A 57,671-nucleotide genomic window follows, 5' to 3' on the forward strand; every position below is an offset into this window, starting at 1 on the left:
ACCGAAGTAATGGCGGCAACACCACAAATAACTGTGAAAATTTGTACTGGCAGTGAAGTACGAAGCGTTTTCATCGATGGTACTTTCTGCATAGCGAAGACTGGCAGAAGGAACAAAATGGCTGCAATCATTGGTGCACCCATGGTTTCAATCATGCCTAAAATGCTTGGGTTGATGATAGCAACAATCCAAGTGGTAAGCACGATAAAACCGAGCGACAGTTTTTCAATACGTTTTACTGGTGTCGCTGAACGAGATTTCACTAAACCAACCAAACCTTCGTGAGCACCAAGGAAGTGACCAAAGTAGCTTGAAGTGATGGCTGCGAACGCCACGATAGGACCTAAGTACGAGATGATTGGTGATTCATAAGTGTTTGCCAAGTAAGACAATACGCTGATGTTCTGCTCTTTCGCGATCGCCAATTGTTCTGGTGATAGTGATAGCACGACTGAGAACACAAAGAACATGACGAAAGCCATCAGCAATAGTGCAGCACCACCTGTGATTCTGTCGGTCTTTTCTGAGGCTTTGTCACCGTAGATACGACGTTGCTCTTTTGCAAATTGGCTGATAATTGGGCTGTGGTTAAATGAGAATACGATGATTGGCAGTGCTAACCAAATAACAGAAGGCATATTACCCCAATCTGGTGCGACTTCCATCATTGAAGTATTCCATGAAGGAATCAAGAACACAGAAAGCGCAAAAAGAATAAACACCAAAGGATACACCATGGCTGAAGTGGCTTTGAGCATCAGCTCTTTACCCAAAACAACGCCCATGGTCATAACCATGATCAAACAGCCAGAAAGTAACCAACGTGGAATAGATTCCATACCTACTTGGTTTACTAGGAACGAGTCAACCGTATTAGTGATACCGACACCGTAAATGAGAACGATAGGGTAAATGGCGAAAAAGTATGCAAAAGTAATAAGGTTCGCGCCCGCTTTACCAAAGTGTTCTTCAACCGTATCGGTAATATCTGCTTGTGGGTTTTTCGCTGACAATACGAAACGGGCAAGACTCTTGTGAGCAAGCCAAGTCATAGGGGCTGCAATCAGTGCAAGAATAACTAATGGCCAAAAACCACCAGCGCCCGCTTTAATTGGTAGAAACAGCACGCCAGCGCCGACTGCGGTACCGAATAAAGAAAGTGACCATACAAAATCTTGATAATTCCATTTTTTAGAATATTGTACGGTTGAACTACTACTTGATGTTACATTCATGTTGTATTTGCTCTTAATTGAAACAGGAAATTTTAAGCGGGCGCATTTTGCTAGAATTCTTGGCTGTAAAAGGCGATCTAAATCATATTTACGGTTGGGGTTGTCATTGGATGTGTAAAAATCTGAGTCATGTCACGAAAGAGCTGTGCTACAGATGAGTTTTGTTGATGCTTTTTGTTCAATTTATTTACTTTTACGCAAACGTTTGCTTTTGCGTAATGATAAAGCAGTAGTGAAGGTTAATGCAAGTAGTGGTAAGGGTTGAGTTAAATGTTGTTTTTATGTTAACCGATTTGCCTTTGGTGATATTCGTGAGGAAGAAAAATTTGATTTTGTAAGGCTTGAACGATCTGAGCGGTCATACCCCAAATAAGATGATGTTGATAGGTTAGGCCAAAAATGCGGTGCTTATGATGGCCAATAGTAAACATCTGACTAATGAGTTGGTTTTTATCTAATAAGACATGGGCCGGGACTTCAAATACTTCGGCGACTTCATTCGGATCGGTTTGAATTTGATAACTAGGGGGAACGAACCCTACAACTGGTGTTACTTCAAACTGACTAACCGTTGCCAGTGAAGGTAACTGCCCAACAATGTGGATATCATTAGGATTTAGCCCTATCTCTTCTTGTGCTTCTCTCAATGCCGTATTAACGAGTGACGTGTCGTAGTGCTCATATTTTCCACCAGGGAAACTCACTTGCCCCGGATGGTGTTTTAAATGTTCAGCCCGTTTAGTCAAAATCACATTCAAACCTCGCGGACGTTCGACCAAGCCAATTAACACGGATGCTTGACGCAGTGAATCCTGTTTGAGATGAGCCACTCTTGCGCGGGTTTCTGGGTGATATTGTCCCGGTGTGGTCAGCAAAAACTGTTTTAAGAAATCGTTACGGGTTAAGGGGGTCACAATGGCTCCTTTATTGAACATTATTATTGGAAGCGTTGGTGTGTTCTTTAACAATTGCAGTGCCATTGCAGAATCACCTAATTCAGAAAGATGGCTGCAAAAAGTACGGCGCTGGGGTGACAGAACAATGGATTCACTATGACACGGAGTTAAATAAGACGCAATGCGACTAATGGAGCATTAAAATGCGTATAACCTTAGGATTAAGGCCGAGAGGTTAGGTTGGCTAGCGCCGATGTTTTACGAGCAAAAGGTTTACGGGAAATATGGAATGTCAGAAATAGCATCGTCCCCTTACACACCTGCGAGGTAGCTCACAGAGGTAGGTAAGGGGAGAGAATAAGCGGCTATTTAACGATGAAGGGAGCGCCAAGTACCGGCAAAATACGGGACAATTTGTCCAAAGCTTCTTGATATTCATCTTCGGCTTGACTGTCGGCTACCAAGCCGCCACCCGCCCAAACATAGAGTTGCTGGTTGCAGGCAATTAGGGTGCGAATGGTGATACTGGTATCCATCCGACCGTGGCGACTTAAATAACCAATTGAGCCACAATACACACTGCGACGATGCGGTTCGAGTTCTTCAATGATTTCCATGGCGCGAATTTTCGGTGCCCCCGTAATTGACCCTCCGGGAAAGGCAGCTCGCAACATTTCGATCTGACTGTATTGTGGATCGAGTTGTGCTTCTATCGTGGACACCAAGTGATGTACCGCTGGGAAGGACTCGATATCAAACAGTTTCGGCACTTTGACCGTGCCTGGTTTGGCAACACGGCCTACATCGTTACGCAGCAAATCAACAATCATCAAGTTTTCTGCTTGATCTTTTTCTGCATTGGCTAGCTCTTGTGCAAGTTCTGTGTCTCGAACCGGGTCTGCGCTACGCGGACGGGTACCTTTAATCGGTTTCGTTTCAATTTTATCGCCATTCACTTGCAGAAAACGTTCTGGTGAGACGCTTAAAATCGCCCCTTGCTCAAGGCGAATAAAACCTGAAAATGGAGCGCCGTTAGCCTGTTCTAGCAAATTGTACGCTTGCCATTCACTGCCGCTGTATGTGGCATTAAAACGCTGGGTTAAGTTGATCTGGTAACAGTCTCCCGAGCGCAAGTACTCTTGCACTTGGGCAAACTTTTCGCAATATTGAGCCTTAGTCATATTCGATTGCCAAGGTTCAACAGAGAAATCGGTTTCTTTAGAAGCGGTTTGCTGCTCAAGCCACTGCCACGCTTGTTCGATGTTTTGTCCAATCAAACTCGCTTGCTCAGTTTGGTGATCGACTACGACAGCCCATTCATACAGTCCTACCGCCATGTCAGGCAGAGGAATGTCTTGCTTGGCAAGCTCAGGCAAGGCTTCTACATAACGCCCTAAGTCATAAGCAAAGTAACCGAGCGCCCCACCTACGAAAGGGACGTCCAGCTCAGAGTCGATGTCAGGTAAATAACGCTGCTGGTAATGCGCTAATAAGGCAAAAGGATCTTCTGTGGTAATACGCTGATCATCTGGGGTAATGACAGTGGTTTGTCCAGCAAATGTCGTTAGTGTGACCAATGGCTTAGCGACTAGCACGTCAAATCGGCTATCTTTGTGATGCATTGAGGCTGACTTAAGAAGCATCGCCCAAGGTAGAAGCTGAATCCGGCTAAAGAGTTCAGAAGCAAACTGTGACCGATATTCCAGCGGTTTGGTTGTTATTTGTTGAGTATCTGGATGAATCATGCGCTTTAATTGATATATAACAAGGAAAACAGTGGATTACATAGCGTATTCAATAATCCAAGAGTATCATAAACACATAGTATAAACCGCTATTGAGTGATGCTGTTAGCATTGGTTGTGTTCCTTTGTTAACCAGCTTTCAGCGTAGGCAGCGGTTTATGGAAGCATACGATAATAATGAGGCATGCAATGACGGTAATACGCAAACAGGATGTGATCAGCAGTGTCGCTGATGCGCTCCAATACATCTCTTACTACCATCCATTAGACTTCGTGAAAGCGCTAGAAAAAGCCTACAATCATGAAGAAAACCCAGCAGCAAAAGACGCGATTGCACAGATCCTGATCAACTCACGCATGTCTGCTGAGGGTCACCGTCCGTTGTGTCAAGACACGGGCATCGTAACATGTTTCGTTGACATCGGTATGGATGTTCAATGGGATGCAACCGACATGACAGTCCAACAAATGGTGGATGAAGGTGTTCGTCAAGCGTATGCGAACCCAGATAACCCTCTACGTAAATCTGTACTGGCTGATCCAGCGGGTAAACGTATCAACACCAAAGATAACGCCCCTGCTGTTGTGCATATCAGCATGGTACCTGGTAACAAAGTGGATATTCGTATCGCGGCTAAAGGCGGCGGTAGTGAAAACAAAACTAAGATGGTGATGTTAAACCCATCTGACGACATCGCGGCTTGGGTTGAAAAAACCGTTCCGCTAATGGGGGCAGGTTGGTGTCCACCAGGCATGCTAGGTATTGGTATTGGTGGTACTGCAGAAAAAGCAGCGGTACTGGCGAAAGAAGCCCTAATGGAACACATCGATATTCAAGATCTGATTGAACGTGGTCCACAAAACGCTGAAGAAGAACTTCGTCTTGATATCTTCAAGCGCGTAAACAAATTGGGTATTGGTGCGCAAGGTCTTGGCGGTCTAACCACCGTTGTTGACGTGAAAATCAAAACGGCACCAACTCACGCCGCGTCTAAACCAGTTTGTATGATTCCAAACTGTGCAGCGACTCGTCACGTGCACTTCACTCTTGACGGTACAGGTCCTGCTGAGCTGACTCCACCTAAATTGGAAGATTGGCCAGAAATTACGCGCGAAGCGAATGAAAACACTCGTCGTGTAAACCTAGATACAGTAACCAAAGAAGAAGTACAAACATGGCGTACTGGCGAAACTATCTTGTTAAGCGGTAAGATTCTAACTGGTCGTGATGCAGCGCATAAACGTATCCAAGGCATGTTAGCAAACGGTGAAGGTTTACCTGAAGGCGTGGATCTAAAAGGTAAATTTATTTACTACGTCGGCCCTGTTGATGCAGTACGTGATGAAGTAGTAGGTCCTGCTGGCCCAACAACCTCAACTCGTATGGATAAATTCACTGACATGATGCTCGATGAAGTGGGCGTGATGGGGATGATTGGTAAATCTGAGCGCGGTGATGCAACGGTTGAATCGATCAAAAACCACAAAGCGGTTTATCTGATGGCTGTTGGCGGTGCTGCATACTTAGTTGCGAAAGCAATTAAGAAAGCACGCGTTGTTGCGTTTGAAGACCTAGGTATGGAAGCGATTTACGAATTTGAAGTCGAAGATATGCCTGTAACCGTTGCGGTTGACTCAACGGGTGCGAACGCGCACAAAATTGGTCCAGACACTTGGCGCGTAAAAATCCAAGAAGCGGAAAACCAAAACGCTTAATAAAAAGTCTTGGCAAATAAATGACATAAGCGCAGCGAAAGCTGCGCTTTTTGTTTGTATACTGATAGAAATTCTTCTTGCTTTTACTAGAGCAAAGATATGTCCGATTGCATTCGGCTTCAGTAGAAGGAGTGTGCTTATGCCACGTTTTGTCCGCTTTTTACAATGGGCATTTTTGATCGTTTTAGGGTGCTTTTTAACCTATGACTTTATTTTTAGAGGTGTGAGCTTATTTAGCGATAAATACGTGATGATCTCTTGCGTATTATTGCTCATGTTAGAGCTCGCACTTTGGGTAATTTATAAACTGATTAATGATGATGTTTAATCGCTTAAGCATCATCTCGAGGTTACTTGGGTATAACCCCATTTATTTTAAATAAGTCTCTGAATAGTATGAGAGGCTTATCGTTCATCTAATATTAATATTACTTAATGTAGTGTATTTCTTCCCCCGATAAAATAACGGATAAGCGACCTTCGCTTTGAAAGGGGAATATTTTGGTTGGTTAGGAGTGGTGTAAATGAAGTCGATTGGTCATGAAGTGACACAACTGATGCATCGGACAACGGATTCACATGTCCGTTTGGCGGTGACTGGGTTATCACGTGCGGGGAAAACCGCGTTTATCACGTCACTTGTCAATCAGCTATTAAACAGCGCGAGCCATGATAATTTACCACTACTTGCGTGTGCTCGTGATAAACGTTTAATCGGTGCTCGCCGAGTGCCGCAAACTAACCTAATGGTGCCACGTTTTGCTTACGATGAAGCGAGTGAAAAGCTCTATCAAAAGCCTGCAGAATGGCCTTTGCCCACCAAAGACGTCAGTGAAATAAGGTTAGCGATTCGTTATCGTCCAAAGCGCCGTACGAAACGTTTACTGGGCTCTTCGGCTACCTTGTATCTTGATATCATTGATTATCCTGGCGAATGGTTACTTGATTTGCCGCTATTGGATATGGATTTTAAACAATGGAGTCAGCAGCAGTTTCATGCCTTGCATGGTCAGCGTCAAGCGTTGGCGAAGGAGTGGCTTGATGAACTTAATGTGATTGACCTGCAACAAGAAGCCAATGAGCAAGTGTTAGCGGATGTGGCTGCGCAATACACTACCTACTTACATCGCTGTAAAGATGCGGGATTACACTGGGTTCAACCGGGTCGTTTTGTGCTGCCTGGCGAGTTGGCGGGGGCGCCCGTATTGCAGTTTTTCCCAGTACACCACGATTTTGATCCTGAGAAGGTTGTGCGCGGCAGTTTTCTCGATTTATTGATTGCTCGTTTTAAAGAGTATCAACAACAAGTGGTACGAAAGTTCTATCGTCATTATTTTTCTACGTTCGACCGGCAAATTGTGTTAGTCGATTGCTTATCACCTTTGAATGCAGGTTTCGACTCCTTTATGGATATGCGCAGTGCTATTGAGCAGTTAATGCACAGTTTTCGTTACGGTCGAACCGGACTATTGAGCCGCTTGTTCTCACCAAAAATTGATAAAGTACTTTTTGCCGCGACTAAAGCTGATCATGTCACGCCAGACCAACATGCCAATTTGGTGAGTTTGCTTCAGCAGATGGTCCATCCTGCTTGGCAACATGCAGCTTATGAGAATATTGAGATGAGTTGCATTAGCATGGCATCAGTGCGTGCAACGCAATCGGGTTTTATCGCGCAAGGCGACAGTAAACAGTCGGCGATTCAAGGGACCACCTTAGCCGGTGAAACTCTTACCCTTTACCCAGGAGACGTTCCGGCTAAATTGCCTGATCCCGATTATTGGCAACGCCATCAATTTGATTTTACTCAGTTCAAACCATTGACGACCGACAGTGATGATCCTTTGGCCCATATTCGCGTGGATAAGGCATTGGAAATCCTTTTAGGAGACAAACTGCGATGAGCGAATACAAAGGCAAAGCGATCTTCAAAGAACCGTTGCATACCGATACCCAACAACAACTCACCGCAAAGCAGGCGTTTCAGGATAATCAGCAATTTATCGCAGTCACTCCAGAAGAAGTGGCAGATGAACCTGAAGTCGAACTTGAAGAGGTGATTCGTCCTAAATCGGGACGTTTGTGGAAAGTGACCGCATTACTGACTGGTTTTACCGGCCTAGTTGCATTGCAAGCGGTCGATTCGGTCGTGACGTCCTTCAATCAAGGCGATTGGCTTTCGTTGGGATGGACAGGCTTTATTTCCTTAATAGCCGCAGGTGGTATTGGTGCTTTAGGTCGTGAAGTCATCAAGCTCAAGCGTTTAAAAAATCACTTTTCTGTGCAAGAACAAGCGGAAGTGATTATTAATGAAAATCGTGTGGGCGAAGGGGAAAGCTTTTGTCGTGCCATTGCTGCCGCTGGGCAAGTGAGTGAAAAAAGTGCAGGTTTTTCGCGTTGGCAAAATACCTTGAATTCGAGTCATTCAGATGCCGAAGTGATCGAACTTTATGATGCGATGGTGGTCGCTGAGCAAGACCAAAAAGCACTTTCTATTGTAACTCGTTACGCGACTGAAGCTGCTACACTGGTTGCCGTTAGCCCCTTGGCGATGGCTGATATGTTGTTGGTGGGCTGGCGAAGCCTGCGTATGGTTGACCAGCTTGCTCATCTCTATGGAGTTGAACTTGGCTACTGGTCGCGTCTTAAACTATTCAAAGCTGTGCTAATGAATATGGCAGCGGCAGGCGCAAGCGAGATGGTCATGGATGCAGGGATGGATCTTATGTCAATGGATCTAGCCGCGAAAGTATCTGCACGTGCAGGGCAGGGTATTGGGGTGGGTATTTTAACCGCTCGCTTAGGGATTAAATCAATGACGTTACTGCGTCCTTTACCTTGGGCTGAAAGTCGCCGTGTGAAGTTGGGTGAAGTTCGCAAACATATCTTGACTAAAATTGCAGCATTAAGCGTGAAATAGCTGACAAATTTGCGGTAAAAGTTAAGAGAAAGAAGAGATTACTTGACGCTGTCACGGGGTTGATAGAAACTACTGTCAACTTTTCGTGACACTTTTTATTAGGATAGAACGAAGTGCGTCTTGAAGTCATTTGTGAAGACCGGCTCGGCTTAACGCGCGAGCTATTAGATATTCTTGCCTCAAGAAACATTGATTTACGAGGTATCGAAATTGATGTGATTGGGATCATTTACCTCAACTGTCCTGATATCGATTTTGAGACATTCAGTGAGCTGATGGGGGAGATTCGCCGTATCTCAGGCGTTAAAGACGTGCGTAAAATTCAGTTTATGCCGATGGAACGTCATAACACTGAGCTTATTTCTCTGCTCAATAACCTACCAGATTCCGTGCTTGCCATTAACCTTAAAGGCGCGGTCGATATGGCAAACCAAAGCGCGTTGAGTTTGTTTAATCAAACATCGACCCAAATGATCGGTCAGCAGATTTCTAACTTAGTCCCATCGTTCAACTTTACCCGTTGGATTGAAGGTAGCAAGGCGCGTTCTCGCGATCAAATTGTGCTGGATGGTCTGGATTACACCCTCGAGGTGATGCCGGTTTACATTACTGGTGAGTCGAAAGAATCCACTCTCGCCAGTGCGATGATGATCATTCGTGCGTTTAAACCATCGACCTATCCGTTTGATGATGTTCCGCTGCATTCAAATTTAGGCTTTGAGCATTTCGTTGGGGTTTCTAATCGACATAAAACGTTAATTAACCAAGCGAAAAAGCTCTCCACGCTTGATCAACCTTTAATGATTGAAGGGGAAACGGGCACGGGTAAAGAGATGCTTGCACGCGCTTGTCATAACCGTTCTGATCGGAGTGATAATCCATTTTTGGTGTTGAGCTGTGCTTCGATGCCTGACGATGTTGCTGAAACTGAGTTGTTTGGCCACGCTCCCGGTTCATTCAATCATGAGTCTGGATCTAAAGGTATCTTTGAACAGGCGAATGGTGGCACTGTCTTCCTTGATGAAATAGGCGAGATGAGCCCGCACTTACAGATTAAGTTACTGCGCTTTTTGCAAGACGGTACTTTCCGCCGAGTGGGTGAAGAGCACGAAATGCATGTCGATGTTCGTGTGATTGCTTCAACGCGTCACCAGCTTGATGTGTTGGCCGAATCGGGACAGTTTCGGGAAGACCTTTATTACCGACTTAATGTGTTAACGCTGCGTATTCCACCATTACGTGAACGGCCGAGTGATATCCAGCCGTTACTGGAATTATTTGTAGCAAAACATAGCCATAAATTGGGTATGTCACGACCTCGCTTGGCAGATGATTTATTGGATCAGTTGGTTCAATACCAGTGGCCAGGTAATATGCGTCAGCTTGATAATATGGTGCTTAGAGCATTAACCGAAGTTCAAGATGAACCATTAAGCGTGAGTCAGTTCCACTTACCACAGATGGAACAAATCAATAGTGGTAATGCGAGCATAAAATTGGATGGCTCGTTAGATGAAATTATGAAAGATTATGAGTTTCAAGTGTTGGATCGACTCTATCAATCTTTTCCGTCTAGCCGAAAATTGGCGAAACGTCTTGATGTATCGCATACCTCGATTGCCAATAAATTGCGAGAATATGGAATCAGGAAACACTAATGGAGATAACCAGTACACCAACTCAAGTGTATGAGCGCGATGGAGAGATCGTTCTGCGCAGTGCAGACCTTGCTGATGCGGAGCTTATCTGCAGCTATTTTGTGGAAAATAGAGACTTTTTAAAACCGTGGGAACCTGCCCGCGATGAAGAGTTTTATACACACTATGGCTGGTATCAACGCTTAACCAAGTTACGCGAACTGCACAAAATGATGTTGGGGTATTATCTGCTTATTACTGAAGCGGAAAGTGGTAAAATGTTAGGTACTATTTCATTTAGTAATTTGGTGCGCTTCCCAATGCATTCTTGCACGGTAGGTTACTCGTTGGCCGAATCAGCACAGGGCAAAGGGGTGATGACAAAAGCACTAAAAATGGCTTGTGACTATATGTTTCGGATTCACAATATGCATCGGGTTTGCGCTTGTTATATGCCGCACAATGGGCGCAGTGAAGCGGTACTTCAGCGGTTAGGCTTTGAGTATGAAGGCATGGCTAAGTCCTACCTTTTGATCAATGGTGAATGGGCTGATCATAATATGACAGCACTTATCAATCCTAATTGGCGTGGTTAGAATAATAGATTAAGCAGCCGGTATCGGCTGACCTAGAGTTTAAAGGACACTTCATGTCGTATTTGCCTTTGGATCAATACCAAAGAAAGTGGATTTTCACACACCAATCAATGCCCGTTCCTCAAGAGGATTTGGAGCAAATAAAACCTATGTCTGCTCAGCGTGCTGCGCAGTTTTGGAAAGATCATGTCAGTGCACAAAGTCCTGATTCAGAGCGTCTAAGTTCCTCTGATTGGCCTCGTAAGAAGGAGGCTTGGCAAGACGAAGTGGACTGGATGGCTGAGTGGGAAAGTGATGATCCGGAAATGCCAGCGGCCGTGCTTGAACACGTAGAATGGCAAGATGACGTTACCGTGTACTTTTGTTATGAAAAATACAATGTGGTTGAAACTAAATGGCATATATTTAAACGCCATTGGAAGAACTTTTTGTTTTACGATGATGGGCCGATTCTGCTTGCCCGACGTCGCAAAGAAGCATTATGGTTCCACTCTGACGGTAAAGTAAAACTGGGCTCTCACGATTAGATACGCTCCAAATAACACGTTTTAGCTTTGTAAAAAGTCGCTGTCTATTGATAGCGACTTTTTTGTTACCCTCTGAATTATCGTTACCCTTTGAAAAAGCGCGATTAGTGGTTTTTTGCTCCAAAAAATAGCCAACCCTTTAGGTTGGCTATTTTCATTTAATTGAGGGCTTCACTCAGAGCATTATGATTGAGCGTCATACACTTCTTGGTCAAGTTCACCTTCGCTTTTGGCTACAAGAACAGCGACCATCATGTCACCACAAATGTTCACTGTTGTACGAGCCATATCCAAGATACGGTCGATGCCTGCCACGATAGCTAGACCTTCGATCGGAAGACCAACGGTACTTAACACTAATGACAACATGATAAGGCCAGCACCTGGAACGCCTGCTGTACCAATAGATGCAAGTGTTGCTGTCAAAATGATAGTGAGGTAATCCGCGGTTGAAAGGTCAACCCCGAAGGCTTGCGCAATAAAGAGTGCACACACCCCTTGATACAAGGCAGTGCCGTCCATGTTAATAGTGGCGCCTAGTGGCAATACGAAGCCTGATACACCTTCCGATACACCCATTTCTTGGCGTGATGCTTTAATCGTTGCTGGCAAAGTGCCTGAACTGCTTGATGTAGTAAATGCAACGGCTGCTGGGTTGGTGATGCCTTTCAGGTAGCGCATTGGATTTAAGCGACCAATAACAGTTAACACACCAGAATAGAATACGGTAATCAGAATCACAGCACCTAGATAAACGGCACCAATGACTTTAATTAAAGGCAGTAGTACGTCTAAACCATAAGTACCAGCAACCCAAGCCATCAAACCGAAAATACCGTATGGAGCAAATGCCATTACGATCTCAGTTAGCTTGTACATGGCTTCGGCTAAGCTATTAAACACTTTTACCGCTGGCGCCGCTTTTTCTTCGCCAATCAGAACAAGTGACACACCCAAACCGATTGCAAACACGATGATCTGCAGAATATTACCCGCTGCTAGGGCTTTAATCGGGTTTTGTGGAATCATGCTCAGCAGGGTTTGCACCAGTGCTGGCGCATCTTTTGAATCAACTGCGTGAGTTGCGGTCATATTTAACCCAGCGCCTGGTTGAATAACTGCAGATAACCCAAGACCAACCGCAATTGCGACAGCTGTTGTTAGCATATAAATCAGCAGAGCTTTACCACCAATACGTCCCATTTTGCGTGTATCTTTCATTGAGGTGATACCCACAACTAATGAACAGAATACAAGGGGAACGATCAACATTTTGATCGCATTAATAAACAGTGTGCCAATGGGTTTAAGCAGTGCGGCATCGGGTCCCATTACTGCACCGACGATGACACCAAGTACCATACCGATAAGAATTTTTTTCCATAATGCTAGGCGTGCCCAAGGTCCACGTTGGGTAGAAGAAGGGGTGTTGTCCATTTTTTAGTCCGTTAAAGTCAAAGTCATGAAATAATTAAGAGGCCGATTACACAATAAAAGCTTAGATACGTAAAGTATCGCAGAGGGTTATGCTGGCTCAGATAAAAATGGCAATGTGATATTGTGCTAATTTAGTTAAAAATAAATTAACTGTTTGTACGCATAAGAACGCAATAAAAAGTAATAAATATCAATCTATTAAGTTTTTTTTGATAAATATAAGTATTGTGCGATATTGTGAAATCGGTACCAAGAGTGGAGCCGATTACCAAAATTTAACCTTTTGATTGATTGAAAAAAATTACTGGTCAGAGCAGTGTTTAACAACCGTCAGTAAAGAAAATTTGATTATTTATGCAATTAATTGGCTATTTGGTGCCTGTCTATCACACGTAATTACTCGCGTTGAGTTACATCGGTGTCACGTTAGGCAATTTGAGAATAGTGGTGTTGAGTTAAATACCGTTCTACTTCTTGTAAATGTTGCTCACACTTTCCTTTTAGGAATTGATGTAAAGCACTGGTGGTTGGATTGAGTACTCGTCGATCGACGCACACCATATAAACGGGGCATTGCTCGGTTTCCCAATCAAGTAAGATAGGTTTTAGGCGCTCAGTTTTAATATCATTAGCGGTGTCCAAAATAGACTTATAGATCACCCCTTTGCCCAGTAATGCCCAGCGATGAACGGCATCACCATCATTAGCAGTAAAGTTGCCTTTGACGGAAACCGTTTGTGAATCACCATTGCGGATAAATGACCAGTGGTTGTCCATGGTATTGGTTAATTGAAAACAGAGGCTATTGTGTTCAAGTAGGTCATTCGGCTCGCGGATTGGTGGGCGTTTTTCTAGATAACTAGGTGCTGCACAGGCAATACGACGGTTGCGAGGGCAGAGCGGTAGAGCAACCAAGCGAGAATCTGGCGGAACACCGTAACGAATAGCAATATCTATTGGCTGATTGTAGAGGTTACTAACGCTGTCGGCGAGTTCCAAGTTAACCGTAATATTGGGGTAAATGTCTGAGAACTCATCTAGCCATCCAAGGAGCAGGTTGCGTCCAAAATCTGAAGGGGCCGACATAACGATATTGCCACCAATTTCGCCCTGAGCCTGGGAGATTTGGTCAATTCCCTCTTGAATGGATTTTAAGCCAACCGTTGCTTTATCAAGCAGCATTTCACCTTCACTAGTCAGGCGTAAACTTCGAGTAGAACGGATAAAAAGGGCCACATCAAGCTGTGTTTCAAGGCGTTTAATGGCAGCACTAATCGCGGCAGGGGTGACCTCTAATGCAAGAGCTGCGTTTGAAAAACTGCCGTGTTTGGCCGTTTCAACAAAAATATACAGGTCATTCAGCGCTTTCATAAGGTCATCTCGTTTGGGGCGGAGATGTGATCTCATCATATTGAAGCGTAAAAGAAAAGGGCGAATCACCAAATTGGTCATTCGCCCTAAACTGACATCTCGATTAAGATACACCCTTACGCGTACTGCGGTATCTATCTTAACCTAGTTGATGTCTAAATAACGGTACCTAATTATGCTCCAGTGTGATTCATCGGGCAGATGCTGATAAGCAGACCCTCTTTGCCAAGGATGGCAAAGAGGAGCCCCATGGATGGGTTTATGCGAGTCTGCGTTTAGCATTTGCCTAAATGACCTACATTTAGGAACAGTGATTTAGTCTAATCCTAAGTCAATAGACGATTAGCCTAAGAAGTTAAGCGTGCGCGGAGTGATGTATTCAACCCACTGATTTTCTTGAATGGATGTTAAGAAAGACTGAAAATGATCCGATTCCATATGCAAATCCAAAGAACGTTGTGAAATCCATATTTCTTGCAGGATAAACACATCGGAAACGGTTTTGTCACGATACAGTTCGAATTGGCAGCAACCTAACTCTTCGCGCGAGGGTTCGAGCAACCCACACAGTGCTTTTTCCAATTCATTTTCATAACCTTCGTTCGCCTTAATCTCGGCAAATACATGCACGGTCGCCATTAGATCTCCGTAATTACGTCTTCTTCAGCCCAACGAGCTTTTGGTAATTTCGCATTGAAATCTTGTTCACTGTGATAGCCAAGCGGCACGATAACCAAACTGGTGTAGCCTTTTTCACGTAGGCCTAATTCATTATCGAGTACTTTTGCATCGAAACCTTCAATTGGCACAGCATCAACACCCATGGTAGAAACACCAAGCAAGAGTGTACCAAGTGCAATATATACCTGCTTTTCCATCCAATGTTTTTCGTCTTTTAGATCGTAGCGGTGCATATTTGTGAAGAATGAACGACCGTTATGGCCACCTTGTTTTGCTTCTTCAGTTGCAAAGCGGCCCGCTTTATCTTCCAAATCCAGTACTTTCAGCAAGTAGTCGTTGTCGATATTGGTCTTGGCACACAGCACTAACACGTGAGAAGCATTAAGGATTTTTGCTTCATTAAATACGTAGTTTTCTGCTGCAGATTTAGCGATGGTTTGTTTGCCTTCTTCTGTGCTGGCCAGCACGAAGTGCCATGGCTGTGAATTTACACTTGAAGGGCTAAGACGTACTAGTTCTTTAATGGCTTGTACATGCTCGTCGCTCAAGCGTTTTGATGAATCGAAAGCTTTAGTTGAATAGCGCGCTTTAGCGTGTGCAGTGATATCCATGAATACATCCTTAGTGGTAGATTAGGCTCACACCTTACCTGAGGAATATCCATAGAAAAAGCGGTGTTATTAAAATCACTTTCAAATAATATTTGAAAAACGATCGGGGTGATTACCTCGTTTCAACGAGGTAATCATTTTTTACAACGATAAATGAGGCCTTTGATGATTGGAGAAGATGCAATAAGCAGTGCGCCTATGGTAAAGCAGAGCGTTATTGGTCTGTCCCATAAAAAGTTAAGCTCACCATCGGAAATCATCAATGCACGACGTAGGTTTTCTTCCATTAAGCCGCCCAAAATGAATCCTAATAGTAGGGGGGCTAATGGAAAATGAGCCCAGCGTAAAGCCAAAGCGATGATACTCATCGCAACCATGACGTAGATATCCATGGTATTAAACGACACCAAATAGACCCCAGTCATGGAGAAGAACAGTACCATAGGCAGTAATACGGTACGTGGCACCATAAGTATACGAGCAATGTAGGGAATGAGGGGTAAGTTAAGCACCAGCAAAAGCACATTACCCAAATACATAGAGATGATAACCGACCAGAATACCTCAGGGTGTTCATGGAACATCTGGGGACCTGGCTGAATGCCATACGCAATGAGCGCTCCAAGCATGATGGCAGTGGTGCCTGATCCCGGAATGCCTAAGGTCAGCAGTGGTACAAACGAACCACTTGAGGCGGCATTGTTTGCCGCTTCCGGCGCGACGAGTCCTCTAATCGACCCTTTGCCGAAAGCTTTTTGTTGTTCGTCGTTGGCTATGTGTCGCTCTAGCCCATAACTTAAAAATGCTGCTATGGTTGCCCCTGCGCCCGGCAATATGCCAACGATAAATCCTAATAAGGAAGAGCGAACGGCTACCGGAGCGACTTCGCGTATTTCTTCTCCGGTCACTTTGGTACTGGTGATATGTTGTATGTCGTTGTCGACTTGAACGGGGTGTTGGCTAGGCTGCATTAAACTTATCAGCGTTTCACACATCGCAAATGTCGCCATGGCCAATAATAAAAAGCTAAATCCATCCATTAAGTCATTGATACCAAATGTGAAGCGTTCAACACCGACACCTTTATCAATGCCAATAGTGGAGATCATTAAGCCGAAGATGGCCATCATCCACGCTTTTAATACTTGTCCTTTGCCAGCGAAAGCCGCTACCGCAGACAAACCCAGTAGCATTAAGGCAAAATAGTCGGCAGATTGAAAGCTAAGTGAAACCTTAGCTAGTGCAGGGGCGGCAATCAGTAACATGATTGCTGACAACGTGCCGCCAGTAAAAGAAGCATAAGCGGCGAGTGCTAATGCTTTCCCTGATTGTCCTTTGCACGTCATTGGGTAGCCGTCAAATGCGGTGACAACCGTAGAAGAACAGCCTGGTGCATTGATGAGAATTGATGAGGTCGATCCGCCAAATACAGCGCCATAGTACACACCAGCCATTAAGATGAGACCTGAGGAAGGATCAATGCCATAAGTGATTGGCAACATCAATGCGATGGCTGATATGGGGCCAAGCCCAGGTAACATACCGATAAAGGTACCCACAAAACAGCCTAGCGTAACCATCATTAGATTGATCGGAGTGGAAGCGGTGAGTAACCCTTGCAAAATACCGTCGAGCATCGTCTTACTCCTTCTTATGGCTGAAAGATCAAACCGGACTCAAGATAGACGCCCAGTCCGTGGGTCAATAGCCAGTAGAAGGCTGTGACAAAAGGGAACGAAGCTCCCCATAAAACGGTCGACCTCCGTTCACCCAATAAATAGAAACCAAACATCAAAAACAGGCTGGTGGCTAGGATAAAACCTAGATAGCTGAGGCCCCAACCATACAAAAGCATTAACATCACAAACCCAATAAGCCTTGGCCAATGAAGGCAAAATGGCGTGCTCAACTGTTGTTTATCTGAGCGTGAAAAAAGCAATAGCAAGGAGAGCATAATACCGGTGTAAGCGAGAAATTTAGGCACGGTACGCGCTGTGAAGGGTTCAAATTCGTCGCCGGGAATCATCATGATATTCTCTGTTTGCCAGCGATAGTAGAGACACAAAAGTAAAAACAGTAGAGCCGCGACTCGGTCACGATTAATGAAAGAAATAAAGTGCGGCGGTGAATCTGGCATAGTGTCTTTCCTTCTCGAAACAGACGAATGTCAGCGTTTTAAGGCCCACCATGAATTGAAACATGGTGGGAGTATTTGGTGATGGTTATCTGAAGATAGACCAGGGCGATTAACAACTTAGTGGTTAACGTAAGAACCCTAAATCTTGCATGAGTGCTCGCATTTCATCTTCTTGGCTATACAGAAACTGTTCGAAATCTTTTTTGGCTTTGAATGAATCTATCCAACCATTTCGATCGCGTACTTGTTGCCACTCTTGGGTTGCGTACATTGCTTTTAACATATCTACCCAGGCGTCAACTTGGCCACTATCAGCACCTGGTGCAGCAAAGAAACCTCGCCAGTTAGCGAAAACAAACTGGTTGCCAAATTCACTCAGTGTTGGGATGTTTGGCGCGACAGCAACTCTGTTTGGAGCAGTGATAGCAAGGATCCGTACTTGGCCGCTTTTCGCTAGCTGTACCACTTCACTAAAGCCTGTAGACAGCAATTGAGTTTCTCCAGAAAGCAGTGCAGCTAAAGCCTTGCCACCAGCATCGTAAGCGATATAGCGCACTTCTCTGGGGTCTTGTCCATGTCCTTTGAAGGCTGCCGCCGCCACAAGATGATCCATGCTACCGCGGGCCGAACCGCCGGAAACTTTGATAGAGCGAGAATTCTTTTTAAAAGCCTTAACTACGTCATTCCAAGTGCGATAGGGGCTATCAGCCGCCACCACAAATGCTCCAAAATCTGAGATCGTCGCTGCCACAGGGGTTAAGTCGCGAAATGATTGAGGAAATACGCCAGCTAGAGACCGCAACACAATCGGAGTGGAGTTCACCATTAACGTGTTTTCTTGACGTTCGGCAGTTTCGACTAAATGCGCGATAGCCTTTCCGCCTCCACCACCTGACAAGTTTTGAAACGAGACTTTTTCTGCTAATCCTGCGTTTAACAATACGTCGCCCGTGCCGCGAGCTGTCATATCCCAGCCCCCGCCGGCACCACCGGGTATGAGGAAGTGCACTGAGGCTACAGGTTGAGCGCTAATAGAAAACGAAACAGTAGTCAGCATTGATACCAGCAATAACGTTAATCGCTTCAACATTGGTCTTGTCCTATGTAGTTGAACAAAAAAAGCCAATTCACCTGTTGTAATCGTTGTTATCAACCTAGCGCGGTGTTTAAGAAGAGTTTAGGTTAAATAAATGTTAAGCCAAGAACCCTAAAGGATTATTTTTCATAAAATGTGGCGATTCACTTTCCATGATTAAATTGCCAAATCACTTGCGAGCTGTCGCCATTATCGACAATTGTCTAACCCATTTTACGCTATTAGATGACATATTGATGATTCTAAGAGAGTAAATGCCATTCTTTCAGTCGCTTAACCTTATGTTGGGTTTTGGGCTTATCGAAGCTCGCTAGACATTGGTCTAAATTGGCGTCAATTTTCTAGGCATATAGTTTAGAGGTGGCTAATGTAAAACTAATTTACGTTACCTTTGAGCCAATGATGTTATGGAAAACAAAACTTGGTCAGCCCGTGCAGGGTGCTCGTTACTTTCGTCAGCAAGGGATTGATGACTTTCACATCCCAGTTATCCAAACCAGCCGCAACGGGCCGAAAAAACGGCTGTTGTGTGACCAACTTTACCGTTTACTGCGCATGTATCAATCTCCACGTTATCGCAGTATACCCAACACTCTCTCGTCATCTGTATGGAGCCTATGACCATGGAATCAGCAGGACAGCGTTTTAGACAGGCAGTACAACAACATCAGCCATTACCTATTGTGGGAACCATTAATGCTTACACGGCGATGATGGCAGAACACGTTGGTCACCACGCGATCTATCTGTCTGGTGCGGGCGTGGCGAATGCCTCGTATGGCTTACCCGATTTAGCGATTACCACGTTAAATGATGTGTTGATTGATGTAGATCGTATTACCCAATCATGCCAACTGCCGTTATTGGTCGATATTGATACAGGGTTTGGTGGCGCTTTCAATATTGCACGAACCATTCGAGCACTTGAAAAGGCGGGCGCGGCAGCGGTGCATATTGAAGACCAAGTGGCACAAAAACGGTGCGGTCATCGCCCGAATAAGGCAATTGTGCCATCTAGTGAAATGGTGGACCGAATTAAAGCTGCCGTTGATGCACGACAAGATGACCAGTTTGTTATTATGGCACGTACTGATGCGTTAGCGAGTGAAGGGATGGATGCCGCCATTGAGCGTTGTATTGCCTATGTAGAGGCGGGGGCAGACATGTTGTTTCCCGAGGCATTTGTCGAGCTAAAACAGTATCAGCAACTTGAAGCGACACTGCACACCGAGTTGGGACGTAAAATTCCTATTCTCGCCAACATCACCGAATTTGGTCAGACACCTCTGTTCTCGCGCTCCGAGTTAGCAAGCGCACAAGTGTCGATGGCTCTTTATCCTTTGAGTGCTTTTCGTGCCATGAATCGAGCTGCCGAAACCGTTTATCAACATCTACTTGACCATGAGCATCAGCAAGCCTTGTTAGGTGCCATGCAAACTCGCACTGAGCTTTATCAGCATCTGGGTTATCACCAATATGAAGAGAAACTGGACGAACTCTTTTTACACTCGGATGCCAAGAAATCATAGGAGCAAAGACCCATGTCACAATCCAAATCTGTTGTTGATAAAACGCTTGGTGGAGCAGGGTTGCGTGGTCAAAGCGCGGGTTCAACCTCGCTTTGTACCGTTGGTAAATCGGGGACGGGCTTAACTTATCGTGGTTATGACATCTCCGATCTTGCCCAGTACGCCAGCTTTGAGGAAGTTGCACATTTACTCTTTAAAGGCCACCTGCCCAACAAACAAGAGTTGAACGCGTTCGAAGAACGATTACTCGAATTGCGTGGTTTACCTAACGCATTATGTGAGGTGCTGGAACGATTACCTGCCGATAGTCATCCGATGGATGTGATGCGCACTGGTTGCTCTGCGCTGGGTTGTTTGGAAACAGAGCAGAGTTTTGCTGAGCAAAATCGGGCGTTAGAGCGAATGCTTGCGACGTTTCCTGCCATGATTTGTTATTGGTTTCGCTATGTTCATCATGGTGTGCGAATTGATACCTTCGATCGGAGTGAGCGCACGCTGGGTGGTTATTTCTTAAAACTGTTAAAAGATGAAGCGCCAAGTGCAGAATTTCGCCAAGTGATGCATTGTTCGCTGATTCTCTACGCTGAACATGAGTTCAACGCATCGACGTTTGCCGCACGTGTGTGTGCGTCAACCTTATCGGACATTCACTCTTGTGTGGCCGCTGCCATTGGTACATTGCGCGGCCCGCTACATGGCGGAGCAAATGAAGCAGCCATGGCGATGCTCGCCCAATGGCGGACCCCGTCGGAAGCTGAATCCGGTTTACTCGCAATGTTAGCCGCCAAAGAAAAGATCATGGGCTTTGGTCACGCTATCTATCGTGAAAGTGACCCGCGTAACGTGATCATCAAGGAGTGGTCACGACAGCTCGCGCAGTCGGTCGGTGACGATGTCCTGTTTGCTGTTTCAGAACGAGTTGAGCAAGTGATGAAGCGCGAGAAAGGCCTGTTTTGTAACGCCGATTTTTTCCATGCCTCTGCTTACCATTTTATGGGGATTCCTACGGAATTGTTTACCCCCATCTTTGTCATGAGCCGTTTAACGGGTTGGGGCGCTCACGTTATGGAGCAAAGGGCCAATAACCGTATTATTCGACCAAGTGCAGACTATGAGGGGCCAGAAGCAAGGGAATGGCTGCCGATTGATCAACGGGGTTAGGGCTGTAAACAACAAGATTAGGCACCGTTAATTCAGCGCGTATTACATCGTAAAGTAAAGGAGTGGTTATGAGTCTCAACGTTGATGTGAATGAACGTCAAGCACCGGATCAATTATTGGTGGCGATTGCCGATTATGTGGCGAATGTACCTATAACGTCGCCGCTTGCCTTGCAAACCGCGCAACATTGTTTAATGGATACCTTGGGGTGTGGCTTATTGGCGCTGCGTTTCCCTGAATGTACCAAACATTTGGGACCCTTGGTGCCTGGCACTCAAGTGTTACATGGCGCTCGAGTTCCCGGAACCGCTTATGAACTGGACCCGGTTACGGCGGCTTTCAATATTGGTTGTATGATTCGTTGGCTTGATTTTAATGATACGTGGTTAGCCGCTGAGTGGGGGCACCCCTCAGATAATTTAGGTGCCATTTTGGCGGTTGCTGATTATCAAAGTCGAACTGCGGTTGCTAACGGTAAGGCGCCTCTCACCATGCAAGATGTGCTGGTGGCAATGATAAAAGCCCATGAAATACAGGGGGTTTTAGCAATAAACAACAGTTTTAACCGAGTCGGGCTAGACCATGTATTGTTGGTTCGTGTGGCATCAACAGCTGTTGTGACTCACATGCTTGGTGGTTCTCGAGATCAGATTGTGGATGCGTTATCTCAAGCGTGGGCCGACGGTGGAGCACTGCGTACCTACCGTCATGCACCCAACGCCGGCTCGCGAAAATCTTGGGCTGCTGGGGATGCAACATCACGGGCGGTACGACTGGCCATGATCACCATGAAAGGTGAAATGGGCATACCTACGGTATTGAGTGCGCCCAAATGGGGCTATTACGATGTGTTATTTAAAGGGCATGCATTTTCTGTTGACCGGCCGTTTGCAAGTTATGTTATGGAAAATGTGTTGTTTAAGCTCTCCTATCCAGCGGAATTTCATGCTCAGACAGCAGTGGAATGTGCGGTTAAACTTCACCCCTTGGTCAAAGATCGCATAGATGAGATTGATCGTATTGAAGTCACAACGCATGAGTCCGCCATTCGAATTATTTCCAAAGTGGGCGAGTTAGCCAACCCTGCTGATCGAGATCACTGCTTGCAATACATGATTGCGGTGCCTTTGTTGTATGGCGATCTGGTGGCTGAACATTATGAAGATGATTTCCATCAGCAAGATGCCCGAATTGATGCGTTACGCCAAAAAATGGTGATTACAGAAGACAAAGGTTACAGCCAAGACTATTTAGCTCCAGAAAAACGGTCGATAGCCAATGCCATAAAAGTGGTCTTTAGCGATGGTAGTGCTACTGAAAAAGTCGCCGTTGAATACCCTATCGGCCATCGCGCTCGCCGTGCAGAGGGAATTCCGGTGTTGTTGAGTAAGTTTGAACGCAATTTGCGTACGCGCTACCCAGCACGCCGCGCGAATTCCTTACTTGCTCTTTGTCAGTCACCCCAGTTTGGAGTACTAGCAGTTCATGAATTCATGCACCAGTGGGCGATGAACTAGGCGGACATAAGTCAAAAAGCGATATCAAATCATAAAGAGGAATGGAGGCAACCATGTTCACTTATGAGCGAGAATTTATCCGAGCGCAAGCGGACTCTGCCGGATTTTGGCTGGAGCAAGCATCGAAAATTGATTGGTTTCATCCACCGACCATAGCCATGCAACCCGATAGTTTGGGAATTGAACGCTGGTTTAGTGATGGGGTTATGAACACCTGTTGGTTAGCTTTGGATTACCACTGTGAGCAAGGGCGAGGAGAACATACCGCCCTTATTTACGACTCACCATTTACTTCTACTAAGCAAACATTCACTTATCTGCAGTTAAGAGATCATGTCGCGCGAGTGGCGGGTATGCTCGCCAATTTGGGCGTTAAAAAGGGTGATCGTGTGATCATTTATATGCCCATGGTGCCAGAGGCCGCCATGGCCATGTTGGCTTGTGCTCGGCTCGGGGCTATTCATTCTGTGGTGTTTGGTGGGTTTGCGCCCAACGAACTGGCGATTCGTATCGAGGATGCGGAGCCTAAAGTGATTCTCACTGCGTCATGTGGGTTGGAGATCAATAAAATCATCAATTACAAACCACTCGTGGATCGAGCCATCTTAGAAAGTCGGCATAAGCCAAATAAAGTAGTGGTACTGCAGCGTAAAGAACAACCATGTGATATCCACCCGCAGCGCGATGTTGATTGGCATCATGCCATCGCTAAAGCACTGCCACACGCCTGTGTGCCAGTGCTCGCAACCGATCCGCTTTATATCCTTTATACATCAGGCACCACCGGCAAACCCAAAGGGGTGGTGCGTGACAATGGTGGACATGCAGTGGCACTCAAATATTCCATGACGGCGGTGTACAACCAACCGCGAGATGGGGTGTTTTGGGCTGCGTCGGATGTGGGATGGGTTGTAGGGCATTCCTATATCGTCTACGCACCACTGATTCATGGTTGTACGACCTTGCTGTATGAAGGTAAACCGGTAAAAACACCCGATCCAGGCGCTTTTTGGCGCGTATGTGCAGAACACAAAGTCAATGTGCTGTTTTCCGCTCCCACAGCGTTTCGTGCGATTAAAAAAGAAGACCCAGAGGGAAATTACGTTCAACCTTATGATTTGTCGGCACTTGACACCATATTTATGGCGGGCGAACGGCTCGATCCTGCGACCTATGATTGGGTGCGAGATGTCACCCATAAGCGGGTAGTGGATCACTGGTGGCAGACCGAAACGGGGTGGGCGATTGCTTCTAATCCACTCGGTATTGAAGAACTGCCCACTAAACCTGGGTCTGCAACGCAACCTATGCCGGGGTTTCATGTTGAAATACTCGATGAGCAAGGAAAGTCGGTCACGAGCTATGTTCAAGGATATGTTGCGTTAAAACGACCGTTGCCTCCTGGCTGTTTACCGACTATTTGGGGAGATCACGAAAGGTTTGAGAGCGGATATTTAAACCCGTTCCCTGGCTATTATGTGTCTGGTGATGGTGGGTACCGTGATGAACAAGGCTATTTGTTTATCATGGGGCGCATGGACGATGTGATAAACGTGGCAGGTCATCGTTTATCGACCGGGGAAATGGAAGCGATTTTAGGTGAGCACAGCGCTGTTGCCGAATGTGCGGTGGTAGGCGTTCATGATGAGTTAAAAGGTCAGTTGCCGCTGGGTTTAGTGGTGCTGAAGGATGGCATGAATATGGACGATGAACTTTTGGAGCAAGAGTTGGTTGCGCGAGTTCGTGGTTCGATAGGCGCTTTAGCGTGTTTTAAACACGCCATTGTGGTTAAACGCCTACCTAAGACGCGTTCGGGGAAAATACTGCGTCGTTCAATAAGACAAATCGCCGATGGTGAAGAGGTTGTTATTCCTTCTACGATTGATGACCCAACAAGTTTGGATGAACTGATAGCTCAGTTGGGGAGTTATGCCGACATACCCAAATGACGAGAAGATGCAGAAGTCAGCGTTTCATCAACGAGTACAGATCAAGTTCTATTCTACTCTCATGACAGTGTTATAAAAGTGACGCTGTCACTATTTGGTTTTATGCACACCGTTCAATATTTGATTTAAATATCGTCAAACCAATGTCTAAACTTGGCAGCTAGCGCATAGAATTGCCTAATAATAGGATGTTTTTTCGTTGAGTATCTTATAAAATCTTTACTCATTATAAGTATTGAGCGTCACCACACATCATGTCGCAAATCGATTTTAAAAGTGCTCAAGCGCAACATTTAGAACAGTTAAATGATCTGATGTTTGCTCTTCATGATGAGCATCACCACGCGTGCCCTGAGCATTTTAAAACAGCCGAGGAGATTGAACAGGAAAAAAGCATCGCTCGTTATTTGGACGATCCTACATGCTTAGTGTATGTCGCTTTAGTTAACAGTAATGTGGTTGGTTTTGCGACCGGACATTTTTGTGAGCTTGTTTCAACGGTGAGCAAACCTGTGTTGATGGGCAGTATTGATGAGTTATATGTGGTACCTGAATACCGAAGTAAAGGGGTCGCCAGCACACTGTGTGCTCGTTTGGAAAAGACAATGCGAGAATATGGAGTGACACAGCTGTTTGTTGAAGTATGGGATTTTAATACTGGCGCACAAGATTTTTATCAGGATATGGGCTTTACGCAACATATTCATTGGTTAAGAAAGTCAATTAAATAATTGGCTTATAAGTAGGTAACTATACGTGTTTCAGCGTTTGTTCTTTGTTTTTTTTAGTCTAATGCTCTGGTGTAGCATGACGGCAGTGCAAGCTGGTGAAGTGGCGCCTTCCAGTGAAGCACGTCCCGGTGCGCTCTGTTTAATTCGTGCCGATGATAAATTGGTGATAACAAAAGAGATCATTACTCAAAAGCTCTCTTTACCCGGTGGCGTTATTGAAGCGGGTGAAACGGCCCCTCAGGCAGCGCAACGCGAAACTTGGGAAGAGACTGGCATGGTCGTAGAGGTCGGTCAGATATTAGGTTACACCGATACTGCGGTGGTTTTTGATTGTATTGGGCAATCTGACCTCTTAGTTTATGCTCCCGATAACCATTTGGGCGGGCACACTTTACCTATTTGGGTAGCGCCACATTATGGAATTGAAACCTCTGGAGCGATGTTGATTGCTCCAGAACGAGTTGATAGCTCGCAATATCGCTTCCCTAAACAATGGTCACAGATTACCTCCTTTTTCCATCAGGCAAGCTCACAACCAACACGAACAGTGACAGATTTGATGCAGATCGCCCCGTGGACCAACCAAGTTGAATTGCATTGGATGGCGACAGTACAAACTTGGATAACAGCCTTACCCGATTGGTTGGGTAAGTTGACAAGTGGCATACTGTTAATGGGGAATACATTTGCCAGTCCGATCGTGGCGATGATTATCTTCCCCTTTTTGTTTGTTTGGTTGAGTAGACAAGTGGCACTCAAACTGTTTTTCAGTATGGCGTTTACTTCTATTGTGTGTTTGCTACTGCAACAAGCTCTTGCCAGTCCAAGACCTTATGTATATTTGCCTACCTTACAAAAAATCACGGATTACGGTTACAGTCTACCGAGTGTGCTCACTGCGATTTTAACCTGTGCAGGGTTCCTTTTATGGCAAGAGCGTGATCGTATTGAGTGGCCACATTGGTTAAGTGTGTTGTTAGGTATCACAGCGTGGCAGTTCTTAGCGCAGTTTTATGCTGGAAACGCGTTTCTCACCGATATGTGGTTAGGCGGCATTTTAGGTATGATTGTGGCGTGGAACATTTATCAACTAGAACAGCGTACAGAATTTGATTTTAACCGTTTACTCAATGGCTACCCTTTATGGCTGGGGCTGTTTGGGATTGATGTGGTACTCACTTTTATGTGGCCAACGCCCGAGTTTCGCGCGTGGTCGGCAGTATTGTTTGCCGTGAGCGTTGGTATGTGGTTAGCAAAAGATCATCACCGTGAATTCACAATACGTTACGCTGCGATCGTTGCAATAGCAATGGTTGTCGGCTACCAACTCATGGTGGGGTTAAGTAGCTTGGTAACGTCGAGTGGTTCATGGTCTTTGCTGACTTACATTCTTAAATACCTAGTGGTTGCTACTATTTTTATGACCGGTTATTTTGGAATTGAAGTGAGCAAATTAACGAGTAGGTTACAGCGGATAACAACAAAAAAAATCGATGCGTAAGCATCGATTTTTTCTTCCACAGATAACGGATCTTTTACTCAACAGTTTTCTTCAGTTGATCGACCACTGAGCCAATGTCCATCGGTCTCGAATGTAAATAACCCTGTTGATAGCCCACATCTAATTTTTTTAAATACTCTGACTGAGCTTGGGTTTCTACACCTTCAGCAATCATATCCACATCAAGGCGATGTCCTAAGTCAATAATGGAATTGAGCACCGGCGTACTTCCTGAATCGATTCCTATCGTATCAATAAAACATTTATCTATTTTTAAATAATCGAACTCAATATTTTGCAATACAGATAGCGCTGTTCGGCCAATACCAAAATCATCAATTGCAATATGTACTTTGGCTTGGCGTAATTCTGAAAGAACTTTTTGTCCTTGCTGTTCCAGTAACTGACGTTCCGTAATTTCTGCCACTAGCTGAATACCTAATGTGGCAAACTTAGAGGCGAACTCTTTTAAGTTAGTAATATTATCTGAGTGCTCAAGATAGCTTGGTGGCAAGTTAATGCTTAAATGCAGAGATGTCTGCACGGGCATGTTTTTCCAATCTTCCCACGCTTGTTCTAGAACATATTCCGTTAAGCGCGTAATAATGCCACTTTTTTCTGCGACTTTGACAAAGTGCTCTGGGCTGATAAAACCATGCTTCGGGTTAAACCAGCGTATTAGTGATTCATAGCCATGAAGCGTACCATCGTCACTTGCTACGATGGGTTGATAAACTAAAAACAGTTCATGTCGGCGTAGGCCACGTTTGAGCTCTTCTACCAGATCATGGCGATGGCGCATCCATAAAAATCCCAGTAGTGCCATGCTCGACAATACCAAAGAAAGCAACAGTGCACTGAACAGGTATAAGGTCAGGTTTTGACCGACAAACCGCCAACTAGGGGTAAGAGTTAAGGTGTAGCCGTAGTGATGTGAGGCGTAAACAACTGTGTAACGTGATTCGGTTACTTTTGCATCAATGGGAAGGGTGCGATCATGAATAGTAAGTAGCACTGCATTAAGACGATCATCAGTATGAAACGGCAGCTTTTCCAGCAGATACTCACTGCTTACGAGGGTTAAGATCCCAATGTCGGGATTATCAAGTTTGGCATCTTCAATTAGTAACGTTGTAATCTCTGGTGCGGAAATTAGATCCACCAATAACTCAATGGTACGCATCTGACCATTGTGAAGACGACTTTTGATGTTTTTTTCCATAATCCCGCGTTTGGATGAGCAAACGATCTCTCCATTTTTTACGTAAAAGAGTTCGCGAATTGTGGAGTCAAATAAAAACTGTTGATGTAATTCGTCACAATTAATTGGGTATGCCAACAACGATTGATTGGTTTTATGTATATTTTCTATGAATGTATCAATGTTGTTCACACGTTGCTGTGCGATGCCAATAAGCTGATTTTGGATGCTACTCACCGACTCAAGGTAACCAAGTAACAGCAAAAAAGGAATTGGTAAAAGATAAAGCATAAGCAACCGCTTGACTATTAAGTGTCTAACGGTAGGTTTTTTTATTAGCATTAGAATCCATTCGTCTCATCTGTGAAACTAATTTGTCGGATTGCAGTATAAGCGAGACATGATGCATAACCAAGGGTTTGAATATGTTTTTAGTTATCATCTTAAGTGGTATGACCATTAATTAGAGTTAACGCTCCATTTGATTGGTTGATATATTTTGTGTTGTGTTCGAAATAAGATAAATTAATAACCATATGATTTATAATGATTTTATTGGATGCAATCGAGTGACTGTAAAGTAATTTTTCCATTTAGTATTTATTCACTGAGTAAATAAATACAGTGGGAATGTTTCTTTTTTCTCACTTCTCTTCCAGCCTTATTACAGTGAAGCGGTGAGGAGTATTAAAAATGAAATTCGATGAAAACCCTTTAGGTACCGATGGTTTTGAATTTGTTGAATATACAGCAGTATCTCCGGAACAAATAAGTTCACTTAAAGAATTATTCACCCAAATGGGCTTTGCTGAAATTGCCAAGCATCGCTCTAAAGAGGCTTGGTTGTATCGCCAAGGAGAAATTCAATTTATTGTGAATGCCGATCCTCGCAGCCAAGCGCGGCAATTTGCGGCGATACATGGTCCTTCCGTGTGTGGCATGGCGTTTCGTGTACGAGATGCTGCAACAGCCTTTGATTACGCCTGTAATCATGGAGCCAGCGCCTACAAGGGCGAAATAGGGCCGATGGAACTCAACATTCCTGCCATTTTAGGTGTTGGCGGTAGTGTCATCTATTTTGTTGACCGTTATGGTGAACACTCTATCTACGATGTGGATTTTGTGTTTTATCCCGATTATCGGGAGCGACTCGCGACCGTGAATACTGGTTTACTTTGTGTGGATCATCTTACTCATAATGTCATGCGTGGCCATATGGATGAATGGGCTGAGTTTTATGAACGTATTGGTAATTTTCGTGAAGTTCGCCATTTTGATATTGAAGGCAAATATACCGGCCTTCTAAGCCGAGCAATGACGTCCCCATGCGGGAAAATTCGAATTCCAATTAATGAATCGCGCGATGATCAATCGCAGGTAGAAGAATTTATCCGTCAATACAATGGTGAGGGAATTCAACATATTGCGCTATCCACGAATAACATTTATCAGTCGGTGAAGACTTTACGCAAACTGGGCATGCGCTTTATGGTTACTCCTGATACGTATTACGAGCAGATAGATAAACGTGTTAGTACACACCAAGAAGATGTTGAACAACTCAAAGCACTCAATATCCTCATTGATGGAGATGCAGAAACTGATGGCATTTTGCTGCAGATTTTTACGGAAACAGTTATCGGCCCGGTCTTTTTCGAAATCATTCAACGTAAAGGAAATAGCGGTTTTGGGGAGGGGAATTTCCGCGCGTTATTTGAATCGATTGAAGAGGATCAAGTCCGCCGCGGGGTGATCGACAATGCCTAATCGAATTTGGTATCCACATCAAGAAGGGATCTGCTCTAAACAAGCGCACGCCGACTTTCCAGAGCAAACCTTTGAAAGAGAAGCGGGTCGCGATGGATTTTATGGTCCAGCGAGCCATTTTCATCATCGTCACGCACCTACTGGCTGGAGTGATTGGCAAGGGGATTTACGCCCAAGAGCCTTCGATTTTACAAAGTTAGAATGCGCCTTGCAGGGCTCTCCTTGGAGCGTACCTACCTTACTGCACAACGACCAATGCAAAATTCGCTTTTGGCAGATAAGCCAGTCAATGGAAACGCTGGTGCGTAATGCTGATGGCGATGAACTGTTGTTTATTCATGCCGGTGAAGGTGAGTTCTACTGTGATTATGGGCATTTAACGGTGACACAAGGGGATTATGTTTTGATCCCACGAGGAACGCTATGGCGCATCGATGTAAGCCAATCTTTAGCCATTCTAATGGTTGAAAACAGTAATGGGCGCTTTGGATTGCCTGATAAAGGTTTGGTCGGTAATCATGCGATTTTTGATCCGGCCATCTTGCGCGTGCCGGCTATCAATGATGCTTTTCGTGACCAATACAGTGAACAAACCACTCATGTATCGGTTAAGCGGGGTGATACGCTTTCAACCATCACGTATCCGTTTAACCCTCTTGATGCGGTGGGATGGCATGGCGATTTAAGTGTCGTGAGCCTCAACTGGCGTGATATTCGCCCTCTCATGTCTCATCGCTATCATTTGCCTCCTTCGGCACACACTACTTTTGTTGCTGATGGTTTTGTCGTATGTACCTTTGTGCCTCGCCCTGTAGAATCTGACGATAGGGCGCTAAAAGTGCCGTTTTACCACAGTAATGATGATTATGATGAAGTCCTTTTTTATCATCATGGGCAATTCTTTAGCCGCGATAATATTCATCCAGGCATGGTGACTTTTCATCCTGCTGGGTTTACGCATGGTCCACATCCTAAAGCGTATCAAAAAGCACAAACTCAACCTGCCACTTTTATTGATGAGGTGGCGGTAATGATAGATACGCGCAATGCACTTAGATTTACTCAAGATGCGAAAAACATCGAAGTTGAAGATTATGTGAACAGTTGGCGAATTGGCTGATCTAAGGAGCGCGTATGAAGCTGGCAACTTTAAAAAATGCTCAACGGGACGGTAAATTGGTCGTTGTAAATCGAGATCTTACTCGTTACGTGGCGGTACCCGAAATTGCACATTCATTACAAGAGGCTCTGGATAACTGGGATAAAGTCGAGAGTCCACTACTCGACATATACCAAGAACTCAATGCAGGTAAGCGGTCCGATGCCCATGATTTTGACTCACAACGATGTCATTCACCGTTACCGAGATCGTTTCATTGGGCAGATGGTTCCGCTTATGTTCATCATGTGGAATTAGTTCGTAAGGCGCGCGGAGCCGAAATGCCGCCTAGCTTTTGGACGGATCCGCTTATGTATCAAGGGGGGAGTGATACTTTTCTTGCACCAATGGATGATATCGTTCTTCGTGATACGACTTGGGGGCTGGATTTTGAAGGGGAAGTTGCGGTTATTACGGATGATGTTCCTCAGGGATGCAGTCAAGAACAAGCCGCGCAGGCGATTAAATTATTGATGTTGGTGAATGATGTTTCTTTACGTGAGTTAATTCCAGGGGAGCTCGCAAAGGGGTTTGGCTTTTATCAATCAAAACCCTCGTCTTCATTTAGTCCTGTAGCAGTAACGCCCGATGAGTTGGAGGGGGTATGGGCAGATGGACGAGTGATGCTGCCATTGGTTAGCACACTCAATGACGTTGTCTTTGGGCGGCCAGAGGCCGGTAAGGACATGACGTTTAATTTTCCTCAATTGATTTGTCACGCTGCTAAAACGAGAGCATTGTCTGCTGGTACGATTATTGGCTCAGGTACGGTATCGAATGTTCAACCAGAAGATGACAGTAGCCTAGTTGCCAATGGAGGCGTGGGGTATTCCTGTATTGCAGAAAGACGCATGATTGAAATTCTGCAATGGGGCCACCCACAAACACACTTTTTACAGCCAGGAGATAACATTCGTCTTGAAATGCTCGATTCTAAAGGGCTATCCATTTTTGGAGCTATAAACCAACGAGTCGTGGAGTAACGCTATGAATAAGTTCGAATTATACAGTTATTGGCGTTCTTCCGCGGCTTACCGTGTGCGCATTGCGCTCAACCTAAAGCAGATCGAGTATGAACAAAAAGCGGTGAACTTGTTGACCGAACAGGGCCATCCCATCCACTTTCATTTACTCAACCCTAATGGTTTGGTTCCTGTGTTGGTTCATGGCGACGTAGTGCTCAATCAAAGTTTGGCGATTATGTTGTATCTCGATGAACATTTTCCGCAGCCATCTTTATTGCCAAAGGGAGATGACCGTTATCAGGTAATCGCTATGGCACAAGACATTATTAGTGATATCCATCCGCTGAACAATTTACGCGTATTGCGTTATTTAACTAATCCGATAGGGGCAACCCAAGAGCAAAAAGGGGCATGGTATCATCACTGGATACATGCAGGGTTTGAGGCGCTAGAAAATCGGTTGGTGGCATGCTCTGGTCATTATGCTTTTGGTGACAGTGTCACTATGTTGGATGTTTGTTTGGTGCCGCAAGTGTATAATGCAGAGCGTTTTGATGTGGATATGGAGCGTTATCCAATTATTCAACGGATCACAGAAAAACTTCGCTTACATCCAGCCTTTGTTCGTGCATTGCCGGAAAATCAACCAGATGCGTCGTGATTTATGAATATTTCGTAAAAAACGGGCAGTAAGTCATGACCTGAAACGCGTTCGGTGGCAGTATACTCAAATTGTTTCTTCAGGCGTATGTGCCTTTCAATCGAGTATTAACATGTCTCTGCAGCAGTTAGTGGCGGAATACGGATATTTAGCCGTCGCCATCGGGACCTTTTTTGAAGGGGAAACCATTTTGGTGTTAGGCGGCTTTGCTGCCCATCGTGGTTATCTAGATCTGTTTTGGGTTATTGCCAGTGCGTTTGGTGGTACCCTGTTTGGTGATCAACTTTACTATTTTATCGGTCGGAGCAAGGGTAAAAGTGCTATCGACAAGCGCCCTAAATGGAAAGCAAAATCCGCTCGCGTGTTCCACCTTCTAAATAAGCATCAAGTCTTATTGATTCTAGGGTTCCGTTTTTTGTACGGTATTCGAACAGTCACTCCGTTTCTCATTGGAGCAAGTAATGTGCCTCCGCAACGATTTATTGTGCTTAATATTATCGGCGCTCTCATTTGGGCGATTGCAGTGGGTGTATTAGGGTATTTGTTTGGTCATACTGTTGAACTATTCCTGCACAATATCAAGCATTATGAAGTCACGTTTTTTGCGGCGATCTGTTTTTGTGCCATCGTGTTGTGGTCATGGAAGCGTTGGAAAAGTGAGAACAAATAATTGTGGTGAATGGACCAAAATAGCATAAGGCGAAAGGGGAAAACGTGTGTGACACCTGATACACCTAGTTTCTTTTCTTCCGCTGATGTGCTGTTTTGGGGGTATAAATTAGTTTCTCTTCTGAAATACAGAAAAACGATAAGTTGGCTGAATTTATATTGCGAAAAACTCTACATCATGCTCATAAAAAATTTGATGTCACACACACCTTTTTCTACTCCTTAATACTTAGCTTCTAAATTTCCTCTGTTTCATCAGCAAAGTGCATATCTTTGATTACACTTATTTATATCCTAAGAGGGGTGTAAAGAGCGTATGGATAACACTAATCAAAATATCATCGATGAGGAAGTTTCGTTTCCTCAAGACATGGAATTGGTATCGACCACTGACATTCGAGGCCATATTACTTATGCCAATGAAGAGTTTTGTAAAGTGGCTGGGTTTACTCTTGAAGAGCTGCTGCATAAAAACCACAACATCGTGCGGCATCCTTCCATGCCAAAAGAAGCGTTCCAAGATTTGTGGGATCATTTAAAGGAAGAGCAAAACTGGCGTGGCGCTGTGAAAAACCGATGTAAAGATGGACGTTACTACTGGGTTGACGCCTTTGTTACACCGATTTATGAGCATGGTGAACTGGTCGGTTACCAATCGGTACGTCGTAACTTAACTCCTGAGATTCGCAAGCGTGCAGAAATCGCCTATGACAAAATGTTAAATGGTCGTAGGGCGCTGCCTCTATTCGATTTTAAAGCATCGACAAAGCTCACTTTAAGTTTCGTTGCCAGCCTTATTGTGATCGTTGGAACCATCTTTATCAGTCCTTATTTATCGGTGTTGTTACCTCTTGTTTATTGCATGTTGTTTTATAGTGACGTTGTCACGAATTCTCGGTATAACGAAGAATTATCAGGGATTTATGACAGTATTTCCCGTTATATCTATTGCGACCATCCCAAAAATAACGCTGAGTTTCACATTCGAATGCAGAAAGGCAAGGTAAAAACCATTGTTGGACGTACCCTCGACAGTGGTCGCGATTTGCTCACTAAAGTGAAACAAATGCAGCAGTTATCAAAAAGCAGTCAAAATAACATTGAAGTGCAAACGGAGGAGCTAGAAAAAATCTCTACTGCTGTAGAAGAGATGGTGGCGACGATTCATGAAGTGGCTCGCAACAGTTCGCAGACCTCCGATCAAGTTAGAAATGCTTCGCAGTTGTGCCAAAAGGCGATGCAAAACATTCAATCGACCGAAACTAAGGTAATGGATTTGTCGGACGAGGTGAATAATTCCGCTGCGGCAACCGACCTGTTAGCGGAAAAAATAGAACAAATTGATTCGGTGATGAATGAAATTCAAGGGGTGGCGGAACAAACTAACTTGCTGGCGCTTAACGCAGCCATTGAAGCGGCTAGGGCGGGAGAGCAAGGGCGTGGGTTCGCTGTGGTTGCCGATGAAGTTCGTGCTCTGAGCCAAAGAACGCATAAAGCGACTGAGGGTATTCAATCTTCCATGAAAGATGTGGTAGCAACCCTCTCTACGTTAAAGAGTACGATGCAAGCTGGGGAGAAGGCTGCGCAAAGCTGTGTTGAAGATACCAGTAACACCAAAGCAAGTGTGTCGGATTTGACAGAAGCGGTACGAATTATTGACGATGCCGCAACGCAAATCTCCACTGCGGCTGAACAGCAAAGTGTTGTGGCTAAAGAAATTAATGAAAACTTAACCACAATTAAGGATGCATCAGGTCGCAACTTAAATGACGCTAATGGCGTGTTTGAATTGGCTAACGACGTACAACTCAAAGCCGATCAACTAGCGAATTTAGGGATGTCATTTAAAGCTTAGTGTCACTTGATTAGTCATTAAGCAAACCCACTGTCAGAGCGTCTTCCAGAGCGTGTATCACGTTATCATGGCGGGCGTTCTGATTTTTTATAAGGTATAAAGTCGAGTTACGCTGCTGTTGCCCATCTTCGAAAATAGGCTTGAGAACCCCTTGTGCGAGATGCTCTTCAATTTCACTGACAGGGATCCAGCCATAACCTAACTGATTCAAAATGGCATCAATAGCAGAGTTGAGAGAAGTAAAAAACCATGAATCTTGATAACGTTGATTAGAATCGGCAGCGTGTTGTTGGTGATGTTTATCAACCACTTGAATCATAGGTACGCATTTCAGTTTTGCTGTGCGTAACTCGGCGGGTAAATCAAAAATAGGGTGGTCACAGTGAGCAACGGGAATCACACTGACGTTTAATACTGCCCGTTTTTCTGTATTTAGACTCTCTGGCGCACTGATGATATACACATCATCTTGCTCTTGTTTAAATAACATGATGCCTTCATCGCGGACCGTTTCTTTCACGTGCACATGGGTGTTAGGGTATTGTTGATTAAAGCGTTTTAACCCGCTAAATAATTGTGTTTTGGGAAATAGACTATCAACCACTACGCTAATAACGGCTCGTTCGCCTTGAGTTAGTGCCTCGGCGCGAGCTTCTAAATCTCGCCACTGATCCAAAATAAATGCCGCCTGTTCGAGCAGAATTCGTCCCTGTTCAGTTAACACCAGCTTTCGTCCTTGTAAGTTGAGAATTTCTACACCAAGTCGTTGTTGTAATTGAGTTAATTGGTAACTAATTGCTGGTTGACTCTTAAATGTTTGCTCTGCTGCCTTGGCAATACTGCCTTGCTCGACCACTGCTCTTAGTACCTGCCATTGCTCAAGTGTTGTTTTTAACATATTAAACTTTTCGATGTTATCAATCAGATATTGTGAATTTTACTTCTAATTATCTGAGGTATAGTGACCTCCAACACAAAAACGAAACGAAATAGTGAGGGATTTAATATGTTCGACGTAAATGATTTAAGCGGTATTGTTGGTAAACACCTTGTTTATACTTACGACAATGGCTGGAATTATGAGTTTTACTTTAAAAACGACAACACAGCAGATTATCGAATTCACAGTGGTATCGTTGGTGGTCGTTGGGTTAAAGACCAACACGTCTATCTTGTTCGCGTAGCAAAAGATGTTTATAAAGTGTCATGGACTGAACCAACTGGTACAGATGTTAGCTTGATTGCAAACCTAGCAGATAAAGTGTTCCACGGGACTATCTTCTTCCCTCGTTGGGTAATTAACGATCCTAAAAAAACAGTTTGTTTCCAAAACGAGCACATTGCACAAATGGAAGCGTACCGCGCGGAAGGCCCTGCTTACCCAACAGAAGTGATTGATGAATTTGCGACCATCACTTTCGTTCGTGATGCAGGCATTAACAACGAAGAAGTGATTAATTGCCCTGCAAGTGAGTTACCAGCAAACTTCCCTGAAAATCTAAAATAAGCTGACTTCCTAGGGTAACAGCACCTGTATACATTAGATGGATGTGTACGTTAGAAAAAACGCCAGAGAGGATGCTCTCCGGCGTTTTTTATGTCACTAATTGCAACCCAACTTATTTAAAAAAACGGCCTGGGTCATCACTGAAAATACCATCCACTTGATTCAACAGAGAGAATTTCTCAGGTTTGTTCACTGTGTAACACCACACTTGATAGCCTTCGCGATGGAGATCGGCAATATGCCGCTGGGTCAACCATTTGTAGTTTACGTTACAGCTAAATGCTTTAACTTCTTTAAGTACACGGCGGTCACTTTGGGTTAAACGTTCAGTCAGTACCCCGAGCTTGTACCCAGGACAGTGAGCATACAGTTGGCGAATAATGTCATGACTGAAACTCGATAACATGATTTTATCTTTAGGTAACTGGCATTGGTCGAGTTGCTCTTTGAGTTGGGATGCCACTGCCGCAACGTCATGGCGATCGACTTTCACCTCTATGTTGAGGCCTAGTGCGTGTTTGGTTGCCAATGACAGTAATTCCGCCAGCGTCATAATGAGTTCATTGGCAAACTTGGCATCGAACCAAGAGCCAAAATCTTTACTGCGCAATTCGTCGAGAGTCATTTCATCGATACGTCCTTGGCCGTTACTGCAGCGATCAATGGTGTGATCGTGGCAAACGACTAGAATATTATCTTTCGTTGGCTGAACATCCACTTCAACCCAATTCAAGCCTAAATCAATGGCGGCTTGAACACTAACACGGGTATTCTCTGGAAAATGGGCAGCCACGCCCCGGTGACCAACAATAACAAGTGACATGGTTTATTCCTTTTACTCGTAAGAACGCTCAGTTGTACTGATAAGTTCTACACGATGGCTTTGGCAAAGTTGTTGTAAAGCGATGCTAGGTTTATCAATAAACAGGCAATCGATGTCATTTAGTGTAGCGCTAACTACAGGAGCATAGCGACCATATTTTGTGTGATCGGCCACAAGCCAGCACTGTTCACTTTGACTGATGATAGTACGACTGAGCGCGGCCTCTTCGGGGGTAAAATCGAGCAATTCTCCTCGCTCGTTTAATCCACCCACACCAAACACACCGATCTTGATGTTAAATTGTCGATAGAAATCAGTTGTGACTTCTCCCACGGTATCTTGATCAGAATGACGCACTGCGCCACCAGCCAAATGAAGAGCGATATTGGGGTTATGACTGAGTACCAATGCCGCATTAATATTATTGGTAACCACCGTAAGGCCCGAGTGATCGAGTAGGGCCTGCGCTACATATTTTGGGGTGGTTCCAATACCCAAGAAAATGCTGGTTTGTTCAGGTAAACAATCGACGACTCGTTGAGCGATCGCTTGTTTTTGCGCACTGTGCTGCAAGTCTCGGTTAGAAAACGATAAATTGTCATTTTGTGTCGGTAAACAGATTCCGCCATGTACTCGTTTGACCAATCCCAACTCATTTAAGTCATTCATATCTTTGCGGATAGTTTGCACAGATACCGCAAGATGCTGTGCTAAGTGACCACTGGTGAGTACACCTTGTGATTGTTGTAATTGCTGTAAAATTTGTTTCTGTCGTGTTGATAGGCTCACTCTGATCCCTTATTACTGCTTAGAGGGTGGAAGATTGCTTTTCGTTATAACATCTCTCGTTACTGCATCTTGAACTCGCTACCAATACGTTTGCCCATTTGATCAAATAGGTGTAGTTGTTCTAAAGGAATAAACAGATCTATTTCACCATTTACAGGTAGAGTCATTTCTGATGTCATTGCAATAAACGGCTGCGCTTTCTGTTGTTCATCAACTATGGAGCCATGAACTAATTGATTCGGTCCTAATGGTTCAATTACCCCGATTTTAAAGCGCAATTTTAATGAAGGACCATCACAATGAAGTTGCGCCTGTTCAGGACGAATCCCTAAGGTGCATGTTGTCGAATGAATAGGGGAAGAAAGCGTCAATGTTTGACCAGCCACTAGCAGTGAATTATTTTGCCCAAGAGCGGGAAGGAAATTCATGGCAGGGCTGCCAATAAAGCTGGCGACAAATGTAGAAGCTGGTTGGTGATAGATCTCTTTCGGAGTGCCGATTTGTTCAATACTGCCTTCTTTAAGCACCACAATACGGTCGGCTAGCGTCATCGCTTCGACTTGGTCGTGAGTAACGTAAACACTGGTCACGTTCAATTCTCGCTGCAGCTTTTTGATCTCTAACCGCATGTGCGAACGCAGTGCCGCATCAAGGTTTGAGAGTGGCTCATCAAATAAAAACAGTTGAGGATCGCGCACAATTGCCCGTCCCATTGCCACGCGCTGACGTTGACCTCCCGACAATTTAGATGGTTTACGGTCGAGATAGTCTTCGATTTTTAATGTTGTCGCAACGCTTCGAATTTTTTGTTCAATCGTACCTTTATCCACACCGCGGTTTTTTAACCCATAAGCCAAGTTTTGGTACACCGTCATATGCGGATAGAGCGCGTAATTTTGAAATACCATCGCTATGTCACGCTGAGCCGGTTTAATTTGGTCAACTCGGCGTCCGTTAAGGTAAATCGCACCGGAATTAATGGCCTCTAAGCCTGCAATCGAGCGTAACAGTGATGACTTACCACACCCTGATGGGCCAACTAACACAATGAACTCGCCATGTTGAATATCAAGATTGATACCACGTACGGCACGGTGACCATTCTCGTAGGTTTTAACAATATCTTGTAATTTGAGCATGGTGTTAACCAATGAATCTGGAGAAGCATTTAACTCAAGTGCAGTATTATTTTTCACTTTCGACGAGTCCTTTTACAAAATAGCGTTGGAAAATGGCCACAATCAGTACCGGTGGCAACATGGCGAAGATGATCATGGCAAAGGCATAATCGTAACGAGGCATCTTGGCTTCGCTGATGTTATTGAGTATCTGTTTAATGCCCATAATGATGGTGTAGTAATGTTCATCAGTGGTGATCATCATTGGCCATAAATATTGGTTCCAGCCAACAACGAACATAATGATAAAAATGGCGGCCATCATTGTGCGCGATAGGGGGAGCACCATATCAATGAAAAAGCGAATGGGTCCTGCATTGTCAAGTTGTGCCGCTTCATACAGTTCATCGGGAAGAGTTTGGTAGAACTGGCGAAAGAAAAATGTGGCAGTGGCTGATGCAATCAAAGGCAGAATCAAGCCGGAATAGTGATTGAGCATGCCCAGCTTTGTCACCACTTCGTACGAAGGGATAATCCGAACTTCAAGAGGAAGTAGTAAGGTAACGAAAATGAGCCAAAACCACGCAGTAGCATAAGGCAAACGAAAGTAGACCAGTGCGTAAGCAGCGATCATCGAAATAATGATTTTACCGATGGCAAAACCTAACCCCATAATCAGTGAGTTAATGATCATGGTTTGCGCTGTGACATCTCCTGCAAAACCTAATCCTTGTGACCAAGCGACTTTATAAGCGTCGAACCCTTGTTTACCGATATCCCATTGCAGACCATTACTGATGATCGAGTTAGGCTCGTGAGTTGAGCTGGCAAAAATGAGCCAAACGGGGGCAAGCATAAACAGCACCCCGAGTATTAAAATAATATGGTCGAACCATTGAATCCTTTTCATGCATCCTCCTAATAATGAATGCGCTTTTCAACCACGCGAAACTGTATTGCGGTGAGTAATAACACTAAGATGAGCAGTACCACCGATTGCGCAGCGCTTCCGCCTAAATCGGCGCCAATGAAACCGTCTTGGTAAACTTTATAAACCAGCGAAGTTGTACTGCCACCTGGGCCGCCACCGGTCATGGTGTCGATGACACCGAAGGTTTCAAAAAAGGCATAAGTGAGATTAATAACCAGCAGAAAAAATCCAGTGGGTGCGAGCAGAGGAAAGGTGATTGTCCAAAATCGACGGATATCACTGGCACAATCGAGCATGGCTGCCTCGCGAACCGCTAACGAAATGGACTGTAAGCCCGCGAGAAAATAGACAAAATTTACTGGAACTTGCTTCCATACCGAGACTAAGACTAACGCGAACATAGCGTCGTTGGGTTTAGTTTGGGCTGAAAAATCCCATCCTAGAGACTGCAGAGCCTGAGTTAAAATACCAATGCTAGGATCAAACATAAAACCGCCCATAAGACCGGCAACTGCAGGCGCAACGGCATATACCCACGTTAAGGTGGTACGGTAGATGCTCTGACCATGTAATATCTGGTTCGCTTTCACGGCCAACAATAGTGCAATCCCCAGTGATAAAAACGCGACGATTACTGAGAAAATAAGCGTAAACCAGAGTGACTGTAGATAATCAGAAGAAGAAAAGAGAATTTGATAGTTTTCGAGCCCAACAAAGTTTGAAGTGAGCCCCCAAGGATCCTCTAGGTGAAACGACATCACCAAAGCTTCACCTGCAGGATAGAGAAAAAAGATCGCGATGATGGCTATTTGAGGAAACAGCAGCGCATACGGAAGTAAGCTGTGTTGGAATTGTTGTCGACGTTGCACAGTGTAATAAACCTAATAATGACCAATGGAAAAAGGCAACACCCCAAGGTGCTGCCTCGTTGTACTATTGAACAGTACGTTTAAAGCGATTAAGTAGCTGTTCGCTCTCTTTTTCCACTTTATTCAAACTGGTTTTGACACTGGTTTGGCCGGCAAATATTTTGTCAAATTCGCGGTCCATAACGGTGCGAATTTGTGGGTAGAAACCAAGACGGTAACCTTTATTCCAATCACCAGAAGGTAATGTAAGTTGTTTTACACCCACTTCTGCATCAGGGTTCGATTGGTAATAACCGGATTGTTTGGTTTTGTCATAAGCTGCAGTGGTCACCGGAACATAGCCAGTGGTTTCATGCCAATACATTTGTACATCTGGGCGAGTAAGGTAGTGAAAAAACGCCGCAACACCTTTATCTTCGGTTGATGAGTGACCATTTAGAGCGAACAGCGCACCGCCACCGATAAAGGTGTGATAACCACCTTCTTTTGTTAAAGAAGACCAATAAGGTAGGTAAGTCGTACCCATATCAAATTTTACACGTGCGCGTAGACCACCAAATGAACCGGACGAACCAACCCACATGGCCACTTCTTGCTTTTCAAAAGGGGTTTGGTTAGCGTCCCAATCCGTTCCATAGTATTTGAAGTAGCCTTTTTTCGCCCACTCTTGCAGCTTGGTGATATGCATAACCATATCTTTAGAGTTGAACATTAGTTTGGTTGCAAAGCCATCGTAACCATTTTCTTTATCGGCTAACGGTAGGTTATGACGGGATTTGAAGTTTTCAAACATGGTCCAAGGCGTTAGTGATTCAGAGAAGGTAGCATAACCTTTAGCCTTAAGTTTTTTCGCCAATGCTTCTAACTCTTCATAGGTTTGTGGCGCTTGACCATTCACTTTCGCCAAAATGTCTTTGTTGTAATACAAAACAGGTGTTGAGCTGTTAAAAGGCATACCAATCATTTTACCAGTACTGTCAGCATAGAATTGACGAACGCCGGCAATATACTCGTTCGAATCAAACTTGTAGCCCGCTTGTGTAAGAATATCTTGTACTGGTTTTGCCACGCCTTTAGCGCTCATGATAGTCGCTGAGCCTGCGTCAAACACTTGCAGAATATTGGGCGCATCGCCACCTCGATAGGCTGCGATACCGGCTGTTAGTGTTTCGGTATAAGTGCCTTTAAACACGGGAGTGACTTTATATTCCGATTGGGAAGCGTTGAAGTCGGTAGCAATTTTATTTACCGTTTCGCCTAATTGCCCCCCCATAGCATGCCACCAAGTGATGTTGGTAACAGCGTAACTTGGGCTGGAGATTGCCGCTGACATGATTCCTGCTAACCATAGCTTATTCATTATTGTTCCTTTTCTGTTTCGAACGAGAGTGTTTGGGTTTCGTATGACGTTATGTTGCGCGAGGAATGTGTCGTTGCTGTGGAAGAAACATGGCAAAAGATTGAAGGATTTATTATCAATCCTTGTTATTTCTATCAATTGCACTGAATCAGTGCGTAATGTAGTCATATTGCACTGTTTTGGTTGTTTTATTTAGGATAACTGACTGGTAAATTTTATTTTTGCAAAATATTATTGGATCGTAATGGCTGAAAACCGCTATCATTAGTTATAAAACAATTGTCACAGAACCGCTCAAACCACCTCAGGATAGAGGTTTATTGAGTCTGCAAAAACAAGGAAAGAAGTATGAAAATAGGTATTATTGGTGCTGGCGCTGTTGGTGTTGGTATTTGTAACTACTTGTTGACGTTGGGCAGTGTTAGTGAATTGGTGCTACTTGATAAAGACATTATGCGAGCTGAAGGCGAAGTGTTTGATTTTCGCCACACCGCTGCGCTCACCTTTAGTAAAAATACGCGTATCATTCCTAGCGATAATTATATGGATATGCTGGGAGCGGATATTGTTGTGATTACTGCTGGTGCTCAAATCAAGCAAGGCCAAACACGTATGGATCTGGCGGAGATCAATAGTCGCATTGGTGTCGATATCGCTGGAAAAGTTGAACGCGTGGCTCCCAATGCCATTTTAATTATTGTGACCAACCCATGTGATATCGTGACACACAGTATCATTGCGAATACCGGTTACAGTGCTGATAAGGTAATTTCTGCTGGATGTGTGGTGGACACTGCTCGGTTAATGACGATAGTCGCTGAGCGTGTCAATCTCGATCCGAAGAACGTGTTTGGCTACGTGCTAGGTGAACATGGTAGCCATTGTTTTACGCCGAAAAGTTTAATTAGCATTGCAGGCCAACCTGCCGACTATTATTGCGATGCCAATGATGTACCGCGCATCGACGCAGATGAGCTGTTAGAGTCTGTAAAACAAGCTGGTTTTGAAATTTTCCGTCGTAAAAACAATACCACTCATGGCATCGCCGCCAGTGTGTTTCGAATTATTCAATCAATCGTTATTAATGAACGTTCTGTATTGCCGGTAGGTACTCTGCTGCAAGGAGAATATGGGTTAACGGACGTGGTGATGAGCCTACCTGTGGTGGTAGGGAAGAGTGGTGTTGAAAAAATCCTTACACACCCGTTTAGCGATGAAGAGCGCGAAGTGATGCAGCAAATTGCAGGTGAGCTGCGCGAACACATGATGATGGTTGCGAAGGCTACGGGTCTCAATATTTAACTTTGATTCATTTCACCAGTAACACCGTGACATAAAGCAGAGTTATAGATGATAAAGGCGAATGACTTGATCATTCGCCTTTTTCTATTTCTACATTATGTTAACCAAATAAAAATAGAGTCTTTAGTTTGAGAAAGGGATTAAATGCTCATTGAACAGCGACCGGTGTTTGATTTGGGTAGATGAACTTAGTGATATCGAAGCCTGCTTTCTGTGCTTGTGCTAGAGCCGTTTTTTTCTGTAAAGGCGTTAATGTTGGAGAGCGAGACAGTAGCCAAAAATAGTCTTGGTTATAGCTCGTAACGAGTGCCATAGAGTAGTCTGGATCTAAATAAAACACGACGTAACTGCCATAAAATGGTCCGAAGAACGACACTTTTAAATGGCCCACGTCACTGCGAGTAACAAACTTGGCTGTGCCGACCGCTTGCGACCACTGTTTTTCTTTAGGATTCCATCCACGATTAACGACGCTAACGGTGCCATCGCTTTTAAGACGATAGGTCGCTTGAATATTCGAAAGACCGCGTTCAAAACTGTGGTCTAGGCGAGCAATCTCATACCAAGTTCCAAGGTAGCGACTTAAATCAAAATTATTAACCGGTTCGATATTGTCCGGTTTACCTGTACAACCCACTAACATAATTAGCGTCAATATAAGAGCGCTAACTTGTTTAATTATCCTCATATTAATCCTCCTTTTTTTACTCATTATTAACGCGTTAGCTTTGTTTAACAACAGTTGAACGTGAAAATGCGTTCGGTCGTTGAGCTTGGTAACAAAAGAGGATAGAATCCGAAATTCAGTTGATAATGAGAGTGTTTATCAATAACATGTCCGAACCTTCATGCGGTAATTGATAACAGATGATGAAAATGATGAAACCTAGCCTAGTCCTGATTTCTCTGGCAGTCACGATGCCGGTATTTGCCAATTCCCTAGAGGACGCCAAGGCGATTGAAAATCGAACCAATACAGCGTCGGCTGTCAGCCAGAAAACCGTGGATAAAAGTGCTACGGCCGCATTAGAGCTCCGCGCGGAAATCGAACAGCTTACTGAAGAAACTAAGAATTTAAAGGTGTATCGCGATCACCTTCAAGGTCTTGTTAAGAGCCAGCATAATGAAATGGCAAGCTTGAATGACCAAATTGCGGAAATCAAAAATACTCGTCAAGGTATTGTCCCTTTAATGTATGACATGCTTGATGGCCTACAAAAGATCGTGAGTCAAGATCGTCCGATTAAAGAAGAAGGGCGCCTAGCGCGAGTTGCAAAATTAAAAGCTTTGATGCCACGAGCTGATGTCTCTGATGCTGAAAAATACCGCCGCATCCTTGAAGCTTATCAAATCGAAATCGACTATGGCACCAAGCTTGGCACTTATGAAGGTCGCATCTCATTGGGTGATGCACAACAAATGGAAGCAGAAGTGCTCTATTTAGGTCGTGTATCGCTGGTGGCTCGTAACTTGAGCCAAACGCGTTACTGGACTTGGAATGCTAACCAACGTCAATGGCAAGCGCTTGATAGCAGTGATAAGGAAGATATTGATAAAGCCTTTAAACTCGCGGAACAACAAATTGCGCCAACGTTCCTAACTCTTCCTGTATCACTTACTAAAGCGGAGGCAAAATAAGATGAAATTGAAACAGTTAGCCAAAGCCATTGCGGTCACTGTTGCTTTATCTGCCTCGTCAACAGCAAGTTGGGCAGCACAAGATTTGACCACGAAGGCTCAAGTTGAAAATAAGCAAGAACGTGCACATAACGCAACACGCGAAGCCAATTTTAAAGCGCAAGAAGCGGAGCTGAAAAAGAAAAAAGCAGAGCTCGTTGCACTGCGTAACTCCCTTCAGAAGCAGGCCGATCAATTATCAGCTCAGTTCAGTAAAAATGAAGACCAATTGGCCCGTCTTGAAGAAAAACTGCGTCTCGAAAGTGGCTCGCTAGGTGAGATCTTCGGCGTGGTTCGTCAAAATGCCAAAGAACTGCAAAGTGATATGAGTAGCTCTGTCACTGGAGCCGATCGCCAACAATTAGCCAGTGTGATTGATGATATTGTTGCAGCTAAGTCATTGCCATCAATGAAGCAATTGATCGGTTTGTGGCATAGCATGGAAGAGCAAGTTCAGGCGAGCGGTGAAATTGCGCCAATCACGATTTCTTACATCAATGGCGACGGGAAAACCGTTCAAGAAAAAGCGGTTCGTTTAGGTACGTTCGGTTTAGTGACTGAGCAAGGTTACGTGCAGTGGAACAATGCTCGTAAAGACGCAGTTGCTTATGACCGTCAACCAGAAGATGGACCGACGCTAACGTCATTGAATGATGTGTTACAGGGTGACGTTAAAAATATCGTACTTGACCCTTCGCATGGCACACTCACTAAGCAACTTGCGCTTGAACCCACCATGATGGATCGCCTAGAAGCTGGCGGTGCGGTTGGTAATATGATTATTGCGCTTTTAGTCATCGGTTTGATCATCGCAGGTTATCGTGGTGTGACGCTGACTCTTGCACGCAAACAGATTAAAGCTCAGCTTAAAAATCCAAGTCAACCAACCAACAACCCATTAGGGCGTGTTCTGTCTGTGTACAGCAAAGAGAAAAAACTGACAGTAGAAGCGCTGGAACTGCGTCTTTTGGAAGCGGTTGTTGATGAACAAACTCAGTTAGAACGTGGTTTATCCATGTTAAAACTTCTAGCAGCACTTGCGCCAATGTTGGGCCTGCTTGGTACCGTAACCGGTATGATCGAAACGTTCCAAGTGATTACTCAATTTGGTAATGGTGATCCAAAAGTTATGGCTGGTGGTATCTCTATGGCGTTGGTGACAACGGTTCTTGGCCTAGTGGCTGCAATGCCGCTACTGCTAAGTCACAACATCTTAAGCTCACAAGCAGAAAGTATTCGTAATATCCTTGAAAAACAGGGTATTAGTTTAGTCGCTGAGCAAGCTGAACAAGAAAGTAACGCGAAACAAGCTGCGTAAGGATTAGCAATGAATCATGCAGACTGGTTATTTGCATTGAGAAACGCGATGGCACCGCTCTCTGAGTTCATGTCTCAGGGCGGAGTGGTGCTGTGGTGGCTTGCTGCTGTGGTTGCGATTTACTGGTTGTTAGTGATTGAACGAGTTATCTATCTGGCGGTGGCGTTTCCTAAACAACGTCAAGCTTGGATTGAACAGTGGCAACAACGTACAGAGCATCACACTTGGTATGCACAAGCGATTCGTCAGGGCTGGCTTGGCCAAGCTCATGATGGCTTAATGCAAAACTTAAATATTATTAAGGTGTTAGTGGCTATCTGCCCAATGTTAGGTTTATTGGGCACGGTAACAGGGATGATCTCTGTGTTTGATGTCATGGCGACACTGGGTAGTAGCAACCCTAAATTGATGGCCTCTGGCATTTCGCTTGCGACTTTGCCGACAATGGCGGGCATGGTTGCCGCATTAGCAGGCATGTTTGCGCATGCTCGTTTAGCAAAAAAATGCCAACTTTCTGAATTGAAATTAGAAAAAGCGTTAAGGAGTCAGCGATGAGACTGGGCCGACGACAGTCACAACCGGAAGAAGCACAAATCGACCTTACTTCCATGTTGGATATTGTGTTTATCATGTTGATCTTCTTTATTGTAACTAGCTCTTTTGTCAAAGAGTCTGGTGTTGAAGTCAATCGACCTACGGCATCGCATGTGGTCAGTCAGAAAAACGCGGGTATTTTTGTCGCGATTACTTCTGCTAACGATATCTATATCGACAAACAACAAGTAGATGTAGAGCGGGTACAAGCTCGTTTGGAGCATTTGCGCATGGAACAGCCTAAAGCCTCTTTGGTTATTCAAGCGGATGAACATGCCTATAACGGCACTGTCGTAAAAGTAATGGATGCAGCAAAAGGTGCGGGAATCGCTAATATTGCTTTGGCGGCGGAGAAACGCTAATGCGCCGATTACTCTTAGCCACTCCGCTTGCTGCTATTATCGCTTTTGGGCTATTTGCATGTATGGCATTGATGGTTGATAACGGGGTGCAGCGCGCCCCCAAAAAATCGGATCCTGTGCGTTTTAACATGGTGATGCTGGAACAAGAGCAAGCTGTTCAGCGCCGTCAACGTGCTGTCCCACCACAACCACAAGCGCCAACTCCACCAGATCAGTCATCGACCAATCGTCGTCCTATGACGACTGCCGCGAGCAGTAATGTTTCCCCAGCAAAAGTTCCTTCTTTAGGGTTGGATACCGCGATTAATGGGTTAGCGATTAGTGCGCCTAAATTCGGTGATTTTGGGGTAAACCAGCAAGCGATGCCTCTTTACCGAGTTGAACCTCAATATCCGATGCGTGCCTTAAAGCGCAATATTGAGGGGTATGTGGTTATGAGTTTTACCATCGATGAGACTGGGCGCCCAACCGATATTCAAGTGGTCGAGGCGAACCCCCGTCATATGTTCGAAAGAGAAGCAAGAAGAGCACTAAAGAGCTGGAAATACCAGCCTAAGGTGGCTGACGGTAAAGCTGTCACTCAGCCGGGTCAAACAGTTAAATTGGAGTTTAAGTTAGCCAAATGATGAAAAAATGGATTACTTGTCTACTGCTCTTAAGTTCAACGTCTTATGTCTTCGGTGCTGAACTAAGTCAGTATGCGGTTAATAAAGCGATAAAAGCAAACCAACTTGCACAAGATGGTAAGTACAGCGAAGCCATATCTCTTTTAAAAGATAACATGCCTGAACGTGAATACGACCATGCCTATTTTGATCGTATGTTAGGGGTTTTCTATTGGCAAAATGGTCAGATGAAACCTGCGCTTGCTGCGTTAACTCAAGCGGTGAATAGTGGGCAGTTGGTCGACGATCAAGCGTGGTCAACTCGACGTATGTTGGCAGACTTACTGCTGATGAACAAAGAGTATAAATTGGCCCTGCCACATTATTATGAGTTAACCAAGAGTCTGCCTAAAGATCAAAAAGGGGATGATATCTGGTTGCGAATTGGTCAAACCCATTATCAATTGGGTGAATGGCAACCCGTGCTTAAGGCGATGAAAAAATACGAAGCCTACGGATTACCAGACAAAACCAACCCTCTATCGATTAAACTGGGTGCACAACTGCAACTGGAACAGTGGGCTGCGGCGATTCCTACTTTAAAACGCCTTTTAGTGATTGAGCCAGATAAGAAAAACTGGTGGATGCAACTAGTAAGCTTAGAAATGCGCGAGAAGAAGATGAAGGATGCCCTAGCATCTCTAGCGTTGGCTAAGTTACAAGGCATTTCCTTGGAGCGTGAAGATTTACGTTTGTTGGCTCAGCTTTATGCACGTAATGGGGTTCCAGAACGAGCTGCCCAAGTGCTAGGTGAAATCAAAGGCATGGATAAGAAGGTTGATTTACTGAGTGAACAGGCAACTTACTGGCAACGTGCGAAAGAGTGGGATAAAGCGATAGACACTTGGCAGTTGGCTGCACGTTTTAATGGTAAGTATCATTGGAACGTCGCGTTGTTATTAAACCAGCAAGGACAATACAGCGATGCGTTGTCTGAATTGGACAAAGTAACAGATCCAAACCGTAAAGCCGAAGTTGCATTGGCTCGTACTCGAGCTTTGTATAAGCTAAATCGTCTTGACCATGCGTTAGAGATGGCCCGTACAGCGAATACGATTGAACCTTCTGATGAAGCGAAAGGTTGGATTAAATACCTAACGCAGTTGAAGAAGATTAAGAAGCAACGCACGTCTTAACCTTTATTTTTGTTTAATGAAAGGCAGCATTGCTGCCTTTTTTGAGTTATCACTATGCAATTTACCCAGTTCAACCTGATTGACCCTCGCTTTGACACCTTGTTTCGTTTAGCCAAAGAGGTAACACCTTATTTAGCAGGAGAAGTCGCGTCAGTGCGCTCCGATGGTATCGCGTTGGGTCATAATGAAGCGATGTTCAGTCAGGAATTGTATCAAGCACTTGCCAAAAATTATCCAGAAGCAGGTAATGTGTATTGGTTAACTCGGACGTGGGAGTTACTCTGCTGGCAGCCGATTTTTCTGGGATTTATTAGTGTTTATCAAATGCAAGCGATTCCTCCGATGGAGCGCATTGCTCAATATAAATTGCCGATGTTCACTACTGGGTTCAGCTTTCCTGGCGGTCGGTGGGAAACAGGTGAACACGCTGAGCTTATCGAAAAGGTCGCGATAAAGTTACAGCAGCTGTTTACTGCCTATCGAGAACAAATGGGAGAGTGGACTCGGATTCGCCCCGGTTTTACCAACCATCTTATTGCTGATGGGGTATTAGAAAATGTTGCTCGTCAGAGATTACTCTTCCCCGAAATGAGTGATGAACAAGTGATGGCTGAAGCCAAATTGTGGCTTAATGCTTTTAACTTATCCCATGACCATCTGCACAGTTACCGTTGGGATCAAACCCAAGACCACTTGGTGATGATCCGCCAAACGTGCTGCCAAGCCCATCGCTGTGATGACAAAAATTGGTGTGGTAACTGCCCAAAAACCCCAGAAAATAAAACGTTAGCGGTTTACTCCTAGCGGGACACTCACTCTTGCGATATTTTTCTTATAGGGACACACGCTCTCGATATCAATGATCTTGGAAGATCTTTAGATCTTAGCAGGACACACACCTTTACCATAAAAGTAAAGAAAATAGCAACAGTATATAACTTGTTGGTATTGGGGCGGTTGAATTTGCCATGACCAGTCAATTGCTAGATATTTATAATTAAGCAGTGGATTAAATTTGTTTTCTGGAAGGATTTATGTTCGGAGAGTAAAACAATACTGATTCACAATTTAAGTAATATGCAGAGCGACCATTCGTTTCTTATTCAGAGCAATTTTGGCGTGCTGTAAACGTTCGGTGGTCCCTATCCAAACGCGAGGCTTTTTCTCTAGTTCTGTGCAAAGCGCTAAACAGTCAGATTGGTTCAGTGTGAGTCTTGCGAGTATATTCGGTTGTGAATCATCGATATAGCCGGGCTTGTCTGGCCTTATCTGTCGGCCAAGCCAATCTACTAGCTCAAAGTAGTCACTGAGCTGAAAAGGAATACCTTGCGATTTATCTTGGTGCTCGTAGCCCATGAAATTAGCGAGCGATGGTGTGGTGGTTTCTCCTTTCTCTAAACTCGTTAGTCTCGCTTTTATTGAGGTAAAGTCGGATTGTTCAGGCGTGTCGGCCATCTTGGCTCTAATAGGATTTAAATCGACATACGCCATCGCTGCTAGCAAAGCTTTTTCATCGAGTAGTGCTTGAGATTTAAATCGTCCTTCCCAAAAGCGACCTGTACATTGGTCCTCCTTATTGGCCTGAACGGCAATGTCGTAATTAAGCTCTCTCATAAACCAGCTTAGGGAATAAAGTCGTTCTCGCCACTCGTTAATAAATTGATTACACGCGTCCTTTTCTGACTCAGATTGAATATTTCCCTCTAACCAACGTTGAATAAGCGGTGGTAGGTGATGTTCTGCGTGCCAGCGTTCAACCACTTCCAAATCCGTTAAAGCAAGAGCGCTCTCTTTATCAATACGAACAACGAGATGGTAGTGATTACTCATCACTGCATAAGAACAGATTTGAATCAGATACACATTGGCAAGGCTAAGAATGCGCTGCTCAATCCAATCTCGGCGATGCTCGTAAGATTTTCCGGTAAGACTATCAACACCACACAAATACGAGCGACGAACACAACGAGAAACGCAGTGATAATACGGCGTGATGTCAGGACAAATCAGCTGTGAACGAGCGGTAGTCATGAATTACTGATCCGAGAAAATAGAAAGCCTTAGCGTGACGATTTACGCAACCTAGCAAAAGAGTGATCCCATAATTACTGGAGACACTTCAAAGAAAAATTAAGTGCTGTTGAACGGCTTGAAGTGGAACAATTCATTGTATTGAGGTGAGTGTCCCCATTAATCTTTTTTAAAGCGTGTGTCCCCGTTACTTTTACTTTCCTTGATGTCACTCGCAAACTTCATGGCAAAGTGTGGGGGTTGCAACTGCATCGATGAAATTCCTCTAAATTCAGGTCTCTGTAGCTGGTCACGCCTAAAGCTTATCTTTTACTAATGGGAGATGTCGATTAAAGGGGACCTCTCATGAATTATTCAACACAGCCTTTGCTACTGTCACCGGTTGCGCTTGTGGTTACTGGTAGTGTCATCAGTACGGTTTCTTATGTTAGCGTGGCGTCAAGTACGCCAGACGTGACCTTGGCGAAAGAATATCATTCGGGAGTGAACCTTTCTCAGTACTGGGTGAGTGAAAAGTACGACGGCATACGGGCAATTTGGACAGGTAAAGCGTTAGTGACGAAAAGCGGTAAACCAATCCATGCACCGCAGTGGTTTATTGCAAAACTACCTAATACCATGATTGAAGGTGAGTTATGGGCCGGGCGTGGGCAATTTAATGTGGTACAACAAACAGTATTGGATACAAAAGCAGATTCAGCGCAGTGGCGAAAAATTCGCTGGATGGTATTTGATATGCCTAATGAGAAAGGCTTTTATCCAGCGCGTTACAAAGTGCTGAACGAGTGGGTTGAGTCTTTAGCTTCGCAACATATTCAAGTGGTGTCACAGAAAGTGATAACGAATGAATCGACATTAACACGCTATCTACACACATTAAGTGATGAGGGGGCAGAAGGCGTCATGCTACACGCGATTGATCAGCCATATCGTTCGGGAAGACATGTTGCTCTACTAAAGCTGAAAACCTATCAAGATGCAGAAGCGGTGGTGATTGGTTATCGTCCCGGTAAAGGTCGTTGGCAAGGTATGATGGGGTCGCTGCAAGTACGCATTCCAGACGGTACTGAGTTTTATATTGGCACTGGGTTTAGTGATGAAGAGCGTGCCGCCCCGCCAGCGCTTGGGAGTTCGATTACCTATCGTTATAACGGGGTCAACCATAATGGTAAACCCAAATTTGCTCGTTTCTTACGTGTACGAACCCCAGGCTATTGACCCACCTTTATGCCACAGCGTTTAAACAGATCTTGCCAATAAGCCACATGGTTGAGTGTGGCTTGACGAAAAGCTTGGTGCACCTTTTTAATTGGGAAGGGCGAGTTGGGTTGGTCAAATGGGCTAAGTACGCTTGCAATATTCATATAGGCGCCATCCACTTGAGCCAAATAAGGTTGAATCTCACCAATATAGAATTTACGGAACACATTTTGTAGACGCGCTACTTTGGTTGGATCGCGATTTGGGCCACATAGCATTAGATTGTCGTGACGTTGTAACTGGTTGGTAAGAGTCGTTAGCCAGTCGGTGAGGTTTGTCATCGAAAAATACAGGTCGCCTAAAAGGGGCATAGTCTCTAGTGTTTGCTGGTAGGGGGTAATGGGATCCGGTGTTTGCACCGTATCAGGGTTTTGTACGTATTCGTGCCAATGGTTTAACGCCGTTAATGCTTGCTTGATCATGCCATAATCACGCTTAGCCCAATACCATTGATGACTGGTAAGATGCATATGCATTGCCTCGCTGGTAAACAACAGGTTATTCCAATGCGCCGTGAGTTCTGTTTTTTTCTGCTCGCGAATTGAGGCTAAACGTTGACGAAGAGCCTGATCAATTTTAGGTTCAACCACACACTTAGCTAAGCCTTTGTATAGCGAGGCTTGATAATCAAAGTTGCGAAAATTGTCCTGCACTTTACCAAGAATGGAATTTCGTTCTGCGATCAACTCGAATAGGTCGCAATAGCGTAGCTGGTAGCTATCAATTAATCCTAAACTGACCGGTTCTATAGGGATAAGTAGCTGACGTTTATCAGCCAGTTGCTGAGCTTGAATGTGAGGGAATGAGAGAGCGTCGACTTGTTGAACGTTAGAGATTCGTTCTAAATAGGTTTCAAGAGAAGCGTCGATTGAGGTTGGATTAGGTTCACAGCCGCTTGTCGATAACAGCAATAGCATCGCCCCAAAAAGGCTCACGGCTTTTCTTGTGAGCCTGTTGGGTAAATATGAAAACAAGTTACGCTGTGACACCATAGCCAAGTTGTTGAGCTCCACCACGCTTTTGTATCCAGTATAGACGGTAACCTAGCATAATAGCGGCGGAACTTAGACCTATGATAAAGCCGATCCAAAAACCTTTGGCTCCCATCGCAGGAACTATCCAATCTGTTAAACCAAGGATATAGCCGGTAGGTAATCCGAAAATCCAGTAGGCGATGAAGGTTCGCACAAAGATGGCTGTCATATCTTTATAGCCTCGTAATGCTCCGCTTGCTACCACTTGAACGGCATCGGTGCATTGGTAAATGGATGCTAGAGCTAGCAGCTGCATTGCCAGCTCAATAACCGCTCGATTTTGGGTATAGAGCATCGATACTTGCTCTTTAAAGAGTAGCGTTGCAGTTGCTGTCAGTACTGCCGTACTCACGGCAAGCATTAGTGCGACATTTGACGCAACAGTTGCCCCATCTAGGTCGTTTGCACCTAATTTGTTACCTACTCGAATAGACACTGCTGCACCGATACTCATCGGTAACATAAAAATAAGGGATGAGAAGTTAATTGCGACTTGGTGTGCAGCAACAATAAGAGGGCCTAGTGGCGATACAAGTAATGCGACAATGGCAAAAAGAGTGACCTCAAAAAAGAGTGCTGCAGCCACAGGAAATCCAAGACGAAACAGTTTGAGTTGCTCTTTTAGTTGCGGTTTATGAAAGGTATCAAATAAGGCAATATGCGCTAATCGTTTCGACGTCATTACGTAAAAAAGCAGCATAAAGAACATGATCCAATAGACTATAGCGGTGGCAACACCACAACCAATACCACCAAGCGCTGGCGCACCAAACTTGCCATACACGAAAATCCAGTTAAGCGGGATATTACATAAAAGACCAATGAAACCGATCACCATTGCTGGCTTGGTGAGGGCCATACCATCGGTATAGCTGCGTAATGCTTGAAACAGCAAAAAGGCAGGAGCTGCGAACACAATGGCATGCAAATAGCCAATGGTCTTGTCTGCCATGGTCGCTTCAATACCCATTGCTGTAACCACGAATCCCATGTTGAGTACAATCGTAATGATAGGAACGGAAAGCACTAACGCCATGATGATCCCTTGATGGATTTCAAATGGGATCTTGTGTTGACGACCCGCGCCATTTAATTGGGCGACAACAGGAACTAAGGACATGAGGAGGCCAATACCGAACAGCACAATAGGAAACCAAAGACTAGCAGCCACAGACACAGCAGCCATATCTGTTGCGCTGACACCGCCAGCCATAATGGTATCAACAAAACCCATCCCGGTTTGCGCGATAGACGCAATCAATACAGGTAAGGCCAATTTAATCAGATTGGCTGCTTCTTTTTTATAACGATGCACAAACGACTCCAGATAAGGTACTCCCAAAGAGGATCTAGGATAGATTGGAAGAGAGTACTAGAGAGAATGATAAAGAAATGTCACACTAAGCTCCATGAAAAACTAGTGCAAAGTGAAAATATGTTTACCGGAATAGTGCAGGGGACAGCGACCGTTATCGCTATTGATAAGAAAGAACAGTTTCAGACTCACACAGTTGAATTATTGCCTCCTCTCAATGAAAACATTGAAATAGGCGCTTCAGTGGCACATAACGGTTGTTGCCTCACCGTGACAGCGATAGAAGGTAATTCGGTGTCATTCGATTTGATGCAAGCCACTTTAAGACTCACTAATCTTGGCCATGTCGGTGTTGGGGATAAGGTTAATATCGAGCGCGCAGCTCGCTACGGTGATGAAATTGGTGGGCATACTATGTCGGGACACATTACCACTACGGCACCGATTGTTGAGGTTGTGGCGACAGCAAATAACAAAACGCTGTGGTTTGAGTTGCCACAAGAATACATGAAGTATGTATTAGCCAAAGGATTCATAGGGTTAGATGGCTGTTCACTGACAATTGGTGAAGTTGAGCAGCAGCGTTTTAGCGTTCACCTTATTCCTGAGACTTTAGAGCGAACCCTGTTTGGCTCAAGACAAGTTGGTGATCAAATCAACGTTGAAATTGATCCACAAACGCAAGCGATTGTCGACACCGTTGAACGAGTAATGGCTCAACGCGGCTAAAGTCAACCTAAACAAGCGCCACATTTAATGAATTGAAAGGTGGCGCTTAAGGATTAACTTTAGAAATATTGTTCATCATCTGCATCGACGTATATTTCCACATCATTACGTTGTTCATCCACATTAACGTTAAAGTGAATAGGATTACAACATGCCGGACAATCATCGTAAAACTCTTCACTTCCCAACGACGTGTCAAAATTGACTGGAACGTGATGCCCACAATGAGGGCATTGAATAGTTCGACCTATCATATTTTTCATGATGGATTCCTCGCTACCAATGATTTAATGACCATCAACTTAATAGTAATAGGTAGAAGAAATTTCGCTGCGTATTAACGCTGATTTTGACACTTTTATTTCACGTTAAAGTGAAACAGTGAGTGATTAGGTCAGGTCTATCCTCATACTCTACCTCTCAAAAGCAACTAGAGAGGCAACTTACATGTTTACCCCTTGGGGTTTAATAGGCGTATATTTTATCAATCAATGCTTGGGCTTCTGTGAGATAGTGTCCACCAAACAAATTACAATGATTAAGCAAATGGTAGAGATTGTAGATATGTTTTCGCTCTTCATAACCGATGGCTAATGGATAGACGCTCTCGTAGCCTTGATAAAATTCCGATTGAAAACCACCAAATAGCTCAGTCATCGCGATATCGCATTCACGATCCCCCCAATAGCAGGCAGGATCGTAGGCAATCGGTCCAATAGGGCACTCTCCAGCATTACCACTCCATAAGTCGCCATGCAGTAGTGCCGGGCGTGGGGAGTGATGTAAGAGTTTTTGTTTGATAAGTGCAATAAATTCAGTGATGTTGGTGAGTTCTATACCTTTTTCATGTAATAACTGCAGTTGCCAACCAATACGTTGCTCGGCAAAAAACAAGTGCCATTTACTTGCCCATTGATTGGGTTGAAGCGTGGTGCCAATGTAATTGTCTTCATCAAAACCGTACTGTTTTTGCTCACCCCATAGGTGCAGCTTCGCCAACTGAATTCCAAATTCTCGGCTCGTATGCGCATGCTCTAGTGGCTTGGTTGGTAAATAATTGAGGATAAGAAAGGCGTGCTCTTTGGTTTGTCCGACGAGGACGACTTCAGGCACGAATAACGTTGTGGTTTCTTTTAATGCCTTCAGGGATATTTCTTCTGCCAAAAATTGCGGTAAACACGCTTTGTCGTTCACTTTAACAAAATAACGCTCCGACCCGTCACTTACCATGTAGGAATGGCTAATATCCCCTCCTGAAAGAGGGCGTTTTTCTTGAATCTGATAATTAAACATCAGAACATCTGAAAGTTGTTGAGCTATTGCAGGCCACATATTCTAACCCCCTCTAAACACACCACTGTTCAAACTTTAAGCTATTTTAGTTGAACTATCAGAGGTAATCTATTTGCATGCCTATCATTTTATTAAATTTTTCTACTACGTCATGGAATAATATGAAATTGTGATCCAGATTGAGCTATTCATCGAATGATATCTACACAAGTATGCTAAGTTCGGACAGAACCTTACTATACTTAAATTCAAATGATCTCAAGATGCAAAATGCAGGGCTTCATTAGA

General features: G+C 44.5%; 55 protein-coding genes (1 of these 55 only partly in view). 31 read left to right on the forward strand and 24 right to left on the reverse strand.

Going from position 1 to position 57,671, the window contains the following annotated elements; translation table 11 throughout:
* The 3 genes from JCM16456_RS07275 to pabB all read right to left on the reverse strand — a co-directional run.
* Positions 1-1,235, reverse strand: the 5' portion of a protein-coding gene (locus JCM16456_RS07275; protein WP_068713581.1) for an aromatic amino acid transport family protein. It extends 19 nt beyond the left edge of the window; only the first 1,235 of its 1,254 coding nucleotides appear in the window; the start codon lies at positions 1,233-1,235; its stop codon lies beyond the left edge, outside the window.
* A 284-nt stretch (positions 1,236-1,519) separates the two neighbouring features.
* Positions 1,520-2,170 carry a CoA pyrophosphatase gene (locus JCM16456_RS07280; protein ID WP_068715960.1) on the reverse strand — a complete coding sequence of 217 codons (651 nt, stop codon included), beginning with the start codon at positions 2,168-2,170 and terminating at the stop codon, positions 1,520-1,522.
* Between the two features lie 326 nt (positions 2,171-2,496).
* On the reverse strand, positions 2,497-3,876 hold the full coding sequence (gene pabB / locus JCM16456_RS07285; protein WP_068713582.1) for an aminodeoxychorismate synthase component 1: 1,380 nt from the start codon (positions 3,874-3,876) through the stop codon (positions 2,497-2,499).
* Positions 3,877-4,065: 189 nt separating this feature from the next.
* Between pabB and JCM16456_RS07290 the strand changes: the two genes are divergently transcribed.
* The 7 genes from JCM16456_RS07290 to JCM16456_RS07320 all read left to right on the forward strand — a co-directional run bounded on the left by JCM16456_RS07290 (position 4,066) and on the right by JCM16456_RS07320 (position 11,272).
* Positions 4,066-5,592 carry a fumarate hydratase gene (locus JCM16456_RS07290; RefSeq protein WP_068713583.1) on the forward strand — a complete coding sequence of 509 codons (1,527 nt, stop codon included), beginning with the start codon at positions 4,066-4,068 and terminating at the stop codon, positions 5,590-5,592.
* A 139-nt stretch (positions 5,593-5,731) separates the two neighbouring features.
* Positions 5,732-5,920: a hypothetical protein gene (locus JCM16456_RS07295; protein ID WP_068713584.1), complete on the forward strand. Its 189-nt coding sequence runs from the start codon at positions 5,732-5,734 to the stop codon at positions 5,918-5,920.
* A 196-nt stretch (positions 5,921-6,116) separates the two neighbouring features.
* A complete protein-coding gene (locus JCM16456_RS07300; RefSeq protein ID WP_068713585.1) occupies positions 6,117-7,496 on the forward strand; it encodes a YcjX family GTP-binding protein in 1,380 nt (459 codons plus the stop codon).
* Positions 7,493-8,512 carry a YcjF family protein gene (locus JCM16456_RS07305; RefSeq protein WP_068713586.1) on the forward strand — a complete coding sequence of 340 codons (1,020 nt, stop codon included), beginning with the start codon at positions 7,493-7,495 and terminating at the stop codon, positions 8,510-8,512. Before JCM16456_RS07300 ends, JCM16456_RS07305 begins: the two co-directional genes overlap by 4 nt.
* Before the next feature lie 113 nt (positions 8,513-8,625).
* Entirely contained in the window at positions 8,626-10,170 is a 1,545-nt protein-coding gene (gene tyrR / locus JCM16456_RS07310) for a transcriptional regulator TyrR (RefSeq protein WP_068713587.1), read from the forward strand.
* Positions 10,170-10,745 carry a ribosomal protein S5-alanine N-acetyltransferase gene (gene rimJ / locus JCM16456_RS07315; protein ID WP_068713588.1) on the forward strand — a complete coding sequence of 192 codons (576 nt, stop codon included), beginning with the start codon at positions 10,170-10,172 and terminating at the stop codon, positions 10,743-10,745. Before tyrR ends, rimJ begins: the two co-directional genes overlap by 1 nt.
* A 53-nt stretch (positions 10,746-10,798) precedes the next feature.
* Positions 10,799-11,272: a DUF2947 domain-containing protein gene (locus tag JCM16456_RS07320; RefSeq protein ID WP_068713589.1), complete on the forward strand. Its 474-nt coding sequence runs from the start codon at positions 10,799-10,801 to the stop codon at positions 11,270-11,272.
* Positions 11,273-11,455: 183 nt separating this feature from the next.
* Here the strand turns inward: JCM16456_RS07320 and JCM16456_RS07325 are convergent, their stop codons facing one another.
* The 7 genes from JCM16456_RS07325 to JCM16456_RS07355 all read right to left on the reverse strand — a co-directional run bounded on the left by JCM16456_RS07325 (position 11,456) and on the right by JCM16456_RS07355 (position 18,599).
* Positions 11,456-12,709, reverse strand: coding sequence for a dicarboxylate/amino acid:cation symporter (locus tag JCM16456_RS07325; protein WP_068713590.1), 1,254 nt, complete (start codon positions 12,707-12,709; stop codon positions 11,456-11,458).
* Positions 12,710-13,135: 426 nt separating this feature from the next.
* The gene (locus tag JCM16456_RS07330) at positions 13,136-14,080 is read right to left on the reverse strand and encodes a LysR family transcriptional regulator (RefSeq protein WP_068713591.1); all 945 of its coding nucleotides are present in this window, start codon (positions 14,078-14,080) and stop codon (positions 13,136-13,138) included.
* Positions 14,081-14,422: 342 nt separating this feature from the next.
* Complete coding sequence (locus JCM16456_RS07335) at positions 14,423-14,719, reverse strand: putative quinol monooxygenase (protein WP_068713592.1); 297 nt, start codon at positions 14,717-14,719, stop codon at positions 14,423-14,425.
* The gene (gene nfsB, locus JCM16456_RS07340) at positions 14,719-15,372 is read right to left on the reverse strand and encodes an oxygen-insensitive NAD(P)H nitroreductase (protein WP_068713593.1); all 654 of its coding nucleotides are present in this window, start codon (positions 15,370-15,372) and stop codon (positions 14,719-14,721) included. The genes JCM16456_RS07335 and nfsB overlap by 1 nt, the downstream gene beginning before the upstream one ends.
* A gap of 134 nt (positions 15,373-15,506) precedes the next feature.
* A complete protein-coding gene (locus JCM16456_RS07345) occupies positions 15,507-17,009 on the reverse strand; it encodes a tripartite tricarboxylate transporter permease (protein WP_068713594.1) in 1,503 nt (500 codons plus the stop codon).
* 14 nt (positions 17,010-17,023) lie between these two features.
* Positions 17,024-17,509 carry a tripartite tricarboxylate transporter TctB family protein gene (locus JCM16456_RS07350; RefSeq protein ID WP_068713595.1) on the reverse strand — a complete coding sequence of 162 codons (486 nt, stop codon included), beginning with the start codon at positions 17,507-17,509 and terminating at the stop codon, positions 17,024-17,026.
* A 124-nt stretch (positions 17,510-17,633) separates the two neighbouring features.
* Entirely contained in the window at positions 17,634-18,599 is a 966-nt protein-coding gene (locus JCM16456_RS07355) for a tripartite tricarboxylate transporter substrate binding protein (RefSeq protein WP_068713596.1), read from the reverse strand.
* A gap of 366 nt (positions 18,600-18,965) precedes the next feature.
* Between JCM16456_RS07355 and JCM16456_RS24445 the strand changes: the two genes are divergently transcribed.
* The 7 genes from JCM16456_RS24445 (at position 18,966) to JCM16456_RS07390 (ending at position 26,993) form a co-directional block, all read left to right on the forward strand.
* Positions 18,966-19,226 (forward strand): hypothetical protein, encoded by a 261-nt coding sequence (locus JCM16456_RS24445; protein WP_156430472.1) that lies wholly within the window; start codon positions 18,966-18,968, stop codon positions 19,224-19,226.
* A complete protein-coding gene (gene prpB / locus JCM16456_RS07365) occupies positions 19,223-20,134 on the forward strand; it encodes a methylisocitrate lyase (protein WP_068713598.1) in 912 nt (303 codons plus the stop codon). Before JCM16456_RS24445 ends, prpB begins: the two co-directional genes overlap by 4 nt.
* A 12-nt stretch (positions 20,135-20,146) precedes the next feature.
* On the forward strand, positions 20,147-21,295 hold the full coding sequence (gene prpC, locus JCM16456_RS07370; protein ID WP_068713599.1) for a bifunctional 2-methylcitrate synthase/citrate synthase: 1,149 nt from the start codon (positions 20,147-20,149) through the stop codon (positions 21,293-21,295).
* A 68-nt stretch (positions 21,296-21,363) separates the two neighbouring features.
* Positions 21,364-22,812: a bifunctional 2-methylcitrate dehydratase/aconitate hydratase gene (locus JCM16456_RS07375; protein ID WP_068713600.1), complete on the forward strand. Its 1,449-nt coding sequence runs from the start codon at positions 21,364-21,366 to the stop codon at positions 22,810-22,812.
* Positions 22,813-22,865: 53 nt separating this feature from the next.
* Entirely contained in the window at positions 22,866-24,761 is a 1,896-nt protein-coding gene (locus tag JCM16456_RS07380) for a propionyl-CoA synthetase (RefSeq protein WP_068713601.1), read from the forward strand.
* 254 nt (positions 24,762-25,015) lie between these two features.
* On the forward strand, positions 25,016-25,492 hold the full coding sequence (locus JCM16456_RS07385; protein ID WP_068713602.1) for a GNAT family N-acetyltransferase: 477 nt from the start codon (positions 25,016-25,018) through the stop codon (positions 25,490-25,492).
* A 76-nt stretch (positions 25,493-25,568) separates the two neighbouring features.
* Positions 25,569-26,993: a bifunctional NUDIX hydrolase/phosphatase PAP2 family protein gene (locus tag JCM16456_RS07390; RefSeq protein ID WP_068713603.1), complete on the forward strand. Its 1,425-nt coding sequence runs from the start codon at positions 25,569-25,571 to the stop codon at positions 26,991-26,993.
* A 34-nt stretch (positions 26,994-27,027) separates the two neighbouring features.
* On the opposite strand, the gene JCM16456_RS07395 is transcribed toward JCM16456_RS07390, so the two are convergent.
* Positions 27,028-28,485 (reverse strand): EAL domain-containing protein, encoded by a 1,458-nt coding sequence (locus JCM16456_RS07395; protein WP_068713604.1) that lies wholly within the window; start codon positions 28,483-28,485, stop codon positions 27,028-27,030.
* A 402-nt stretch (positions 28,486-28,887) separates the two neighbouring features.
* Here JCM16456_RS07395 and hppD point away from each other — a divergent pair, with 402 nt between their 5' ends.
* The 6 genes from hppD to JCM16456_RS07425 all read left to right on the forward strand — a co-directional run bounded on the left by hppD (position 28,888) and on the right by JCM16456_RS07425 (position 35,270).
* Positions 28,888-29,961: a 4-hydroxyphenylpyruvate dioxygenase gene (gene hppD / locus JCM16456_RS07400; protein WP_068713605.1), complete on the forward strand. Its 1,074-nt coding sequence runs from the start codon at positions 28,888-28,890 to the stop codon at positions 29,959-29,961.
* Positions 29,954-31,081 carry a homogentisate 1,2-dioxygenase gene (locus tag JCM16456_RS07405; protein WP_068713606.1) on the forward strand — a complete coding sequence of 376 codons (1,128 nt, stop codon included), beginning with the start codon at positions 29,954-29,956 and terminating at the stop codon, positions 31,079-31,081. Before hppD ends, JCM16456_RS07405 begins: the two co-directional genes overlap by 8 nt.
* Positions 31,082-31,095: 14 nt before the next feature.
* Entirely contained in the window at positions 31,096-32,103 is a 1,008-nt protein-coding gene (locus tag JCM16456_RS07410; RefSeq protein WP_068713607.1) for a fumarylacetoacetate hydrolase family protein, read from the forward strand.
* Between the two features lie 4 nt (positions 32,104-32,107).
* Positions 32,108-32,746, forward strand: a complete 639-nt coding sequence (gene maiA, locus JCM16456_RS07415; protein WP_068713608.1) for a maleylacetoacetate isomerase — start codon at positions 32,108-32,110, stop codon at positions 32,744-32,746.
* A 112-nt stretch (positions 32,747-32,858) separates the two neighbouring features.
* The gene (locus tag JCM16456_RS07420; protein WP_068713609.1) at positions 32,859-33,416 is read left to right on the forward strand and encodes a DedA family protein; all 558 of its coding nucleotides are present in this window, start codon (positions 32,859-32,861) and stop codon (positions 33,414-33,416) included.
* Between the two features lie 315 nt (positions 33,417-33,731).
* Positions 33,732-35,270 (forward strand): methyl-accepting chemotaxis protein, encoded by a 1,539-nt coding sequence (locus JCM16456_RS07425; protein ID WP_068713610.1) that lies wholly within the window; start codon positions 33,732-33,734, stop codon positions 35,268-35,270.
* A gap of 10 nt (positions 35,271-35,280) precedes the next feature.
* Here JCM16456_RS07425 and JCM16456_RS07430 read toward each other — a convergent pair whose 3' ends face one another.
* A complete protein-coding gene (locus JCM16456_RS07430) occupies positions 35,281-36,168 on the reverse strand; it encodes a LysR family transcriptional regulator (protein ID WP_068713611.1) in 888 nt (295 codons plus the stop codon).
* Between the two features lie 63 nt (positions 36,169-36,231).
* Between JCM16456_RS07430 and JCM16456_RS07435 the strand changes: the two genes are divergently transcribed.
* Positions 36,232-36,777 (forward strand): phenolic acid decarboxylase, encoded by a 546-nt coding sequence (locus JCM16456_RS07435; RefSeq protein WP_269450969.1) that lies wholly within the window; start codon positions 36,232-36,234, stop codon positions 36,775-36,777.
* 112 nt (positions 36,778-36,889) lie between these two features.
* Here JCM16456_RS07435 and JCM16456_RS07440 read toward each other — a convergent pair whose 3' ends face one another.
* The 6 genes from JCM16456_RS07440 to ugpB all read right to left on the reverse strand — a co-directional run bounded on the left by JCM16456_RS07440 (position 36,890) and on the right by ugpB (position 42,667).
* Positions 36,890-37,600, reverse strand: a complete 711-nt coding sequence (locus JCM16456_RS07440; protein ID WP_068713613.1) for a glycerophosphoryl diester phosphodiesterase — start codon at positions 37,598-37,600, stop codon at positions 36,890-36,892.
* A gap of 12 nt (positions 37,601-37,612) precedes the next feature.
* A complete protein-coding gene (locus JCM16456_RS07445; protein WP_068713614.1) occupies positions 37,613-38,389 on the reverse strand; it encodes a DeoR/GlpR family DNA-binding transcription regulator in 777 nt (258 codons plus the stop codon).
* 59 nt (positions 38,390-38,448) lie between these two features.
* Positions 38,449-39,528 carry a sn-glycerol-3-phosphate ABC transporter ATP-binding protein UgpC gene (gene ugpC, locus JCM16456_RS07450; RefSeq protein WP_082712324.1) on the reverse strand — a complete coding sequence of 360 codons (1,080 nt, stop codon included), beginning with the start codon at positions 39,526-39,528 and terminating at the stop codon, positions 38,449-38,451.
* 46 nt (positions 39,529-39,574) lie between these two features.
* Positions 39,575-40,417, reverse strand: a complete 843-nt coding sequence (ugpE, locus tag JCM16456_RS07455) for a sn-glycerol-3-phosphate ABC transporter permease UgpE (protein WP_068713616.1) — start codon at positions 40,415-40,417, stop codon at positions 39,575-39,577.
* A gap of 8 nt (positions 40,418-40,425) precedes the next feature.
* Positions 40,426-41,307 carry an ABC transporter permease subunit gene (locus JCM16456_RS07460; protein ID WP_068713617.1) on the reverse strand — a complete coding sequence of 294 codons (882 nt, stop codon included), beginning with the start codon at positions 41,305-41,307 and terminating at the stop codon, positions 40,426-40,428.
* Positions 41,308-41,371: 64 nt separating this feature from the next.
* Complete coding sequence (gene ugpB / locus JCM16456_RS07465; protein ID WP_068713618.1) at positions 41,372-42,667, reverse strand: sn-glycerol-3-phosphate ABC transporter substrate-binding protein UgpB; 1,296 nt, start codon at positions 42,665-42,667, stop codon at positions 41,372-41,374.
* Positions 42,668-43,015: 348 nt separating this feature from the next.
* On the opposite strand from ugpB, the gene JCM16456_RS07470 reads away from it, so the two are divergent.
* Positions 43,016-43,969, forward strand: coding sequence for a lactate/malate family dehydrogenase (locus JCM16456_RS07470; protein ID WP_068713619.1), 954 nt, complete (start codon positions 43,016-43,018; stop codon positions 43,967-43,969).
* A gap of 148 nt (positions 43,970-44,117) precedes the next feature.
* On the opposite strand, the gene JCM16456_RS07475 is transcribed toward JCM16456_RS07470, so the two are convergent.
* Positions 44,118-44,657 (reverse strand): lipocalin family protein, encoded by a 540-nt coding sequence (locus JCM16456_RS07475; protein WP_068713620.1) that lies wholly within the window; start codon positions 44,655-44,657, stop codon positions 44,118-44,120.
* A 182-nt stretch (positions 44,658-44,839) separates the two neighbouring features.
* On the opposite strand from JCM16456_RS07475, the gene JCM16456_RS07480 reads away from it, so the two are divergent.
* From JCM16456_RS07480 to JCM16456_RS07510, 7 genes are read left to right on the forward strand one after another with little or no spacing between them, the layout of a single operon-like run.
* Positions 44,840-45,607, forward strand: coding sequence for a DUF3450 domain-containing protein (locus JCM16456_RS07480; RefSeq protein WP_408068379.1), 768 nt, complete (start codon positions 44,840-44,842; stop codon positions 45,605-45,607).
* A gap of 1 nt (position 45,608) precedes the next feature.
* Positions 45,609-46,964, forward strand: a complete 1,356-nt coding sequence (locus JCM16456_RS07485; RefSeq protein ID WP_068713622.1) for a MotA/TolQ/ExbB proton channel family protein — start codon at positions 45,609-45,611, stop codon at positions 46,962-46,964.
* Positions 46,965-46,973: 9 nt separating this feature from the next.
* On the forward strand, positions 46,974-47,519 hold the full coding sequence (locus tag JCM16456_RS07490; RefSeq protein WP_068713623.1) for a MotA/TolQ/ExbB proton channel family protein: 546 nt from the start codon (positions 46,974-46,976) through the stop codon (positions 47,517-47,519).
* Positions 47,516-47,920, forward strand: a complete 405-nt coding sequence (locus JCM16456_RS07495; protein ID WP_068713624.1) for an ExbD/TolR family protein — start codon at positions 47,516-47,518, stop codon at positions 47,918-47,920. Before JCM16456_RS07490 ends, JCM16456_RS07495 begins: the two co-directional genes overlap by 4 nt.
* Entirely contained in the window at positions 47,920-48,546 is a 627-nt protein-coding gene (locus tag JCM16456_RS07500; RefSeq protein ID WP_068713625.1) for an energy transducer TonB, read from the forward strand. Before JCM16456_RS07495 ends, JCM16456_RS07500 begins: the two co-directional genes overlap by 1 nt.
* Entirely contained in the window at positions 48,546-49,721 is a 1,176-nt protein-coding gene (locus tag JCM16456_RS07505) for a tetratricopeptide repeat protein (protein WP_179946799.1), read from the forward strand. Before JCM16456_RS07500 ends, JCM16456_RS07505 begins: the two co-directional genes overlap by 1 nt.
* Positions 49,722-49,775: 54 nt before the next feature.
* On the forward strand, positions 49,776-50,525 hold the full coding sequence (locus JCM16456_RS07510; RefSeq protein ID WP_068713627.1) for a siderophore ferric iron reductase: 750 nt from the start codon (positions 49,776-49,778) through the stop codon (positions 50,523-50,525).
* A gap of 264 nt (positions 50,526-50,789) precedes the next feature.
* On the opposite strand, the gene JCM16456_RS07515 is transcribed toward JCM16456_RS07510, so the two are convergent.
* On the reverse strand, positions 50,790-51,752 hold the full coding sequence (locus tag JCM16456_RS07515) for a transposase (RefSeq protein ID WP_068713628.1): 963 nt from the start codon (positions 51,750-51,752) through the stop codon (positions 50,790-50,792).
* 345 nt (positions 51,753-52,097) lie between these two features.
* On the opposite strand from JCM16456_RS07515, the gene JCM16456_RS07520 reads away from it, so the two are divergent.
* On the forward strand, positions 52,098-52,970 hold the full coding sequence (locus JCM16456_RS07520) for a DNA ligase (RefSeq protein ID WP_068713629.1): 873 nt from the start codon (positions 52,098-52,100) through the stop codon (positions 52,968-52,970).
* Here JCM16456_RS07520 and JCM16456_RS07525 read toward each other — a convergent pair.
* Together JCM16456_RS07525 and JCM16456_RS07530 are read right to left on the reverse strand one after the other, a co-directional pair.
* Positions 52,964-53,947: a DUF3080 domain-containing protein gene (locus JCM16456_RS07525; protein WP_068713630.1), complete on the reverse strand. Its 984-nt coding sequence runs from the start codon at positions 53,945-53,947 to the stop codon at positions 52,964-52,966. The two genes, JCM16456_RS07520 and JCM16456_RS07525, sit on opposite strands and share 7 nt — an antisense overlap.
* A gap of 40 nt (positions 53,948-53,987) precedes the next feature.
* Complete coding sequence (locus JCM16456_RS07530; RefSeq protein ID WP_068713631.1) at positions 53,988-55,361, reverse strand: MATE family efflux transporter; 1,374 nt, start codon at positions 55,359-55,361, stop codon at positions 53,988-53,990.
* A 120-nt stretch (positions 55,362-55,481) separates the two neighbouring features.
* Here JCM16456_RS07530 and JCM16456_RS07535 point away from each other — a divergent pair, with 120 nt between their 5' ends.
* A complete protein-coding gene (locus JCM16456_RS07535; RefSeq protein WP_068713632.1) occupies positions 55,482-56,090 on the forward strand; it encodes a riboflavin synthase in 609 nt (202 codons plus the stop codon).
* A gap of 59 nt (positions 56,091-56,149) precedes the next feature.
* On the opposite strand, the gene JCM16456_RS07540 is transcribed toward JCM16456_RS07535, so the two are convergent.
* Positions 56,150-56,353: a CPXCG motif-containing cysteine-rich protein gene (locus JCM16456_RS07540; protein ID WP_068713633.1), complete on the reverse strand. Its 204-nt coding sequence runs from the start codon at positions 56,351-56,353 to the stop codon at positions 56,150-56,152.
* Between the two features lie 202 nt (positions 56,354-56,555).
* Positions 56,556-57,422: a fructosamine kinase family protein gene (locus JCM16456_RS07545; RefSeq protein WP_068713634.1), complete on the reverse strand. Its 867-nt coding sequence runs from the start codon at positions 57,420-57,422 to the stop codon at positions 56,556-56,558.
* Positions 57,423-57,671 lie beyond the last annotated feature (249 nt).

This window comes from Vibrio tritonius (genome assembly GCF_001547935.1).
Classification (GTDB): domain Bacteria; phylum Pseudomonadota; class Gammaproteobacteria; order Enterobacterales; family Vibrionaceae; genus Vibrio; species Vibrio tritonius.

Excerpts from the sequence above, each read along its gene's own strand:
- JCM16456_RS07280 (WP_068715960.1), bottom strand. The coding sequence starts at position 2,170 with ATGTTCAATAAAGGAGCCATTGTGACCCCCTTAACCCGTAACGATTTC.
- pabB (WP_068713582.1), bottom strand. The coding sequence starts at position 3,876 with ATGATTCATCCAGATACTCAACAAATAACAACCAAACCGCTGGAATAT.
- JCM16456_RS07290 (WP_068713583.1), top strand. The coding sequence starts at position 4,066 with ATGACGGTAATACGCAAACAGGATGTGATCAGCAGTGTCGCTGATGCG.
- JCM16456_RS07295 (WP_068713584.1), top strand. The coding sequence starts at position 5,732 with ATGCCACGTTTTGTCCGCTTTTTACAATGGGCATTTTTGATCGTTTTA.
- JCM16456_RS07300 (WP_068713585.1), top strand. The coding sequence starts at position 6,117 with ATGAAGTCGATTGGTCATGAAGTGACACAACTGATGCATCGGACAACG.
- JCM16456_RS07305 (WP_068713586.1), top strand. The coding sequence starts at position 7,493 with ATGAGCGAATACAAAGGCAAAGCGATCTTCAAAGAACCGTTGCATACC.
- rimJ (WP_068713588.1), top strand. The coding sequence starts at position 10,170 with ATGGAGATAACCAGTACACCAACTCAAGTGTATGAGCGCGATGGAGAG.
- JCM16456_RS07320 (WP_068713589.1), top strand. The coding sequence starts at position 10,799 with ATGTCGTATTTGCCTTTGGATCAATACCAAAGAAAGTGGATTTTCACA.
- JCM16456_RS07325 (WP_068713590.1), bottom strand. The coding sequence starts at position 12,709 with ATGGACAACACCCCTTCTTCTACCCAACGTGGACCTTGGGCACGCCTA.
- JCM16456_RS07330 (WP_068713591.1), bottom strand. The coding sequence starts at position 14,080 with ATGAAAGCGCTGAATGACCTGTATATTTTTGTTGAAACGGCCAAACAC.
- JCM16456_RS07335 (WP_068713592.1), bottom strand. The coding sequence starts at position 14,719 with ATGGCGACCGTGCATGTATTTGCCGAGATTAAGGCGAACGAAGGTTAT.
- nfsB (WP_068713593.1), bottom strand. The coding sequence starts at position 15,372 with ATGGATATCACTGCACACGCTAAAGCGCGCTATTCAACTAAAGCTTTC.
- JCM16456_RS07345 (WP_068713594.1), bottom strand. The coding sequence starts at position 17,009 with ATGCTCGACGGTATTTTGCAAGGGTTACTCACCGCTTCCACTCCGATC.
- JCM16456_RS07350 (WP_068713595.1), bottom strand. The coding sequence starts at position 17,509 with ATGCCAGATTCACCGCCGCACTTTATTTCTTTCATTAATCGTGACCGA.
- JCM16456_RS07355 (WP_068713596.1), bottom strand. The coding sequence starts at position 18,599 with ATGTTGAAGCGATTAACGTTATTGCTGGTATCAATGCTGACTACTGTT.
- prpB (WP_068713598.1), top strand. The coding sequence starts at position 19,223 with ATGACCATGGAATCAGCAGGACAGCGTTTTAGACAGGCAGTACAACAA.
- prpC (WP_068713599.1), top strand. The coding sequence starts at position 20,147 with ATGTCACAATCCAAATCTGTTGTTGATAAAACGCTTGGTGGAGCAGGG.
- JCM16456_RS07375 (WP_068713600.1), top strand. The coding sequence starts at position 21,364 with ATGAGTCTCAACGTTGATGTGAATGAACGTCAAGCACCGGATCAATTA.
- JCM16456_RS07380 (WP_068713601.1), top strand. The coding sequence starts at position 22,866 with ATGTTCACTTATGAGCGAGAATTTATCCGAGCGCAAGCGGACTCTGCC.
- JCM16456_RS07385 (WP_068713602.1), top strand. The coding sequence starts at position 25,016 with ATGTCGCAAATCGATTTTAAAAGTGCTCAAGCGCAACATTTAGAACAG.
- JCM16456_RS07390 (WP_068713603.1), top strand. The coding sequence starts at position 25,569 with ATGACGGCAGTGCAAGCTGGTGAAGTGGCGCCTTCCAGTGAAGCACGT.
- JCM16456_RS07395 (WP_068713604.1), bottom strand. The coding sequence starts at position 28,485 with ATGCTTTATCTTTTACCAATTCCTTTTTTGCTGTTACTTGGTTACCTT.
- hppD (WP_068713605.1), top strand. The coding sequence starts at position 28,888 with ATGAAATTCGATGAAAACCCTTTAGGTACCGATGGTTTTGAATTTGTT.
- JCM16456_RS07405 (WP_068713606.1), top strand. The coding sequence starts at position 29,954 with ATGCCTAATCGAATTTGGTATCCACATCAAGAAGGGATCTGCTCTAAA.
- JCM16456_RS07410 (WP_068713607.1), top strand. The coding sequence starts at position 31,096 with ATGAAGCTGGCAACTTTAAAAAATGCTCAACGGGACGGTAAATTGGTC.
- maiA (WP_068713608.1), top strand. The coding sequence starts at position 32,108 with ATGAATAAGTTCGAATTATACAGTTATTGGCGTTCTTCCGCGGCTTAC.
- JCM16456_RS07420 (WP_068713609.1), top strand. The coding sequence starts at position 32,859 with ATGTCTCTGCAGCAGTTAGTGGCGGAATACGGATATTTAGCCGTCGCC.
- JCM16456_RS07425 (WP_068713610.1), top strand. The coding sequence starts at position 33,732 with ATGGATAACACTAATCAAAATATCATCGATGAGGAAGTTTCGTTTCCT.
- JCM16456_RS07430 (WP_068713611.1), bottom strand. The coding sequence starts at position 36,168 with ATGTTAAAAACAACACTTGAGCAATGGCAGGTACTAAGAGCAGTGGTC.
- JCM16456_RS07440 (WP_068713613.1), bottom strand. The coding sequence starts at position 37,600 with ATGTCACTTGTTATTGTTGGTCACCGGGGCGTGGCTGCCCATTTTCCA.
- ugpC (WP_082712324.1), bottom strand. The coding sequence starts at position 39,528 with ATGCTCAAATTACAAGATATTGTTAAAACCTACGAGAATGGTCACCGT.
- ugpE (WP_068713616.1), bottom strand. The coding sequence starts at position 40,417 with ATGAAAAGGATTCAATGGTTCGACCATATTATTTTAATACTCGGGGTG.
- ugpB (WP_068713618.1), bottom strand. The coding sequence starts at position 42,667 with ATGAATAAGCTATGGTTAGCAGGAATCATGTCAGCGGCAATCTCCAGC.
- JCM16456_RS07470 (WP_068713619.1), top strand. The coding sequence starts at position 43,016 with ATGAAAATAGGTATTATTGGTGCTGGCGCTGTTGGTGTTGGTATTTGT.
- JCM16456_RS07475 (WP_068713620.1), bottom strand. The coding sequence starts at position 44,657 with ATGAGGATAATTAAACAAGTTAGCGCTCTTATATTGACGCTAATTATG.
- JCM16456_RS07480 (WP_408068379.1), top strand. The coding sequence starts at position 44,840 with ATGAAAATGATGAAACCTAGCCTAGTCCTGATTTCTCTGGCAGTCACG.
- JCM16456_RS07485 (WP_068713622.1), top strand. The coding sequence starts at position 45,609 with ATGAAATTGAAACAGTTAGCCAAAGCCATTGCGGTCACTGTTGCTTTA.
- JCM16456_RS07490 (WP_068713623.1), top strand. The coding sequence starts at position 46,974 with ATGAATCATGCAGACTGGTTATTTGCATTGAGAAACGCGATGGCACCG.
- JCM16456_RS07495 (WP_068713624.1), top strand. The coding sequence starts at position 47,516 with ATGAGACTGGGCCGACGACAGTCACAACCGGAAGAAGCACAAATCGAC.
- JCM16456_RS07500 (WP_068713625.1), top strand. The coding sequence starts at position 47,920 with ATGCGCCGATTACTCTTAGCCACTCCGCTTGCTGCTATTATCGCTTTT.
- JCM16456_RS07505 (WP_179946799.1), top strand. The coding sequence starts at position 48,546 with ATGAAAAAATGGATTACTTGTCTACTGCTCTTAAGTTCAACGTCTTAT.
- JCM16456_RS07510 (WP_068713627.1), top strand. The coding sequence starts at position 49,776 with ATGCAATTTACCCAGTTCAACCTGATTGACCCTCGCTTTGACACCTTG.
- JCM16456_RS07515 (WP_068713628.1), bottom strand. The coding sequence starts at position 51,752 with ATGACTACCGCTCGTTCACAGCTGATTTGTCCTGACATCACGCCGTAT.
- JCM16456_RS07520 (WP_068713629.1), top strand. The coding sequence starts at position 52,098 with ATGAATTATTCAACACAGCCTTTGCTACTGTCACCGGTTGCGCTTGTG.
- JCM16456_RS07535 (WP_068713632.1), top strand. The coding sequence starts at position 55,482 with ATGTTTACCGGAATAGTGCAGGGGACAGCGACCGTTATCGCTATTGAT.
- JCM16456_RS07540 (WP_068713633.1), bottom strand. The coding sequence starts at position 56,353 with ATGAAAAATATGATAGGTCGAACTATTCAATGCCCTCATTGTGGGCAT.
- JCM16456_RS07545 (WP_068713634.1), bottom strand. The coding sequence starts at position 57,422 with ATGTGGCCTGCAATAGCTCAACAACTTTCAGATGTTCTGATGTTTAAT.